Annotated in this window: 47 protein-coding genes and 1 rRNA gene (1 of these 48 running past the window's edge); 31 read left to right on the top strand and 17 right to left on the bottom strand. The window is 44.6% G+C overall.

Annotated features, from left to right (window positions below; translation table 11 throughout):
- Nucleotides 1–410 carry the 5' end (the start) of a 3-deoxy-D-manno-octulosonic acid transferase gene (locus FEM55_RS07645; protein ID WP_138280753.1) on the bottom strand. 847 nt of this gene lie to the left of the window's left edge, so only the first 410 of its 1257 coding nucleotides appear in the window; its start codon is at nt 408–410; its stop codon lies beyond the left edge, outside the window.
- Nucleotides 411–627: 217 nt separating this feature from the next.
- Between FEM55_RS07645 and FEM55_RS07640 the strand changes: the two genes are divergently transcribed.
- From FEM55_RS07640 to FEM55_RS07625, 4 genes are all read left to right on the top strand, one after another.
- Complete coding sequence (locus FEM55_RS07640; RefSeq protein WP_138280752.1) at nt 628–1395, top strand: hypothetical protein; 768 nt, start codon at nt 628–630, stop codon at nt 1393–1395.
- A 58-nt stretch (nt 1396–1453) separates the two neighbouring features.
- Complete coding sequence (gene lipA, locus FEM55_RS07635) at nt 1454–2332, top strand: lipoyl synthase (protein ID WP_138280751.1); 879 nt, start codon at nt 1454–1456, stop codon at nt 2330–2332.
- 222 nt (nt 2333–2554) lie between these two features.
- Nucleotides 2555–3835, top strand: coding sequence for a methionine adenosyltransferase (metK, locus tag FEM55_RS07630; protein ID WP_138280750.1), 1281 nt, complete (start codon nt 2555–2557; stop codon nt 3833–3835).
- A 198-nt stretch (nt 3836–4033) separates the two neighbouring features.
- Nucleotides 4034–5122 carry a fatty acid desaturase family protein gene (locus FEM55_RS07625; protein WP_138280749.1) on the top strand — a complete coding sequence of 363 codons (1089 nt, stop codon included), beginning with the start codon at nt 4034–4036 and terminating at the stop codon, nt 5120–5122.
- Here the strand turns inward: FEM55_RS07625 and FEM55_RS07620 are convergent.
- Both FEM55_RS07620 and FEM55_RS07615 read right to left on the bottom strand, forming a co-directional pair.
- Nucleotides 5119–8226: an efflux RND transporter permease subunit gene (locus tag FEM55_RS07620; protein ID WP_138280748.1), complete on the bottom strand. Its 3108-nt coding sequence runs from the start codon at nt 8224–8226 to the stop codon at nt 5119–5121. The two genes, FEM55_RS07625 and FEM55_RS07620, sit on opposite strands and share 4 nt — an antisense overlap.
- A gap of 54 nt (nt 8227–8280) precedes the next feature.
- Nucleotides 8281–9354 carry an efflux RND transporter periplasmic adaptor subunit gene (locus FEM55_RS07615; RefSeq protein WP_138280747.1) on the bottom strand — a complete coding sequence of 358 codons (1074 nt, stop codon included), beginning with the start codon at nt 9352–9354 and terminating at the stop codon, nt 8281–8283.
- A 332-nt stretch (nt 9355–9686) separates the two neighbouring features.
- Here FEM55_RS07615 and FEM55_RS07610 point away from each other — a divergent pair, with 332 nt between their 5' ends.
- The gene (locus tag FEM55_RS07610) at nt 9687–10718 is read left to right on the top strand and encodes an RNA ligase family protein (RefSeq protein WP_138280746.1); all 1032 of its coding nucleotides are present in this window, start codon (nt 9687–9689) and stop codon (nt 10716–10718) included.
- Nucleotides 10719–10742: 24 nt separating this feature from the next.
- On the opposite strand, the gene FEM55_RS07605 is transcribed toward FEM55_RS07610, so the two are convergent.
- The 3 genes from FEM55_RS07605 to FEM55_RS07595 are packed head-to-tail and all read right to left on the bottom strand — an operon-like array spanning nt 10743 to nt 17032.
- The gene (locus tag FEM55_RS07605; RefSeq protein WP_138280745.1) at nt 10743–11972 is read right to left on the bottom strand and encodes a DegT/DnrJ/EryC1/StrS family aminotransferase; all 1230 of its coding nucleotides are present in this window, start codon (nt 11970–11972) and stop codon (nt 10743–10745) included.
- A gap of 15 nt (nt 11973–11987) precedes the next feature.
- Nucleotides 11988–13664 carry a SusD/RagB family nutrient-binding outer membrane lipoprotein gene (locus FEM55_RS07600; RefSeq protein WP_229209143.1) on the bottom strand — a complete coding sequence of 559 codons (1677 nt, stop codon included), beginning with the start codon at nt 13662–13664 and terminating at the stop codon, nt 11988–11990.
- On the bottom strand, nt 13664–17032 hold the full coding sequence (locus FEM55_RS07595; RefSeq protein WP_138280744.1) for a SusC/RagA family TonB-linked outer membrane protein: 3369 nt from the start codon (nt 17030–17032) through the stop codon (nt 13664–13666). Before FEM55_RS07595 ends, FEM55_RS07600 begins: the two co-directional genes overlap by 1 nt.
- 371 nt (nt 17033–17403) lie before the next feature.
- Between FEM55_RS07595 and FEM55_RS07590 the strand changes: the two genes are divergently transcribed.
- The 4 genes from FEM55_RS07590 to FEM55_RS07575 all read left to right on the top strand — a co-directional run bounded on the left by FEM55_RS07590 (nt 17404) and on the right by FEM55_RS07575 (nt 21171).
- Complete coding sequence (locus tag FEM55_RS07590) at nt 17404–18828, top strand: BamA/TamA family outer membrane protein (RefSeq protein WP_138280743.1); 1425 nt, start codon at nt 17404–17406, stop codon at nt 18826–18828.
- A 94-nt stretch (nt 18829–18922) separates the two neighbouring features.
- The gene (locus FEM55_RS07585) at nt 18923–19537 is read left to right on the top strand and encodes a hypothetical protein (protein WP_229209142.1); all 615 of its coding nucleotides are present in this window, start codon (nt 18923–18925) and stop codon (nt 19535–19537) included.
- A 5-nt stretch (nt 19538–19542) separates the two neighbouring features.
- Nucleotides 19543–20250 carry a peptidylprolyl isomerase gene (locus FEM55_RS07580; RefSeq protein WP_138280742.1) on the top strand — a complete coding sequence of 236 codons (708 nt, stop codon included), beginning with the start codon at nt 19543–19545 and terminating at the stop codon, nt 20248–20250.
- A gap of 12 nt (nt 20251–20262) precedes the next feature.
- Nucleotides 20263–21171 carry an SDR family oxidoreductase gene (locus FEM55_RS07575; protein ID WP_138280741.1) on the top strand — a complete coding sequence of 303 codons (909 nt, stop codon included), beginning with the start codon at nt 20263–20265 and terminating at the stop codon, nt 21169–21171.
- A gap of 11 nt (nt 21172–21182) precedes the next feature.
- Here the strand turns inward: FEM55_RS07575 and glgP are convergent, their stop codons facing one another.
- The 4 genes from glgP to FEM55_RS07555 all read right to left on the bottom strand — a co-directional run bounded on the left by glgP (nt 21183) and on the right by FEM55_RS07555 (nt 25469).
- Complete coding sequence (glgP, locus tag FEM55_RS07570) at nt 21183–22829, bottom strand: alpha-glucan family phosphorylase (RefSeq protein ID WP_138280740.1); 1647 nt, start codon at nt 22827–22829, stop codon at nt 21183–21185.
- A gap of 197 nt (nt 22830–23026) precedes the next feature.
- A complete protein-coding gene (locus FEM55_RS07565) occupies nt 23027–23923 on the bottom strand; it encodes a hypothetical protein (protein WP_138280739.1) in 897 nt (298 codons plus the stop codon).
- A gap of 88 nt (nt 23924–24011) precedes the next feature.
- Entirely contained in the window at nt 24012–24578 is a 567-nt protein-coding gene (locus FEM55_RS07560) for a hypothetical protein (protein WP_138280738.1), read from the bottom strand.
- Between the two features lie 126 nt (nt 24579–24704).
- Nucleotides 24705–25469, bottom strand: coding sequence for a 3-keto-disaccharide hydrolase (locus FEM55_RS07555; protein ID WP_138280737.1), 765 nt, complete (start codon nt 25467–25469; stop codon nt 24705–24707).
- A 225-nt stretch (nt 25470–25694) separates the two neighbouring features.
- Between FEM55_RS07555 and FEM55_RS07550 the strand changes: the two genes are divergently transcribed.
- The 3 genes from FEM55_RS07550 (at nt 25695) to FEM55_RS07540 (ending at nt 32208) form a co-directional block, all read left to right on the top strand.
- Entirely contained in the window at nt 25695–27500 is a 1806-nt protein-coding gene (locus FEM55_RS07550) for a 3-keto-alpha-glucoside-1,2-lyase-like domain-containing protein (protein ID WP_138281628.1), read from the top strand.
- 28 nt (nt 27501–27528) lie between these two features.
- The gene (locus tag FEM55_RS07545; protein ID WP_138280736.1) at nt 27529–29472 is read left to right on the top strand and encodes a c-type cytochrome; all 1944 of its coding nucleotides are present in this window, start codon (nt 27529–27531) and stop codon (nt 29470–29472) included.
- A gap of 237 nt (nt 29473–29709) precedes the next feature.
- Complete coding sequence (locus FEM55_RS07540) at nt 29710–32208, top strand: hybrid sensor histidine kinase/response regulator (protein WP_229209141.1); 2499 nt, start codon at nt 29710–29712, stop codon at nt 32206–32208.
- On the opposite strand, the gene FEM55_RS07535 is transcribed toward FEM55_RS07540, so the two are convergent.
- Entirely contained in the window at nt 32196–33563 is a 1368-nt protein-coding gene (locus FEM55_RS07535) for a sigma-54-dependent transcriptional regulator (protein WP_138280734.1), read from the bottom strand. The two genes, FEM55_RS07540 and FEM55_RS07535, sit on opposite strands and share 13 nt — an antisense overlap.
- A gap of 642 nt (nt 33564–34205) precedes the next feature.
- Here FEM55_RS07535 and FEM55_RS07530 point away from each other — a divergent pair.
- From FEM55_RS07530 to cysM, 13 genes are all read left to right on the top strand, one after another.
- Nucleotides 34206–34934 (top strand): ferritin-like domain-containing protein, encoded by a 729-nt coding sequence (locus FEM55_RS07530; protein WP_138280733.1) that lies wholly within the window; start codon nt 34206–34208, stop codon nt 34932–34934.
- Nucleotides 34935–34962: 28 nt separating this feature from the next.
- Nucleotides 34963–35754 carry a ferritin-like domain-containing protein gene (locus FEM55_RS07525; protein WP_138280732.1) on the top strand — a complete coding sequence of 264 codons (792 nt, stop codon included), beginning with the start codon at nt 34963–34965 and terminating at the stop codon, nt 35752–35754.
- A 213-nt stretch (nt 35755–35967) separates the two neighbouring features.
- Nucleotides 35968–37200 (top strand): sulfite oxidase, encoded by a 1233-nt coding sequence (locus tag FEM55_RS07520; RefSeq protein ID WP_138280731.1) that lies wholly within the window; start codon nt 35968–35970, stop codon nt 37198–37200.
- Nucleotides 37201–37239: 39 nt separating this feature from the next.
- Entirely contained in the window at nt 37240–37644 is a 405-nt protein-coding gene (locus FEM55_RS07515) for a hypothetical protein (RefSeq protein ID WP_138280730.1), read from the top strand.
- A 67-nt stretch (nt 37645–37711) separates the two neighbouring features.
- Complete coding sequence (locus FEM55_RS07510; protein ID WP_138281627.1) at nt 37712–38263, top strand: thermonuclease family protein; 552 nt, start codon at nt 37712–37714, stop codon at nt 38261–38263.
- Between the two features lie 13 nt (nt 38264–38276).
- Complete coding sequence (locus tag FEM55_RS07505) at nt 38277–38873, top strand: hypothetical protein (RefSeq protein WP_138280729.1); 597 nt, start codon at nt 38277–38279, stop codon at nt 38871–38873.
- A gap of 105 nt (nt 38874–38978) precedes the next feature.
- Complete coding sequence (locus tag FEM55_RS07500) at nt 38979–40121, top strand: hypothetical protein (protein WP_138280728.1); 1143 nt, start codon at nt 38979–38981, stop codon at nt 40119–40121.
- A 56-nt stretch (nt 40122–40177) separates the two neighbouring features.
- A complete protein-coding gene (locus FEM55_RS07495; protein ID WP_138280727.1) occupies nt 40178–41569 on the top strand; it encodes a hypothetical protein in 1392 nt (463 codons plus the stop codon).
- A gap of 33 nt (nt 41570–41602) precedes the next feature.
- Nucleotides 41603–42112 carry a GNAT family N-acetyltransferase gene (locus FEM55_RS07490; protein WP_138280726.1) on the top strand — a complete coding sequence of 170 codons (510 nt, stop codon included), beginning with the start codon at nt 41603–41605 and terminating at the stop codon, nt 42110–42112.
- A gap of 137 nt (nt 42113–42249) precedes the next feature.
- Entirely contained in the window at nt 42250–43968 is a 1719-nt protein-coding gene (locus FEM55_RS07485) for an AMP-binding protein (RefSeq protein ID WP_171036504.1), read from the top strand.
- Nucleotides 43969–44036: 68 nt separating this feature from the next.
- Nucleotides 44037–44768 (top strand): alpha/beta fold hydrolase, encoded by a 732-nt coding sequence (locus tag FEM55_RS07480; protein ID WP_229209140.1) that lies wholly within the window; start codon nt 44037–44039, stop codon nt 44766–44768.
- Between the two features lie 84 nt (nt 44769–44852).
- On the top strand, nt 44853–46061 hold the full coding sequence (locus FEM55_RS07475; RefSeq protein ID WP_138280723.1) for an alpha/beta hydrolase family protein: 1209 nt from the start codon (nt 44853–44855) through the stop codon (nt 46059–46061).
- Nucleotides 46062–46202: 141 nt separating this feature from the next.
- Complete coding sequence (gene cysM, locus FEM55_RS07470) at nt 46203–47075, top strand: cysteine synthase CysM (RefSeq protein ID WP_138280722.1); 873 nt, start codon at nt 46203–46205, stop codon at nt 47073–47075.
- A 62-nt stretch (nt 47076–47137) separates the two neighbouring features.
- On the opposite strand, the gene FEM55_RS07465 is transcribed toward cysM, so the two are convergent.
- On the bottom strand, nt 47138–47557 hold the full coding sequence (locus tag FEM55_RS07465; protein ID WP_138280721.1) for a cytochrome B: 420 nt from the start codon (nt 47555–47557) through the stop codon (nt 47138–47140).
- Between the two features lie 71 nt (nt 47558–47628).
- Between FEM55_RS07465 and FEM55_RS07460 the strand changes: the two genes are divergently transcribed.
- From FEM55_RS07460 to FEM55_RS07450, 3 genes are all read left to right on the top strand, one after another.
- Nucleotides 47629–47931 carry a DUF4286 family protein gene (locus FEM55_RS07460; protein WP_138280720.1) on the top strand — a complete coding sequence of 101 codons (303 nt, stop codon included), beginning with the start codon at nt 47629–47631 and terminating at the stop codon, nt 47929–47931.
- Between the two features lie 227 nt (nt 47932–48158).
- On the top strand, nt 48159–48533 hold the full coding sequence (hpf, locus tag FEM55_RS07455; RefSeq protein WP_138280719.1) for a ribosome hibernation-promoting factor, HPF/YfiA family: 375 nt from the start codon (nt 48159–48161) through the stop codon (nt 48531–48533).
- Between the two features lie 133 nt (nt 48534–48666).
- On the top strand, nt 48667–49080 hold the full coding sequence (locus FEM55_RS07450; protein ID WP_138280718.1) for a MaoC family dehydratase: 414 nt from the start codon (nt 48667–48669) through the stop codon (nt 49078–49080).
- A gap of 57 nt (nt 49081–49137) precedes the next feature.
- Here FEM55_RS07450 and FEM55_RS07445 read toward each other — a convergent pair whose 3' ends face one another.
- The gene (locus FEM55_RS07445) at nt 49138–49320 is read right to left on the bottom strand and encodes a BF3379 family histone-like protein (RefSeq protein ID WP_138280717.1); all 183 of its coding nucleotides are present in this window, start codon (nt 49318–49320) and stop codon (nt 49138–49140) included.
- Nucleotides 49321–49575: 255 nt separating this feature from the next.
- Complete coding sequence (locus FEM55_RS07440) at nt 49576–50847, bottom strand: aminotransferase class I/II-fold pyridoxal phosphate-dependent enzyme (RefSeq protein ID WP_138280716.1); 1272 nt, start codon at nt 50845–50847, stop codon at nt 49576–49578.
- Between the two features lie 185 nt (nt 50848–51032).
- On the opposite strand from FEM55_RS07440, the gene FEM55_RS07435 reads away from it, so the two are divergent.
- From FEM55_RS07435 to FEM55_RS07425, 3 genes are all read left to right on the top strand, one after another.
- Nucleotides 51033–52544: an acetyl-CoA carboxylase biotin carboxylase subunit gene (locus FEM55_RS07435; RefSeq protein WP_138280715.1), complete on the top strand. Its 1512-nt coding sequence runs from the start codon at nt 51033–51035 to the stop codon at nt 52542–52544.
- Between the two features lie 200 nt (nt 52545–52744).
- On the top strand, nt 52745–53794 hold the full coding sequence (gene queA, locus FEM55_RS07430; protein ID WP_138280714.1) for a tRNA preQ1(34) S-adenosylmethionine ribosyltransferase-isomerase QueA: 1050 nt from the start codon (nt 52745–52747) through the stop codon (nt 53792–53794).
- Between the two features lie 90 nt (nt 53795–53884).
- Nucleotides 53885–54553 (top strand): 2-C-methyl-D-erythritol 4-phosphate cytidylyltransferase, encoded by a 669-nt coding sequence (locus FEM55_RS07425; protein WP_138280713.1) that lies wholly within the window; start codon nt 53885–53887, stop codon nt 54551–54553.
- 130 nt (nt 54554–54683) lie between these two features.
- On the opposite strand, the gene FEM55_RS07420 is transcribed toward FEM55_RS07425, so the two are convergent.
- The 3 genes from FEM55_RS07420 to rrf form a co-directional block, all read right to left on the bottom strand.
- Nucleotides 54684–55994: an alpha/beta hydrolase family protein gene (locus FEM55_RS07420; RefSeq protein ID WP_171036503.1), complete on the bottom strand. Its 1311-nt coding sequence runs from the start codon at nt 55992–55994 to the stop codon at nt 54684–54686.
- A gap of 12 nt (nt 55995–56006) precedes the next feature.
- Nucleotides 56007–57149, bottom strand: coding sequence for an acyltransferase family protein (locus FEM55_RS07415; RefSeq protein WP_138280712.1), 1143 nt, complete (start codon nt 57147–57149; stop codon nt 56007–56009).
- Between the two features lie 440 nt (nt 57150–57589).
- A 5S ribosomal RNA gene (gene rrf / locus FEM55_RS25470) occupies nt 57590–57671 on the bottom strand; the annotation flags it as partial.

The raw sequence follows: 57671 nt of genomic DNA, 5'->3' as shown, positions 1-57671 counted from the left end.
CAGAATTCGTACTTGATAAAAAAGACAATCTGTGGTTTTACAACATGGACGAACCTGCGGGCATTAGACAAAGTATCAATCGGAAGATAGCAGATATAATCTGCCCCGGCGTAATTTTTTCGGATTTCGTAGCCCGAAGGAGAAAAAAACGTCAGCAGTATAAAATGGTCCGGGTAATTGCTTCTGAAGGACTCCATTACGGGCCTTCCCTGCTCGAATTCACCAAGCGAGGCGGCATGAAACCAGGCAACGGGCCGGCCATTTACGCGCTGCTGAAATGATTTTTCCAGTTCATCCAACAGACCTTTCCGACCGGCAACACCCCGTTTTGCCTTGTCGTTGAACAAGGCGGCAACCTTCATGATAATGGCAAAGAGACCGATTGTAAACTGGTATAAAAATGGAAGCAAAATATTCTGATTAACAGGAGTTTATACAAACTAATCAATATCAAAAACCATTTGAAGCTGGATTTTTGGAGGGCTTTTTTATTTCTTTCTTTTGTTAAAGAACATAAATGTACAAAAAACCGTTAAAGTACTGTAAACATACAGTGGGCTTAGCTATTTATTTTGTACATTCACTGTTCATACAACACATACAAAGCAACCAAGAATTTCTGATAATATGATGCGTGTAAAATTTCTACTTTCAACACTTATTCTGTTTACGTTATCGACAGATATATATGCCCAGCGCCGGGCAAAGGCCGAAGACAATGAAGAGAGCTATAAATCCTTTACATCCGCAGGTGTTACGACCAACACCAATTCCGGCATACTTGGCGGAGTTGTTTTCCGGCAGTCATCAGCGCTTTCTTCCAAGTTGTTCGGCAAAAACCAGTACCGCTATCTTGCGGTGGAACTTGTAAATGTAAAGCACCCGAAAGAGCTTGCACAACAGGATTTTACAACCGGCGCCCGGCTTGTAATCGGAAAAAGAAATTACCTTTTTGCGCTCAGACCGGAATATGGAAGGGAACTTACGCTTTTCAACAGACATGAGGATGAAGGGATTTCCATCAGTGCGATTTTGGCAGCCGGACCTACACTTGGCCTTGAAAAACCTTATATGATTCAGTATCAGTCTGCTGACGGTATTGTTACGGAACCTTTCGATCCGCAAAAACACATGACAAGTACTTCCACTACGGGTATTGTTGGTGCCGGAAGCTTTTTTCAGGGCTTCGGTCAGACCAAAATTGTTCCCGGCGTGCATGTAAAAACGGCCATGAGCTTTGAACTGAGCGCTTTCCGGGATAATGTTACCGGTGTGGAAATCGGTTTCATCGCGGAAGCTTTTTCAAGAAAAGTTAATATCATGGCTTTTGCCGAAAACAGAAGCTTTTATACATCCGGATATTTAACTTTGTATTTCGGAAGTAAAAAACGATAATATAATTTCCAATTGACGAACGGCACAATCTGCGCGGTTTATCATATTTTACACAGTTATGATTGAATTACCGGTAATTCCCTCGGAAAGAAAAAAAAGACCCGATTGGCTGAGAGTTAAACTTCCTGCCGGACCTGAGTTCCGCAAAGTCAGACAACTGGTTGATAATTACAAGTTGCATACCATTTGTGAAAGCGGAAGCTGCCCGAACATGGGCGAGTGCTGGGGAGCCGGAACAGCGACTTTTATGATCCTGGGAAATGTATGTACGAGAAGCTGCAGCTTTTGTGCAGTGGCAACAGGCCGCCCCAATGAATATGACGCAGACGAACCCCGCCGTGTAGCCGAAGCGATCAAGCTGATGCAGGTCAAACATGCCGTACTTACTTCGGTAAACCGGGATGAACTCAAAGACAGAGGCGCTGAAATCTGGTATCAGACTGTAAGACTGGTCAAAGAAAACACACCGGAAACCACGATTGAAACCCTGATACCGGATGTGAAAAACAACTGGGATGCACTGGTCCGCATGATTGAAGCCGGGCAGGAAGTTGTGTCTCACAACATGGAAACGGTTGAACGTTTATACCGTGCGGTACGTCCGCAGGCCAAATACGCCAGAAGCCTTGAACAGATAAAAAGAACCAAGGAATTCGGCAAACGTACAAAATCGGGTATTATGCTCGGACTTGGCGAAACGCGTGATGAGGTTTACAAAGCCATGGACGACCTTGCTGCCAACGGACTTGATATTCTTACTCTGGGGCAGTATCTGCAACCTACGAAAATGCACCATGAAGTAATTGAATGGGTTACTCCTGAAATGTTTGAAGATTACAAAGAAGAAGGTCTGAAAAGAGGTCTCAAATATGTTGAATCCGGACCGCTTGTCCGTTCAAGTTATCATGCAGAACGCCATGTAAATGTGCCGATCTGAGCAAAAGAATTTATATGCTAAAATAGAAAACCTTGCTTAAAGCTGTTAAGCAGGGTTTTTTATTTTGTCAGAACTTATTTCTTGAATATCTCCGTTGTACTCGACGTGGTTTTTCCAGCCTTTTTATTTGGTTAATGACTCAAAAAAATTCAATTTTGTTTTTTAATCCATGCACTAACAGCATAGTTCCATTCGGAATGAACAATTAACATTTTCAACTTTATGCCATATTTATTCACCTCGGAGTCCGTGTCTGAAGGACATCCCGACAAGGTAGCCGATCAAATATCAGATGCTTTAATCGACAATTTCTTAGCCTGGGATACCAACAGCAAAGTAGCCTGCGAAACCTTGGTAACCACGGGACAAGTTGTTCTGGCTGGCGAAGTTAAGACCAACACTTATCTGGATGTTCAGAAAATAACGCGTGAAGTAATCAGGAAAATCGGTTACACGAAGAGCGAATACATGTTCGAAGCCAATTCCTGCGGTATTTTATCAGCCATTCATGATCAGAGCGCGGATATAAACCAGGGAGTGGATAGAGCAGTGGCTTCCGAAAGCTTTGAAGAAAAAGCAAATGCACAGGGAGCTGGCGACCAGGGAATGATGTTTGGCTATGCTACCCGCGAAACTGACAATTACATGCCGCTTGCGCTGGACCTTGCACACAAGATTCTTCAGGAAATGTCGTTCATCCGGAATAACGAGTCGTTTTTGATTCCTTACCTGCGTCCGGATGCAAAGTCACAGGTTACAATTGAGTACAGCGACGAAAACGTTCCTTTGCGCATTGATACGATTGTGGTTTCCACGCAGCATGACGATTTTGATTCAGAAGAAACCATGCTGGCGAAAATCAAGGAAGATGTAATCAATATTGTGATTCCGCGCGTAAAAGCAAAGCTTAAACCTGAATTGCAGCATCTGTTTACTGACGATATTACTTTTCATATCAACCCGACGGGCAAGTTCGTAATCGGCGGGCCGCACGGAGATACGGGACTTACAGGCCGCAAGATTATTGTGGACACTTATGGTGGCAAAGGCGCTCATGGCGGCGGCGCTTTCTCGGGCAAAGATCCTTCCAAAGTGGACCGCTCGGCAGCATATGCCACGCGCCACATTGCCAAAAATATGGTGGCTTCCGGCCTTTGTGAAGAAGTGCTTGTACAGGTTTCATACGCGATTGGTGTAGCCGAGCCTTGCGGACTGTATGTGAATACGTACGGAACATCCAAAGTTGCTGATCACGATGGTGAAATTGCCGCCAAAATCAGCGAAATTTTTGACCTTCGCCCTTATGCTATCGAACAGCGCCTGAAACTGCGCAATCCGATTTACTCGGAAACGGCTGCATACGGACATATGGGCAGAAAAAACGAAATTGTGAAAAAATCATTTAAAGGTGCAAACGGAGAAGAAAAAGAAGTTGAGGTAGAATTATTTACCTGGGAAAAGCTTGACTTCGTGGATGCCATCAAGGAAAAGTTTGCAATATAAATGATCCAGATTATGTAAAAGTCAAAGGCCGGCAAATTGCCGGCCTTTGACTTTTACATACTAAAACCGCTCTTCCGCTCAACAAAAAGCTCTTTTTAATGAATATTCAAATACATTCCTTCCATTCTCTAATAATCACTTCGTATTCCCGTTGCTGAAGTACGCATGTATACACACTTATATCACTAAACTCCTTTTATGAAATATCAAAAAATCAAGTTTGTCAATGTGGAAAAAAGCACTTTTTTTCCAACGCTCAGACAACGTGTAGACCAGTATTTTGCTTCCAATGAACTTTGCAAATCGGGAGGAAGAAAGATTTTGTACAAGGCTTTTTTCATGCTCGGCCTTTATCTCATTCCTTATCTGCTGATCCTTTCAGGTTATTTTTCCGGTTTGGGCATGATTGTACTGGCTATTGTAATGGGCTTTGGAGTTGCCGGCGTTGGCATGTCGGTGATGCATGATGCCATTCACGGGTCGCTGGCAACTTCCAATATACTCAATCGTTTTTTCGGAGCATCCATTTATCTGCTTGGCGGCAATGCCTACAACTGGGAAGTGCAACACAACCGGCTGCATCATACGTATACCAACATTCATGAAGTGGATGAAGACATAACGGGCAAATTTCTGCTAAGACTTTCTTTTCAGGAAAAGCAAAAGTACATTCACCGCTTTCAGCATATTTATGCATTCTTTCTGTATAGTCTCATGACCATTTCCTTTTTATGGAAAGATTTCAAGGAAATTTCTTTTTTCAATAAAATGTCGGCCTCAGGAATGACCAAACCGTTTCCACGAAAAGAACTGGTCAAACTGATTTTTTCAAAGCTGGCTTATGTTGCTTTTATCTGCGTCATTCCGCTTTGTTTTACAACACTGACTTTCGGAGAATGGCTGGCAGGTTTTTTCATCATGCACTGCACTGCAGGAATGATCCTGAGCACTGTTTTTCAGATGGCGCACGTTGTGGAAGGCGTCAATCAGCCTGCTCCCGACCATAGCGGAAGCATCGAGAATGCATGGGCTGTTCATCAGTTGCAGACTACATCCAATTTCGCCGGAAAAAACCGGATTTTGTCCTGGTATATCGGAGGGCTTGATTATCAGATCGAACACCATTTGTTTCCGTCCATTTCGCACATTCATTATCATGCCCTGTCACCGATCGTCAGGCAAACGGCGATTGAATTCGGACTGGATTACAATGCAAAGCGTAATTTCACCAATGCACTCGGTTCGCATGTAAGAATGCTGAAAAGCATGGGCAAAAAGCATGTTTAAGCGGGGTCCATAAGTTCGCTTTCATTGGCAATTTGTTCGATCATTTTCATCTTTTCAAAATCTTTCGGTCTTGAAAAGAAAGTATAAATAGCAGGAATAACGTAAAGCGTAAGTACCAATGAAAACAGCAGCCCGCCCATAATCACGATTCCCATTGACATGCGGCTCCTGCCGGCAGAACCAAGCGCCATGGCAATCGGCAGAGCGCCGAGAATGGTTGCCAGACTGGTCATCAGAATGGGCCTGAAACGCAACGTTGCCGCTTCGAGTACAGCCTGATGTTTATCCAATCCTTTTTCACGAAGCTGATTGGCAAACTCGACGATCAGGATTCCGTTTTTAGTAACTAGCCCGATCAGCATGATCATTCCGATCTGACTGAAAATATTCAGTGTCTGATCAAAAAACCAAAGTGAAAAAACAGCGCCGCCAATTGCCAGCGGAACGGTGAACATAATGATAAAAGGGTCTACAAAACTTTCGAATTGTGCCGCCAGAATGAAGTAAATCAGCACGAGCGCTAAAAAGAACGAAAACATGGTGTTGGAAGAACTTTCGGCATAATCCCTTGAAGATCCGCTTAATGACGTTTGTATGGCTTCATCTTTCAGCTTATCACGGATGCGGTCCATGGCTGCAATGCCGTCACCGATTGTTTTTCCCGGCGCAAGCGCTGCCTGCACCGTTGCACTCATGTAACGGTTGTAATGAAAAAGCTGCGGCGGACTGCTTTCTTCTTCTGCACGGACAATATTATCCAGCTGTACAAGACTTCCCGATCCGGTTTTTACAAACATGCTTTTCAGATCCAGCGGCTCATCCCGGTTTACACGGTCGTATTGCCCGATCACTTGGTATTGTCTTCCGTTCATGGTAAAATACCCGAACCGCTGGCCTGCAAACGCAAACTGCATCGTCTGGGCAACATCCTGAACCGAAACGCCGAGCGACTTGGCTTTTTCACGGTCAATAACGATCTGCAGTTCCGGCTTGCTGAATTTCAGGTTCACATCTGTAATTGCAAAAGTAGGATCGTTGGACGCTTCTTCCATGAATTTCGGCAGGTACTCGCGCAATCTTTCAAAATCGGGAGCCTGAATGACGTACTGGATCGGCAATCCGCCTCTGGAATCTACCGAAATGGTTTGCTGCTGAACAACAAAGGATTTTGCATCTGGCATCTGTTTCAGTTTCTGGTTAATGTAATCGGCAATTTCCTGCTGCGATTCTTTCCTCAGCTTTTTATCAACAAGTGCAATCCGGCCACTTCCGGTATTGGCAGCACCCAGTCCTGAATTTCCGGGCGAAGTAATCAGCATCAGACCTTTTTTACCCGGCATGGAATCCATCAGCATCTGGCTAACATTTTGCACATAACGGTCTGTAAATTCAAAAGAAGAACCTTCCGGTGCCGTCATGTTGATGCGGAACCAGTTCCGGTCGTCCAGCGGTGCAAGTTCAGACTGCAGGTCTTTTCCAAAAAACCAGATCATGCCCAGTGTCAACGCAACCAACGGAATAGCAACCCAGCGCATTTTCAGGAATTGAGCCAGTGCATTGCCGTAATTGTCAGTAATGCGTTCAAAGAAAGGTTCCGTTTTCTCGTAAAACCAACTTTTTTTATGTGTCTTTCTGACCAGATAAGCATTCAGCATGGGCGTCAGTGTCAGCGAGACAAAGGCAGAGATCAGAACCGCAGCTGAAATGACAATACCAAATTCTCGGAAAAGCTTCCCGACAAAGCCTTCCATAAAAATTACAGGAAGAAAAACCGAAGCCAGAGTAATGGATGTGGACAATACAGCAAAAATGATTTCGTTCGCACCTTTAATAGCCGCCTCAATCGGCCCCATCCCCTGCTCTATTTTCTTGAAAATATTTTCGGTAACTACGATTCCATCATCTACAACCAATCCCGTCGCCAGCACAATGGCCAGAAGCGTCAATACATTCACCGAAAAACCCATGATGTACATCACGAAAAAAGTACCGATCAGCGACACGGGAATGTCGATCAGCGGACGGAAGGCAATCAGCCAGTCACGGAAAAAGAGGTAAATGATAATGACAACCAGAATAATGGCAATCAGCAGCGTTTCACCCACTTCTTCAATGGATATTTCTACAAAAATGGTATTGTCGATCAACGTATCCAGCTGATAATCTTTCGGCAGTTCCTTTTTGATATCGGCCATGCGCTTGTTCACTTCTTCGGCAATGTTCAGGTAATTGGCACCCGGCATCGGTGAAATGGCGAGTCCGATCATAGGTACATTATCGAGCCGCAGAATGGTTTCTTCGTTTTCCGGCCCGAGCTGTGCATTGCCAATATCTTTTAAATGGACAGTCTGCGTGGCCGAACTTTTAATGATCATTTCATTGAAATCCGCTTCAGTACGAAACCTTCCGATGGTTTTTACGGTCAGTTCAGTATTGTCTCCGGCCAGCTTTCCGCTCGGCAGTTCCACATTTTCCTTATCCAGCGCCAGTTTGACATCTTGCGTTGTAATCCCCAGCGAAGCCATTTTCACAGGGTCCATCCAGATGCGCATCGCATATTTTTTCTGACCGAAAATCCTTATTTCACTTACGCCTTCTATCGTCTGAAGACGCTGCGCAATCACATTTTCTGCATAATCACTTACTTCCAGATGCGACCTTGTGTCACTTTTAAAAGTAAGAACAATGATCGGTTCCGAGTTGGCATCGGCTTTGCTGACAACTGGCGGGCCGTCTATGTCCAGCGGCAATGTTCTGGAAGCGGAACCCACTTTATCACGTACATCATTGGCAGCGCGTTCCATATCCACGCCGATATCGAATTCAACGGTAATCTGGCTTGTACCCTGGCTGCTCGTCGAATTGATGGATTTGATTCCTTCAATGCTGTTCAACTGCTTTTCGAGCGGTTCTGTTATCTGCGATTCGATAATGTCCGCATTGGCACCGGTATAACTTGTCCGGATGGAAACCACCGGCGGATCAATGGAAGGAAATTCCCTCATACCAAGAAACTTATACCCCAAAAACCCAAAAAGGATAATCAGCAGGTTCATGACAATGGCAAGAACCGGGCGTTTGATGGAAAGTGTTGAAATACTCATAGTAAAGAGTTAGAACCTGCGTACATGTCTTTGCAGGCAAATATGCTTTCGATATTAATTTACCTTGACTGCGGTATTCGGCTTGATGGCAATGATGCCCGAAGTAATCAGGGAATCGCCCGGATTTAGCCCTTCGATTACCTGAATCCTTTTATCCGTACGTAAGCCCGTCGTCACCAGCGCTTCCTGTGCCTTTCCATTCTTGACAACAAATACTTTTTTTCCTTTCAAAACCGGAACAATGGCTTCGGTCGGAATCATCATGGCCGACCGGTTGGCTTCCAGGTCCGCCAGTACTTTCACAAACATGCCGGGCACAAACCTTCCGCCCGGATTTTTGGCTACGGCCCTTACTCTCAGCGTGCGCATGTTTTCGTCTACTTTCGGGTCAATGGCAATGATGCTTGCGTTATAGGTTGCCGGATCGCCGTCCAGACTGAATTTTACAACATTTCCAACCTTTATATTAGGCGTATATTTTTCAGGAACGGTAAAATCTATTTTCACCGGATTACTCTGAACGATAGTCACAATGGAAGTTCCCGGCGCGAGATACGCGCCTTCGCTGATGTATTTAAGCCCGATCCTTCCGCTGAAAGGCGCACGGATTTCAGTCTTTTCCAGCTGTGCCTCAATTACTTCCTGTTCAGCTTTCAGTAAACGGATGTTATTGGAAGTAACATCGTATTCTTCCAGATTTATCGCTTCTACGTTCAAAAGCTTTTTCTGACGTTCCTCTATTTTCTTGCTGAGTTCCTGATTGTAAGCGACTTTCTGCAATTGCGCTTGAAGCTCCCGGTCATTGATCTTGGCAATAAGCTGTCCTTTACTGACCAGAGATCCTTCCTGAATGTCCAGTTTTACGAGCCTGCCGGAAATTTCAGACATCAGATTTACTTCTTCATTCGGAAGCACTGTCCCGGAAGCAAATATCTGGTTTTCAATAGATTCCCGACCTACAACAAACACATTCACAGGAACGCCACTGCCTGTACCGGAGTTGAGGCTTTTGCCATTTGCACCCTTTTTATCATCGGAGATTTTATTCTTTTCGGGTTTGGAAAAAACAAAAAGCTTTCCCAAAACGAGCACAATAATGATCCCTGCCACCAGTATTATTGTACGCATAAATTAACTAAAATAGATTTCGTTCAACTGATTGTCAAGTAAGTACATTTCTGTAAAACTACTTTTTAAAGATACTTCATATTGCATAAAGTGCCAACGGGTTACTTTTATACTTTCATTTGTCGTATTATCTTCCTTTTGCAGCAGTTTCTTTTTCCCTTCTGATAAAGCACCTCTTCCGGTTATTCATTGATCACAACTCTTCAAGGAAGTAAAATATAACTTTGTACAAACAGGAAAATGTCAACCCATAACAACAACTGACAATTAATGACAATCCGTAACTTCATTTTTCCAAAGCTATTTACCGCAAACAAGTTTAACTTTTCAGGATGGGAAATTTTTCGGAGTATGAAAAAATACTTGTAAACTTTAAAAACCTGCTGCAAAGCACGGATACATTCAGCTATTTGAACAAGCTGGAGTGGGTTGTTACAGAAAAAGTACATGGCGCCAATTTCAGCTTTATATATAGTGACCGGAAACTTCAGTTTGCCAAAAGAAAAGAAATGCTTGGCTGGAAGGATGACTTTTTTGGTTTTCAGCTGGTCGCAGGCAAAATTGAAAATCAAATAACCGATTTGTTTGAAGAATTAAGCGAAGCGTTTCCGGCTGAAAAGTACGTGGTTTACGGAGAATTGTTCGGAGGCATTTACCCGCATCCCGACGTTCCCGCCCGTGTAAATGTGCATGCAATCCAAACCGGCATTTACTATTCTCCGGATATTGATTTCTATGCATTCGACATTGCACTGGAACCGGGAAATAAACAGAGGAAATATTATCTGGATTATAAAACAGCAGAAGCCTACTTCAGAAAGTATAATCTCGTACACGCAAAGAGCTTACTGACCGGAAAGCTGGATGATGCATTAAATTTCAACAAACAGATTAACTCCACTGTACCTGCTCAGTTAAAACTGCCGGCCATTGATAATAACCTGATTGAAGGGATTGTCATAAAGCCGTTGGGTTTCACACCAAAATCTGAACTGGATTTCAGACCAATGTTAAAATTAAAAAATCCGGAATTTGAAGAAAACAAGAAATTTCATCAGGCAAAAAAATGGTTTTTTGTTCCTGACGTACTTTTGAAATCGGAAGAACTCGGCTTTCTGCTGGATGGCATAAAGAACTATATTACCGAAAACAGACTGAGCAGTGTTATATCTAAAATTGGCTCTCTTGCTTTTCACAATCCAGTGCGTCTCAATTCCATTAAAGAGGAATTCCTGAAAGATGTCATTACGGATTTCAACAATGACAATAATAATATTTTAAACGAATTAAATGCTCAGCAAAGCGAATGGCTGCAAGGCAGGATTTTAAAGGAGATAGAGAGATTGATTGGAAATCATAAATAATCCTTTTTGAAATAAAACTTCGCCTCAACAAACCAATCTTTGTATCTTCAGAATAGCCTGCGCAAATGCCTCCATATCCTGCTTGTCGCCTAACATGGCGTGCTGTAAAATCCAGACGGCATCCGTAGTACAGGCTTGCTCAGCAGCGGGGCAGTAAACCTGACTGTAATCTGCAGTCTCCGGAATGGCGTAGCACATGAAGTTTTTGTTCCGGAAAAGCGGCTGTTTGTACAAAGGATGCGGATATCCTTTAAAACACGGAACGCCTTCCGCAGCCAGCATTTCGGCAAACTGATCTTTCGGAAGATTCCCGAACCGGGAAGCATCGTATTTGAAGATGTAAATATGATAACTATGCAATGTAATTTCAGCACCTCTTTTTAAAGGCGAAATGCCATCCACTTCATCAAGCAGAGTAGTCAGATAAAGTCCGTTTTCATTTCTTTTACGCGTTTGTTCATCCAGCCGTTTCAGCTGCTGTGAAAGCAAAACGGCCTGCATTTGCGTAATCCGGTAATTGCAGCCCGGATTGTAATGATCATACCATTGCCCGCCTGCCATGCGCCCGACATTTCGCAGCGAATGCATCATGGCAAATAATTCATCATTATCTGTAATGACCATCCCGCCTTCTCCGGACGTAAGATTTTTGGAAGACTGAAAACTGAAACTGCCTGCATCGCCGATTGTTCCCAGTTTTTTACCTTTGTACTCGGCTCCGTGTGCATGCGCGGCATCTTCGATTACTTTCAAGTTGTGACGGTGCGCAATATTCATAATTGCATCCATATCGCAGGCCAAACCTCCGAAATGCACAGCAATAATTGCCTTGGTACGCGGTGTAATGGCTGCTTCAATCGCAGCCGGGCTTATGTTGTATGTCTCAGGATCAATATCTGCGAATACGGGCACACAGTTGCATTCGATTACGGACGTAGCCGTTGTAATAAAAGTATAAGGCGGAACAATGACTTCATCGCCCGCCTTTACACCACACGCCATCAGTGCAAGTCGTAGTGAAACGGAGCCATTTACGCAGGTTACTGCATAGTTACTCCCGCAAAATGCAGCAAATTCATTTTCAAATTTCAGTACTTCATCGCCGCAGTCCGGATTTCCCCATTTTCCGCTTTCGACAACAGCAGCTACGGCATTTACTTCCGCATTGCTGAAAACCGGCCATTGAAAATGCTTGTTCACCGTTTTCGGACCGCCGTTTATCGCCAGTTCCTTACTCGAATATGCTGACTGCACGTTGTTGAAACCTTTTTATTTTAGTAACCACATCTTGGAAAACTGATCATCCACAGCAGGCGTAAGCGATGAAACGCCTACGTCGTAAGCCGATTTGTTCTGACCCAGTTCATTGCCCGGATAGCGGTACCGTTCCGGAAAAGGAAAACCGCTCAGCCGTCCGTTACTGAAAATGTTCGGAAGACGGGTTCTGCGCAGATCAAGGTATGCTTCGGCGGAAACCATGAAAAGACCAATCCATTTCTGATCCGCAATTTTCGCAAGCTGTCCGGCTTTATCTGCAGGAAGTGCAATGGACGGCTGTGCAAGATATTTGGCCACGGCATCTGCGCTTACACCCCAGCGAAGCAGGGAATTGGTGATTCCTTTCCGGTAATAAGCATCTGCACCTCCTGAAACAAGGCCTTTTGCGGCAGCCTCGGCCAGTATAAACTGCACTTCATCACTGTTCATGACCATGGCTTTTAACAACGGATGTTTATCTTCCCGGAACAGTTTAGAGAATTTGGAAACCTTGAAATTACCTACAGTTCCGCCGGCAGCTATATCGTAATGACCATTTCCGTTTTTCCAGTCGCTGAGCATTCCGGCTATAAAACCGACATAAACCTTGTTGGAATCGATCAGAATGTCTTTTGTGGCATAGGCTGCAATGTCCTTGTTTTTACGATTGATGTATTCCCACGTTGAGGTATAAGTATAACCGTTGGGATCTGTTGTTGTAAAACTTACGCCATTTTTTGCAGGATCGCTTGTCCAGGGTTTTTCGACCGGTGCAAACCAGATCTGCATGCGCGGATCATTCAGCTCCGTCAGCTTGTCGATCAACGTTTTGGTTGGTCTTCTGGTGTCAAAATTATCGATCGTTCCCCAGTTTAAAGGACCGCCTGTCCACGAATTGCCATTTTCCCCGCCGACTGTCCCGATATACGATATGGACGCATTTTCCGCAGCTTCGGAAAGTACGGGTGTGCTGGCAGTTGCCGCGATCATGGCAGCAGCATCCGGCAACTTGGCCGAGGCACGCATCAGCAGTCTTAATTTTAATGAGTTCGAGAATTTCTGCCATTTTGTTTTATCCCCGGCAAACATCAGATCATAACTGTCGGATATGGTTTCGGTTCCTGCCGCCATTAATGCATTTGCTTCATCCAGTTCTTTCAGCAATCCGGTATAAATGTCCGTTTGTCTGTCATATTTCGGATAAAGAATGCCTTCGCGTGCTTTAAGCGCCTCGGAGTAATATACGTCTCCGTAAAAGTCCGTCATATAGGAAAAAAGCAGCACGCGGAAAATCTTGAAAATGCCCTGATGCGTTTTGGAATCCCTTGTTTCAGCCAGCCCGATGCCGCCATCGATGAGTTTGAGAATATCCATGGCCGTGTACATATCGTTCACGGGCGATTTGAAACCCGAATAAAAGTTGTCGCCGCTCTGGTAATTGCTTTCCATATGCTGCACCGCGCCGGGAAGCATCCGGCTGTCAAAACCCATTTTCTGATAAAAAAGCGCTGTTTTCTTGATTATGGAAGCCAGCAGATACGGATCGTTTACGGATTCTACGGCATCCTTTTGTTGTAAAGAATCGTAGGTCCTCAGTTCATCGTCACTGCACGAAACAAGTCCGGCAATGGCCATTATGGAAAATATCTTAATGATCGGTTTCATATTTTTCAGAAGGAAAGTGGTCATCAAAAATCAAGAGAAAGTTTAAAGCCATACGAACGGATGCTTGGCAAAGTAGCTCTCAGTACGCCCTGATTGGCACCAACGCCGGTGAATGCAGATTCCGGATCTTCATGACGGCCGGATTTGTTCCACTGGAAAAGGTTTCTGCCGACGAGTGCAAGCGTTACGTTATTCAGCTTGTACGTTCTTGCAAGGCCTGCCGGAAGCGTGTATGCAAGGGAAATTTCCCGCATTTTGAAATTGGTAGCGTCGTAAGTTCTTGTAGAGGTAAAGTTCCAGATAATGTCGCCGTAACCGTTATAAGGGAAATCGTAAAAGGTATTGTTCGGATCGGCGCCGTTTACAATGTAATCCGAATCCTGCGCATCTTCCGGATTGCCTTCATAAGCCGGGTTCAGGAACACGCCTTTGACATAACTTGCATCCTGAAAATCAGAACGTTTTCCGTCATTGTTGCTGTTGATCGCTTCATACTGGCTTGCTCCTACTGCCGGCCAGATCATTCCGCCGTGTTCCGCATCGCGGCCGCCCCGCCAGAGCGGATTGTTGTCGCCCGAGCCCAATGTCGTCACAGCCCTTCCGTTGGATTCCAGATATTGCTGGTTAACAGAAACGTACTTCCCGCCCTTCCGCAAGCTTCCGACCATATTCAATGTAAACTGTCTGTAACGCAATGTTGTATTCAGTCCCAGGATAAAATCCGGATTGAAGTTCCCAAGCTGGCCGCGGTCTCTTTCATCGGCAGATTTCTGGATTTTGCCTTCTTCACCGTCCAGCAGCGGCATCCCTGCATATTTTCCTTTCTTCACCCTCAAAATAGGATTTTCTTCATAAATATTCCCGATGGTTTCGCCTTCTGCAATTTTCACTTTTGTTTTTCCGTCATAACTGGCAAATACATAGCCGTTCGGCGCAAAGCTGTCTGATAAACGGGTGATTGTTGCCTTGTAATGTGTAAAGCTTCCGGAAACGTCCCACGAAAAATCTCTTGTCTTGACCGGTGAAAAAGCAAGTCCCCATTCGTAGCCTTTGCTTTGCACATCGCCGATGTTGGTAAGCAATCCCGAATAGCCTGTTCCCTGCACAAGCGGAATGTTGTCGATCTGATTTTTCTGTTCTTTTATAAAATAGGTAAAATCAAATTTGATACGGTTTTGCAGCAACCAAAGGTCAATTCCGGCTTCCTGTGTAATGGAATGCTGCGCTTTCAGGTTCGGGTCCACAATGGTGGCATTCAGGCTTACGGTATTGATCGGGCCCCACGGATTGGCGTCATAGCTGTATGTGTCAATGGATCTTCTTCTTGTCAGGCCGTTTCCTACGTCGGCAAGCCCCAGCCGGAATTTGACCAGATTAAATGTTTCCGGAAACTTGAACGTTTCGGACGCCAGCCAGCTCAGCGATGCCGAAGGATAAAAATAATGGATCTTCTCTTCATCCAGAATACCCTTCCAGTCGTTACGCCCCGTTACATCCAGAAAAAGTTTTTCGTCCCAGCCAACAGTAGCCGTTCCGTATGCACTTATTGATTTTGTCGTACGAAATGGTGTTCCGCCAACGGTCATGGTTCCCGACCTGATGTTTGCAAGGGTAAAAAGTGCAGGCGAATTCAGGTCATTTCCATTGATTTCCATATCATTATTATTGGTATAACGGTAATTTCCACCGCCGGCAACAGTCAGCGACATTCTTCCGAAGTTTCTGCTGTATGTAAGGATCGCATCCGAGTTGGCTTCTATGCTGCTGTTGTTTCCGGAAACATACTGGCCGTAAGGATCGCCCTTTTCACCCCACGATTTTCTCAGTTCGTAGTTTTCCTTTACATTTTCCATTCCGGTCCGGAGCAGCAGGGAAAGATGATCGCTGAACTGCCAGTTCAGCTGTATTTTCCCGAAATAATTGTCGCGGCTGAAACGGTGTATTTTCTCGTACGTTGTCCACCAAGGATTGTTTTCAGAAACATCCACACCGTTATCTTTCATGATCGCTCCGTTTTGCCGGGAACCTTCAAATCCGTCGAGCCAGTAACTTTTCATATCGTCCAGCGGCTGCAGATTGCTCGGCATGTTGAACAGCAGGCTGTTCAGTACGCTGTTGGAACCGGTTGTATTGGCTTTATTCGGGTTATAAGTATTGATATAACTTGCATTCACCGACACGGTAATCCGGTTTGTAATGTTATACTGCGAATTGAAATTGACTGATTTCTGCTGTGTTTTGGTATTCGGCATCACACCTTTGTTGGTCATGTTGGACAGCGACAACCGGAAAGATCCTTTGTCGTAGTTGCCCGTCACGCCGATATTATTGGTAATGGTGCTCCCGGTCTGAAGATAGGCTTTCACACGGTTTTCATTGGAAGAAAGCATCGGTCCGTTTTTCCAGCTTTTGGATTTGATGTCCCAGTAATCCGACACAAATTTCCCGTCCAGTTTCGGGCCCCACGTATCGGTATTGTCGTACTGCCATTCATATGCTCTTTCGCCCTGCCCGAATTCCATCTGGCTTTCTATAAACTGATACGGCTTTTCCACGGTTGCCATTGTTGAAAAGGAAACGCCCAATCCTTTTTTGGCTCCTTTGCCCGATTTTGTCGTGATCATCACAACGCCGTTGCCGCCTTCGGCTCCGTACAAAGCGCCGGCACTGCCGCCTTTCAGGATCGTGATGGAAGCAATGTCATTCGGGTTCAGCTGCGAAAGGATGTTTCCGAAATCAACGCCGTCTTTTTGTGTGAATGACTGTGTCCCCACAGGAATTCCGTCGATGACATACAGCGGCTGTCCTTTTACGGCCACGTTCGCGCCGCCGTCGCCGGTTGTAGGAATAGCCGTCGTCCCGCGGATATTTACAAGAACGGATGAAGTCGGATCACTGCTCAGACTGGTCAGATTGACACCGCTTACTTTTCCATCCAGTGATTTCATCAGATTTGGATTTCCGGCCCGTACAAGTTCTTCGCCTTTTACCGCCCCGACGGAATAAGCGAGTGACCTTGTTTCCCTGTTTATGCCCAATGCCGTTACCACCACTTCTTTCAGGTTTTCGGCACTGGGTGCAATGGAAACATCAATGATACTTTTGCCGCCCACCGGTACTTCTTCCTGCACATAGCCCACAAATGAAAATACCAGCACCGCATCGGAGCCGTTTACTTCGAGCGCATAATCGCCCGAGGCACTGGAAGTTGTTCCTGTCTGTGTACCTTTTACGAGCACATTGACGCCCGGCATTGCTGAACCGTCTTCTTTCGATGTCACTTTCCCTTTGACAAGGACTTGCGCCCAGGCAAATGAATTCAGCGCGGCGGCAACCAGCACAGCCGCCAGCGTTCGCACCGCAAAAAGTTTTAATGTAGAGTTGAAATTCATATTACAACTGGGTAACGGTTTTGAAACATATATTTACAAGTCAATTTTCGGAGGTAATTACCGTATGGTTTATTTCCTTTTACTTAACGGTTCAGAAGTTACATGACAGCGCATCAAAAACTTTCACTCAGCTTCGGTCCGGCATTCTGCCTTTTTGCACGCTGGATATTTCTTTTAAAACAACGGCGTTTCATAAGTACATCATTTATTGAAGGATACTGATCCGTCAGTGTAAAAGACTATTGCCGGAAGCTGATTTTCGAAAGTTAACATAAGGATAATATTCCGACATTTCGACCTATAAACGTACTTTTGAAAATATTTTCCTTTATACTTGAAATTACATTCCACACTGAATTCGGCCATGAAGCATGAGGTTTGCCCAGCATTATAAATCAATAGCGCTTCTGCTGCTCTTTGCATACTTTCCGGATTTCATTTACGCGCAACTTGTTACGCCTGACAGCAGCGGGATTGTCGTGATCGGCGATATCCGGATCGAAGGAAATGCAAGAACGCGTGCCGGCATTATCCTCAGGGAAATGGCCGTAAAAAGCGGAGATACGCTGCAATCCGCACTGCTTAGGGAAAGCCTGGAAATTGACCGCCGTAAAATCATCAATACCAATTTGTTTGTGACCGTGGAAATGCTTTCAGCCCGTAACGCGGATTCTATCCGGACCGATGTACGTGTGGTCGTAAAAGAACGCTGGTATTTCATTGTACTCCCTGTTTTCCAGCTTGCTGACCGCAATTTCAACGAATGGTGGTATGACCGAAAACGGGATTTGTCCCGGACGATTTACGGTGTTTACCTGAGTTACGGAAATGTCTCCGGGCGTGCGGACAAACTTCGTTTTATTGCCGAATTCGGGTTTATTCCAAAATTTGAAGTGGCGTATACGCTTCCGTATCTTGACAAAGCGCAGAAAACCGGGATTACGGTCGGGACTTCCTATTCGGTAAACAAAACGACGGCTTTCAGAACATGGCGCGACAAACTGGATTACCTGAGCAGCGAAGACATTAACCGCAGGCGGTTTTATATGTATGTAAGCCTCACGCGCCGGAACAAATATTACACTTTTCATTCTGTTGATCTGCGTTACAGTCACAGCCGGATTTCGGATACAATTGCCGTTCTCAACCCCAATTATCTGCTGAATGGCCGCAGAAACCAGCGCTATTTTCAGCTAACCTATACATTCAGTTATGACCGGCGCGATAATGTGCAGTATGCCTTATCCGGGCAAACGCTTGGCCTGCAGGTTTCCAAAACAGGACTCCTTAAGTCAGACGATGTAAACATGCTTTATTTATACGGATCTTACCGGAAGTACGTTCCGCTGGGCAAAAACTGGTATTTTAACTCGGGCGTCCGGGCTCGAGTTTCTTTTCCTGAACGGCAGCCTTACCTGCAGACCATCGGGCTGGGTTACAGAAATGATCTGGTCCGCGGTTATGAACTGTATGTTGTGGACGGGCAAAATTACGCCTTGTTAAAGAACGAATTGAAATACAGGCTTTTTTCGGTCCAGAAACATTTTCCTTTTATCCCTGTAAAGCAGTTTAATACGATTCCGCTTGCGGCTTATATCAATACGTTTGCGGATGCCGGTTATGTAAAAAATTTCTATCCGGAACTGAGCAATACGAAACTGGGCAACTCCATGCTTTATGGCGCGGGAGCCGGTCTGGACGTGGTTACATTTTACAATATTCTGGCCCGATTCAATCTGACATACAATGCAAAAGGCGAACGCCGCTTCTTTTTCAACTTTTCGCGCGAGTTCTGATTTTTTTACCGGCCATGGAATTATAGCTAAATTGCGCTGTAAATGTTAAGTTCGCATCCAAAGGCACAACTATTTTATTGTAATCCATAACTGAATGAAAATAATTTTTACACGCATGAAATATTCCGGAAATTACTTTGCTGTTCTTCTGACGGCAATTGTTTTAAATGGCTGTGATACGAAAACCAACCAAAAAACAGAAGCTGCTTCAGACTCGGTTGTGGTGACACAACCGCCTGCAGACGCAGAGCTGAACAGCGACCAATTCACTTTGCTGGAAGCAATCCTGGGCTCTTCCGATGAAGAAGCAGGAACGGTAAGAGGCATTGCGTTCGGCGATCCGGTCAGCAAAGTCAAATCAGAAGAAAAATTCGAACTGTTTGAAGAAACGGCGGATCACCTTGGCTACACTTCCGAAACAGCCAAGCTGGAAACCATTGATGTACAATACTTTTTTTCATCAGACAAGAAAATAAACAGAATCACAATAGACGTTTACCTCAACAGTCCGGCGGCTACAAAAGAGCTTTGGAATGCCGGTAAAAGTCATTTCAATGAAGTTTACGGAGCCCCGAAGGAAGAGGCGAAAAAAATAACATGGAATAAGAATTCAGTGAGAACAAATATGGAAGACGTGTCCGAAGGAAAAGATTACGGACTGAAATTCCAGTTTGTTCCGACAAACAAAAATGTGCTTGCAGTAAAATAACGTTTATGAAAATCAGAAAATCAATTCTTTTGGCATTTGTATGCCTTTATTCACTGAGTGTTTCGGCTCAGAAAAAATCAAAAAAAGACGAAGTCGTAACCATTGAAACGGATCTGGGCAGTATGAAACTCATCCTTTTTGATGAAACGCCGAAACATAAAGCCAACTTTTTGAAGCTCAGCAATGAAAAATTTTATGACGGCCTGCTTTTTCACCGCGTGATCGATGCGTTCATGATTCAGGGCGGCGACCCGGATTCAAGAAATGCAAAGCCGGATGAAATGCTTGGAAAAGGCGATAACGGCTATAAAATCCCTGCGGAATTCAGCCCGAAACTGTTTCACCAGAAAGGCGCGCTTGCCGCAGCGCGGGACAATAATCCGGCAAAAGAATCGAGCGGATGCCAGTTTTACATTGTACAGGGCCGGAAATGGAGCAAAAACGATCTGGACAAACAGGCCGCCCGCGCAGCCCGCAAACTGACCGACGAGCAAAGAAAAGTTTATGAAACAATTGGCGGCACTCCGCATCTGGACGGAGCATATACGGTGTTCGGACAAGTTATTGACGGCATGGAAGTCGTGGATAAGATTGGTGCGGTCTCCAAAGACGAAAGAGACCGTCCTGAGAAGAACATTGCCATGAAAGTTTCGGTCAAGAAAATGAAGAAAAAGAAAATCACGCGCAAGTACGGCTGGAATTACGAAGCTTAATACCATTCAGGATTGGAAAAGAAACGCATTCTTGTAACCGGCTCAAACGGTCTTCTGGGTCAGAAGCTGATTGAATTGCTGGTTTCTGAAAATACCTGTGAAACCATCGCTACTGCGAAAGGCGGAAACCGGCTGAATTTCAGCAAAGGCTACGAATTCCTTGAAATGGATGTTACGGATCCCGTTCAGGTTGATCAGGTTATGGGTGCTGCAAGGCCGGATGTCGTTATTCATACGGCTGCCATGACCAACGTAGATCAATGCGAGTCGGAAAAAGATGCATGCTGGAAACTGAACGTCACGGCTGTCGAAATCGTGGTCGCAGCATGCAGGAAATACGATGTATTTCTGGAACATGTTTCTACGGATTTTATTTTTGACGGAACTGCCGGACCTTACAAAGAAGAAGATTTGCCGAATCCGGTCAGTTTTTACGGATGGAGCAAATATGCAGCGGAAAAAGTGGTTATTCATTCCGGAATAAACTGGGCCATTGCCAGAACGGTGCTTGTATACGGCATTGCGCATGATATGAGCCGGAGCAATATCATTCTCTGGGTAAAAAAATCGCTGGAAGAAGGAAAAGCCATAAAAGTCGTAACGGATCAGTTCCGAACTCCGACGCTGGCAGAAGATCTTGCAAAAGGCTGCTTTCTGATTGCAGGCCGGAAAGAACAAGGCATTTTCAATATTTCAGGAAGTGATTTCATGACGCCGTATGAAATGGCCATGATGACAGCCGATTATTTTTCACTTGACAAATCGCTGATTTCCCCGACCGACGCTTCCACTTTTACGCAGCCGGCCAGACGGCCGCCGCGCACCGGTTTTGACCTGACAAAATCCCGGAACGTACTGGGTTATGAACCGCATACATTCCGGGAAGGCATCGCATTGCTTGCAAAACAGATCGGCCTTTAAATTCAGCAAGCTTAATAAAGCTTTTCGTAATATTCCCGCGCCATACGGTCCGAATTGAAATCCGCATTGACGTCATTCATACTGTTCAGAACCATTTGCCGCCATTTCTGCTGATCGGCGTAATAAGTCGGGATGACGGTTGTTTCCAGTTTATCCAGCAGATTGTCGCAATCCTGCTTGTTGATATCGTCGCCTTTTGCAACCGGGAGAATAAAAGCGTTTTCCCCGTCTTTGGCAAATTCACAGATCCAGCCGTCATAAGTAGACAAATTCAGCGAGGCGTTCATAGCCGCAGTCATTCCGCTTGTTCCGGAAGCTTCCCTTGTCACTACCGGCGTGTTGAGCCAAATATCCGATCCGTCTTTCAGCAACTTGGAAAGTGCCAGTTCATAGCCCGTCAGTACGGCCATATTCGGGAACAAATGACTGAGGTAAAACAGATGATTGAATGTATCCACAGCGCCCTGATCTTTGGGATAAGGCTTTCCCGCCCAGATTACTTGAACCGGCTGCTCTTTGTCCGCCATCATTTTTTCAAACCTGTTGCCGTCCCAAACGAACATATCCGGTCTTTTATAAGCTGCAAACCGGCGTGCCCAAACGATTGTAAGCACATTCGGGTCAAAAATCTTTCCGCACTGATCGGCAACCGTTTTGAACAAAAGCTTTTTCAGTTCTTTTTTCCGGGCTGCAATTTTATCCGTATCGCCGATGATTCTTGCCTGCTCAAAATCTTTGTCAATCCAATACGTATTGTTTTGTGCGTTGGTAATATGATCGATTTCAGCTATTCCGGGATAAACTTTCCACATATTTCTGGAAACTTCTCCATGCAGTTTTGAAACGCCGTTGGCTTTTCGGCTCAGGCTGAGTGCAGCAAGCGAATGATTGAAGATGTTGTCCTTTGTACCGCTGATTTTCCGTACCGTTTCCAGATCCAGACCTGAAAAGAATCCGAGGTTGTTCAGGAAATCAATATCATGCTTTTCATTACCGGCTTCTTCCGGCGTATGCGTTGTGAATACGATCCGTTTTTTAAGCTCGTCAACACTTTTGTATTTATTATATAAATGAAAGATGGCGGAAACGGCGTGCGCTTCATTAAAATGATAAACCTGCGGTTCATACTGCAGTTCTTCCAGCAGCCTTGCGCCGCCGATGCCGAGCACCATGCATTGCGCTACTTTATACGTAACGTCAGCGTCATACAAGGAGTAACTGATGGCGCGCGTGGTTTCATCGTTCCCGTCGGTATCCGTTGTTAGCAGGAAAACCGGTGCCGACTGAAATACGTCGGGCGGAAGGTAATAAGCCGCAACCCAAACCTCTTTTCCAAGAATCGGAATCTGGAAACGGATTTTGGTATCTACCAGATAGGCATACATTTTTTCACGAAATGCAGGCTGCATGCTTCCATCCTGCTTTCTGTCCTGATCGTAATAGCCGTGTTTCCACAGCATGCCGACGCCGACCAGGTTTTGTTTGAGCGCGTAAACGCTTCGCATGTGCGAACCGGCCAGAAAACCCAGTCCGCCGGAGTAAATCTTCAAGGCCTGATCAATGGCAAATTCCATTGAAAAATAAACAACTGATTTTTTGTATTGCTCATCCGGATCAAATGGATGCTGGTATGGAAGAGAAAAAGTTTGCTGTGACATTAAACAGGGAATTTTGAAAATAAAACAAGTTCGTTAAAGCGAAAGACCAATGTGATTTGTTAGCTGTATTCAATTGACTTTTAGAACAGTTATAAAACCATGCCATTGACGTATATATAAACGTTCTGTACATAAATACATCAAAAACGCCTGCCCGACTTGCGTCCGACAGGCGTCATCAATCCATGGCATAATCCTTATTTCCCGAACAGCCTTGACCAGAAACCTTTGGCTTTCACTTTTGTTTCCTCGTATTTTTCAGAAGCGGTTTCTTTTAGTTCAGCGATCTCTTCGGTTGCTTTCACTTTCAGTTCGGCGGCTTTTATCTGCGCTTCGGCCATTTTCTGTGAAGCAATGATTTTGGCATCTTCAAATGCCTCTGCGGCGTCTTCTTTGATATCTTCAAACTTTTCAGCAGCCGCTTCTTTCAGGTCTTCCGCTTTTTCAGTAAGGTCCGAAACAATTTCCTGTGCTTTTACCCTGCCGGCAGCAATGTTCAGTTCCACTTCATTCTGAAGCTGTTCCGTCTTTACAGAAAATCCGGATTTCACTTCCTGCGCCGTTTCAGCAGCCTCTTCTTTGGCAGTTTCTGCCTTTGCAGCAGCTTCTTCTTTGATATTGGCAACGATTTCCTTTGCTTCTTCGGCTTTGTCTTCAGCAGCTATTTTCAGGTTTTCTGCTTTTTCTTCTGCGGCCGTACCAATTTCTGCAACCGTCTCTTTTGCATCTTCAGCTTTAATTTCTGCCGTGGCTTTCAGGTCTTCCAATTTATCAGCAGCCTTTTCTTCTGCTTCCAGCGCTGCATCTTTGGCCTCGTTCCACTTTGTATCTGTCGCTGCTTTCAGATCATCCGCCGTTTCATAAACTTCGGATTTGATTTCGTCCGCGCCTGTTTTCACATCTTCTGCTTTTTCTTCTGCATTCACTTCCAGTGCCTGCAGTTCTGCAGTCGCATTGTCTTTGGCTTCTTCATTAAGTTCTTTTACCTCTTCCTCTACGCCGTTTGTGGCATCCGCTGCTGTGCCGTTTAAATCTTCTGCTTTCTTATCCAGTTCTTCAGAATATTCCGGGGTTAATTTCACATGGTCTGCCATAAGTTTCAAGGTTTGGTTGGATTAATATACGTCAAAACCAAATCTACAAAGGAGTTATCAACGTTGCAACAATTGTATACGCTTTTCTCTACTCTAACCTTCTTATCATCAATTTTTTAACTAATTCATAGAACGGTTCCGGCTGCAAAGTACGCCAGTTTCCGATCTGAAGTGTGCCTCCGAAATTGATGTAGTAATCCAGCCTGAAACGCTTCCATTGTTCCTCCACATGTTCCCTGAAATTGACCGCCGCAATCCAGCCGTCTTCTATATCATCAAACCATTCTGCATAGTAATCGTCGTCGCCGCCGTGAAAGTCCAGCACATTTTCTCCGAGCAGGATAAACTGGTTGATTCCTTCATTGATCAGCATGTCCGCAACCTGGCGCTTGAAAAACATGATATCGTTATGCAGCGCGTCATTCCATTCCCCAAACATTTCGATAATGGCAAAATGCTTGTTGTAATCGGCATAAATGATTTTTACATAAAGCGTTTCCGATCCGATTTCATCCCATAAAGGATGTATGTAATAACCATATATTGCATTTTCGTAATAATCGAGGTTGTAAGTTCTTCCGTAAAAAGGCGAACGTTCGTCGTGACTGGCAACGTAATGTTTTTCCCAGTTGTAATAGGGTTCTATTTCCTGCATGACAACAATTCCTTTCGAGCGAGTAAATAAATAATTTCTAAAGTATTGAAAAAAGAAAAGGCTTAAACCGCTTTTTCAAACCGTTTAAGCCTCTAAAATATTGTACCCGTACCGAAATACGCTGTCTTACAATTCTCTGATCCAGATATTTCTGAAACTCGTTGTATTGTTGTGATCCTGCAGTTTGATCGGGCCTCGGCCGTGCGGCTCAATCGTAGGCTGTCCTACATAAGGCGTTGTTCCCTGGATCATCGTATGGTTCTGAACCAGTACGCCGTTATGGATTACCGTAATATAAGGCGGGATCGTCATTTGTCCGTCTTTGTTAAAATGCGGCGCAGTATAAACCACATCGTAAGTCTGCCATTCGCCCGGGCCTACGGATGCATTTACGAGCGGCATGGTCTGTTTGTAAATAGAACCGGCCTGTCCGTTGGAGTAAGTCGGGTTATTGTAGCTGTCCAGCACCTGAAGTTCGTAAACACCCTGCATGAAAATGCCGCTGTTTCCTCTTCCCTGGCTGCTTCCTTCTACTTTTGCCGGCGTACGCCATTCGATATGCAGCTGATAATCGCCGAAAGTCTGCTTGGTCTGAATGTCGCCGGATTTTGGCGCAACGGTTATGATTCCGTCGGCAACTGTCCAGGGCGCAGCCGCTTTTCCGTCTTTTCCGGAAACCCACGCATCCAGATTTTTACCGTCAAACAACACGATTGCATCGGAAGGAGCAGTAAATCCGGAAACTGTCGTAGAATTTTTCCCTGGCGTTACAACACGTGGAACCGGGCTCCACAATTCACTGGATTCCGGCGTTTGCTTGGCAGGTTGCAATTGCGCATGTGCAGCAAATGCCGTTGCAAGGCTGAACGCGGTAAGAATTAATTTTTTCATTTTAACAAAAAACTGTTTAGTCTAATAACTCATTGAAATAACAAAAAATACAACATTAAGCAAAAAGCATTAACAATTGCGATTCTCATCTAATTAAATGCAATTTTCCTATTTCTTCACGTTATTTGCACCGCCCGCCGAATCGGTGCTTAATTCCAAACCAATAAGTTTATTTCCTGTATGTTTAAACACAATACTTTTTTATGGCGACTGCTTGCCTGTTGCATGGCAGTGCTTGTTACACAATCCGTTCATGCTCAGCAAACTGTTCCTCTCAACGACCTCAGTGCATTCACTACAAAATCGGACAACTGGAAAATTGTAGGCAATGCAACGGCCGACATTTTCAAGGAAAACGCAATGACAACAACGCCCGGCAAAGGCGTTCTTGCATGTACGCATGAAAAGGGCAAGTATGGCAATCAATATGAGCTGATCTCCAATTTCAAGCACGGCGATCTGGACATTGAACTGGATTTCATGCTTGCCAAAGGATCAAATTCCGGCATTTACCTGCAGGGAAATTACGAAGTCCAGCTTTTTGACAGCTGGGGCAAAAAAACGGCCAAGTACAACGATTGCGGCGGTATTTACGAACGCTGGAACGATACCAAGCCGGAAGGTGAAAAAGGATATGAAGGCTATGCGCCGCGTTTCAATGTGGCAAAAGCGCCCGGCCTGTGGCAAAATATCAAAATATCGTATCAAGCGCCCCGCTTTGATGCAAACGGCAAGAAAATCTCCAATGCCGTATTCCTTTCCGTTGTGCTGAACGGCGTGACTATTCATGAGAATGTGGAAGTAAGCGGTCCTACCCGCGGTTCGCTTACGGCTGAAGACGTTGCCATGGGTCCGCTCCGCTTTCAGGGCGATCACGGTTCGCTGGCAATCAAAAACATTGTAATCAATAATTTTGATAAAAAGCCCGGAACATTATCCGACCTGAGCTATAAAACGTATTACGGAAATATCCTGGAAACAGACGACCTTGGCAAACTGACTCCTGCCGAAACAGGCAAAACAGAAGCGCTGACGTGGGAAATCCTGAAAGAGAACAATAATTATTCTTACGTGTACACGGGCACATACAGCGCACCGACAGCCGGAGAGTACAATTTCAGGTTACAGGCGCCGGGCAATTCCTATTTAAGAGTTGATGGCAAATACGTAATTGATGCGCAGTGGAAATCGGATAGTGAATTTCGGGAAGCAAAAACAAACCTTACGGCCGGCGATCACAAAATCGAGATATTCAATAACAAAAGAGACGGATGGCTGCGTCCTGCCCTGGGTCTGTGGATCAGCGGCCCGGGTTTCAGGGAAGTGGCGCATCATGCAAAAAGCTCCGCCATGTCCGGAAGAACCAATGATCCGATCCTGATCTCAGCCGGAACCAATACGATTACGCGCAGTTTCATGGATTTCAAAAAGGATGAAAAAGCTAAAAAGCAACGTGTAGTGCATGCAGTTTCGGTGGGAAGCCCGGCAAACCTGCATTATACCTACGATATGGACAAAGGGAACGTATTGCAGGTTTGGCGCGGCGAGTTTCTGGATGCAACGCCGATGTGGCACGATCGCGGCGACGGTTCTTCCCGCCCGCGCGGAAGCGTTACGCTTCTGAACGACGATATGCTGCTTGGCAAAACCAAAGGAAATTCAAAATGGCAGTCCGACACCACCGGAAGCCGCTACCGCCCGAAAGGCTATGTACTGGATGAAACGGACGTTCCGACGTTCCAGTATCAGGCATTCGGCTCCACGGTAACGGATTATATTTCGGTTGTGAATAACCAGTACCTTGAACGCATTGTAAAAGTAAATAACCCTGTAACGGACCTGGTTGCAAGACTGGCCGACGGATCGGTTATTGAAAAAGTAGCGGACGGACTTTATGCCGTGGACAACAAATCCTACTACATTCAGCTGGCTGACAAAACGGCAAAACCTGAAATAAGAGGCGCAAACGGTCAGCAGGAACTGCTTGTTCCGGTACGCAACGGCGAAGTGAAGTATTCGATCCTATTCTGATTTTAATCTTTTTGATATCCTATTGATAATGAAAAAAATTGCTCACATAGCCTTTGCGCTGCTGGCAAGTCTTACAATGCTTAAAGCGCAGGAGTCCCCTAAAGAAGAAGACTTCTATAAAATTTTAACACCGCCGATTCCGGAAGGAATTATCCTTGAAGTCGGCGGACTAACCACCATGCCGAACGGTTCACTGGCGATTTCTACCAGAAGAGGTGAGGTCTGGATTGTGGACAACCCGACAAGCCGCACGCCTTATTTTCGAAAATTCGCGACCGGATTGCATGAAATTCTGGGTCTTGCCTATAAAGAAGGTGCCTTGTACTGTGCGCAGCGCGGCGAACTGACCAAACTGGTAGACAAAAACGGAGATGGCAAAGCGGATGTTTACGAAACGGTATATGCATGGCCGCTGTCAGGACATTATCATGAATATTCATTTGGGCCGAAACTGGCTCCGGACGGAAGTTTCTTCGTAAGCGGAAACGTCGCTTTCGGCGATGAGGAATGGTGGAGAGGCGAAAGCCGTGTGCCGGGTCGCGGATGGATTTTCCATATTACCAACGAAGGAAAATACGAGCCGTATGCAACGGGCGTTCGTTCCCCTGCGGGTATCAGCATGCTGAACGGCGAACTGTTTTATACAGACAACCAGGGCGACTGGATGGGAACAGGCGCTATTTTCCAGGTTAAAAAAGGTGGCTTTATGGGCCATCCTGCGGGATTGAGATGGGCCGGAACGCCGGATTCACCGGTTAAGCTCACCGAAAAGCAGTTCTTTGCAGAACGCGACAACCGCCAGAACAAAGACGATCAGGGACGCGCCATCAAGCCTGAAAATACAGGAAATGAAGCGCCGCAGTTTCTATATCAGCTGAAAGAAAAATACAATATGGTTCAGTTGCCGGCTGTGTGGCTTCCTTATGGCGTACATGGCGTGTCTACTTCGGAGCTTATTCTGGATGATACAAAAGGCGGTTTCGGACCATTTACAGGACAGGTTTTCGTTGGCGATCAGGGACAAAGCAATATCATGCGTATTGTTCTGGAAAAAGTAAAAGGTGAATACCAGGGTGCAAGCATCGGTTTCCGCAGCGGATTTCAGTCGGGCGTGCTGCGTATGGCTTTTGATAAGGACGGTTCCATGTTCGTGGGAGAAACCAATCGCGGCTGGGGTTCTGCGGGCGATGCCAATCAGGGTTTGCAGCGTCTGATCTGGAACGGGAAAATGCCGTTTGAAATGTACACGGTAAAAGCAATGCCGGACGGTTTTGAAGTGGAATTCACGATGCCTGTTGACCGCAAGTCAGCCGAAGATCTGGACTCATATAAAGTGAGCAGCTACTTGTACAAGCATTACCCGGTGTACGGAAGCCCGCAGATCAATCTGGAAGATGTAAAAGTCAAAGGCGTAAAAGTATCCGACGATAATAAAAGAGTACGGATTGTTCTGGACGGGATGCGCCAGTATTATGTTCACAAAATTCAGCTGGACGGCATACGTGCTGCTACAAACAGCTGGTCGCTTGTGCATCCGGAAGCTTATTATACGCTGAACAACATTCCAGACGGCGAAAAACTGAAAGTTTCGGAACTGAAAACAACAAGATCCGGCAATGCAGCGGCAGCAGCGGCACCAGCTTCTGCAAAAGAGCATGTTTCACCGGACGGAAAAGGTAAAACGACTGCAGCAACCGCATCGGCTTCAAAAACGCCGACGTGGGATGAAGTAAAGCCATTGCTTCAGAAGAATACGTGCCTTGCATGTCATGCTACAGATAAAAAAGTAGTTGGACCGTCGTATACGGACGTTGCAAAACGCAAGTACAGCAATGAAAAAATCATGGATCTGATTTATAACCCAAAACCGGAAAACTGGCCTGATTTTGCAACGCCAATGCCTCCGATGCCTCAGGTTCCCAAAGAGGAAGCTGCAAAAATCGCATCATGGATTAACTCGCTTGGCAAGTAAAACCGGCATTTCAACCGGACAGAAAGGTAAAAAATAACAGAAAAAGGAGATGTCCGGAAAGGGAGCATCTCCTTTTTCTGTTTTGTGAGAGAGTTGGAAAAGTATCTGCCAAATGCATTATATTCACCCTGCAAATGCATGGCAATGAATGGATTTACAACTTTCGCTGCTCGAAATGCGTTTATTGATACTGTATAATTCCGGAACGTTATGTCAGCTTTACGCAAAATACATTTTTTGAAATCAGTAACAGGAAAAGTATTGCTGGGCTTTTTCCTGACTTCACTGGCACTTGGCTTATCCTGGTTTATCAGTAAAAGGACATTTGAGGACATGCTGAACAAGGTTGAGGCTTTATCCACACCAAATGACCGGCTGAGGCTGGTTAACCAGATTTTTAAAAACATTCTTCAGCTTGATCATTTACAGAATGCACGTACGCTCAAAAATGAAGACAGAGACAAACAGGTTCTCGCACAATCCAAGGAATTGCTGCTTTTGCTGGATACCCTGAAAGGCCTGAGTCTTGACAATTCTGCTCAGATCGTCCGCATTGATTCGATGAAATCCATACTGGAACAGCGTGAGAAGATTTATAGCAAGTATATCAAAGTACGGTCCAAACTGGTCAGCAACAAGGCGCTTTCAGACGAAGTAAAATCCATTTCCGGACTGATTACCACGCAGCTGAAACCTGAAAGCACCGTTGTGAAAACGGAGAAAAAAACGACGACAACTACCGTTTATACCGAACTGCCGGATACTACTCCGCATAAAGAAGAGAAAAAAGGATTTCTGAACCGTGTTTTCAGCGGGAAAAAGAACAAGAAAAATCAGGTGGCGGAAGCGCCCAAAACGTATCAGAAGCAGGAAATCAATGTGGAGGTCGACACCCTGAAAGTTGTGCAGGAAGACAGCACGATTGAAAAAGTGGGCGAAGCAGTGCATGCGATCGAAAAATCTCAGAAGATCAGGACTACCCATTTTGTAGACCGTGAACAGGAACTGGCCATTGCCGGCAATACGCTTGTAAGGCAGCTTCTGAAAGTAATGCAGGGTGTGGAAAGTGAAGTGCTTAAAGATTCAAATATACAAACCCGGATTTCCAAGAATCTTGTCGCCAAAAGCATCGACGGACTGGAATGGGTGATGCTCGGGTTTTTTCTTCTTACGGCTTTGCTTGCCTATTTGATTTTTACAGACATAGCCAGAAGCAACGAGTACAGGAGCCAGCTGGAAGAAGCCAAAGAAGAAGCAGAATATCACAGCCTTGCCAAACAGCGTTTTCTGTCGAACATGAGCCATGAAATACGGACGCCGCTGCAATCCATTATCGGCTACACGGAAGCGCTTAAAAACAGTAAAAAGCCTCAACGGCAGGATCTGGAAATATTGCATTCGGCATCGGAACATTTGCTTTACCTCGTCAATGAAGTGCTGGATTACAGCCGTATTATTTCAGACCGGTTTACTTTTGAAGAACGGACTTTTGCCATCACGCCGTTCCTGAACGAAGTAATCCAGATGCTGCGCCCGACGGCGGCTTCCAAAGGTCTTGCATTGAAGCTGGAAAACAATCTGCCGTCTCAGTTGTACCTTAACGGTGATCCATTCCGGCTCAGACAGGTTCTTTACAATCTGCTTAATAATGCCATTAAATTCACAAACAGCGGCGATGTAACTTTAAGAGTAAACGGCTTTGAATCGGAGAAGGAATACAGCATTGAATATCAGATTTCAGATACCGGAATCGGATTGTCGGAGGAGCAGCTGCAACGTGTTTTCAACCAGTTTGAACAAGCTGATCCTTCCATTTCACGCAAATACGGCGGAACCGGACTTGGACTGAGCATTGTAAAAGCGCTTGTTGAAGGAATGAACGGCAGCATCAAAGTAAAAAGCACGCCCAATAAAGGCACTACGTTCTTTGTAACCACCCTTATTAAAAAAGCGGAAACAACGGAAATCGCACCCGACGAATCGGACCAAAAAGAGTATCAGGTATCCGGAAAAGTCTGGCTTGTGGATGACGATGCTTTTATTCTGAAATGGTGCTCATCCGTTCTGGAAATGAACGGCATTCCGCATACTTCGTTTTCCTCTGCCGAAGAAGTCCTGAGCAGACCGTGGGATAATCAGGTAAAGTTTGTGCTGACGGACATGCGGATGTCGGGCATGAACGGCGCAGAACTGTGTAAGCGTCTGCGCAGGAATGCCGCAGCAGACGTGAAGTTCTTTGTACTGACTGCGCAGGCGATGCCGGAAGAAAGACAGGATCTTCTGAACATGGGATTTGACGGGTTCCTGATGAAGCCTTTCCATTCCAACGAACTGCTGGAACTGCTGGAATCATTTTCAGTAACACCGCAAAAGCAGGAAAATAGTCATGTGCATGATTTTGATCTCAGCGCATTGAACGAAATGACTTTTGGCGATGAAGCCCTGCTGCGAGAAATCCTGCATCAGTTTGTTACCGACTGCCGGAAAGATATTGATTCCCTTTTTCTGCTGATTGATGACAACAACTTTGAAAAAGTGCCCGAACTCATCCACAGAATGGCAGGAAGAACAGGCCAGATCGGTGCAAAAGACCTTTCTGCACAATTCAGAAATCTGGAAGTTGCATTGCGGGCAGATGCCGCACAGATTTCTGCAGAGGAAATCACGCAGGTACTGGAATATGCCGAATCAATTATCGAGCAAGTGGAGGAAATAGCGCCGGCTCACTCAATATGATATTTTTCAATTTTGTAGTAAAGCGTTTTTCTGTCGATATTGAGCAGTTTGGCGGCTTTGCTTTTGTTATAGCGCACTTCCTGTAGTACTTTCTCGATCATTTCCTTTTCATGTGATTCCTGAATAGCTTTTAGGTCGGAGCCGGCCGGCTTTTGCGGATCTTCCATGGCCGTGATCATTTCTGCCGGCAAGGCGCTCAATGTGGCAACTTCTTCTTTTGACAGCAGTACAAGCCGCTTGATTACATTGTTCAGTTCGCGCAGGTTTCCCGGCCAGTCGTACTTGCGGAAAACATCCATGACTTCTCTGGAAAGTTCCCGGACATTTCTTTCCAGCTCCTGATTGGCTTTGTCTACAAAATACTGGATAAAAATTTCAAGGTCTTCGCCCCGCTTGCGGAGCGGCGGCACTTCAATCTTGAATTCATTCAGGCGGTGATAAAGATCTTCTCTGAAATCGCCTTTTGCGGCGCTGGTCATCAGATCTTCATTGGTGGCTGCGATCAGGCGTACATCTACCCTGACAGGCTGCGTACTGCCGATCGGCACAATAATCCTTTCCTGTAATGCCCTGAGCAGCTTGATCTGGACATCGTAACCAAGATTCCCGATTTCGTCCAGGAACAGAGTTCCGCCGTCCGCTGCTTCAAACTGACCGATTTTGTCCTGCAAAGCACCGGTAAAAGCACCTTTTTTATGTCCGAAAAGTTCACTTGCTGCGAGTTCTTTGGATAAAGAGCCGCAGTCAATAGCGACAAACGGTCCGCTGCTGCGCTTGCTGAGCCGGTGAATGGATTTGGCGACATGTTCTTTTCCGGTTCCGCTTTCACCTTGTATGATGACGGACATATCCGTTGGCGATACCAGCCGGACGTATTCATATAATTGCTTGGAAATCTTGCTCCTTCCTTCAATAAAGTCCAGTGTTGGCTTCTCGGATTTTACATTTGCCCTGGACCTTGGCATGGCCGTTACCGTGACATCGCCTTTGTTGAGCGCTTCACGTAAAACCATCAGCAGCTCTTCCGGATTTACAGGCTTTGTAATGTAATCAAACGCGCCGATCTGCATGGCGGTTACTGCAGTGCGGACATCATGAAAACTGGTCATAATGAATGCAGCCGTACGGTTGCCCTCGCTTCTCAGCGATTTAAGAAAATCAATGGAGTTTCCGTCCGGCAGACGATAATCCAGCATCAGCACATCGTACGACACCTGTTTTTCACCGCTGCCCAGCGCTTCTCTGGCCTCTCTGATACTTGAACAAACCTGAACCTGATGACCGTGCTTGCCAAGAAAATTGCTGAGCAGTTTTGAGAATGTGGTGTCGTCTTCTACAAGGAGCAGGTTAGCCATGGGGTTATTCAATTATCAAAAATAAATACTAGTTAACGAGAAGGCAAAGTGTAAAATTATAAAAACAAATATCAAAATGCCGGACAAATATGCTGCTTTTCGTGATAAACCGGATAAAATGCGTCTATATGAAGGATAATCAACTTTCTGATCCGGGGTATTAACATTTATTACAAAAAGTTACGCATGATTATTCCTGCTGCCGATTACGATCACCATCAAATGTGCACAGGTAAAGCAGATGCCGGCAAGATATTTCTGAAACAGAAAGATCTGATTGACAGAGATGTATTTTACACCTAAAAATTATTTTAATATTTTTTTTGTATTGCAAGTTATTCCCATATATTTGCCTTAGAAGTTATTTGAAAATAACAGTAGTAATAAAACTACGCTTCACGAGATCATAACGCTATACATACATATATAGTAAGTACCTGCGCCACTATTTGCTCAACGTTATCATCCATTAGTCTGAAAGCATCAGGAGTCTAGCAATAGGCTCTTTTTGTTTTTAAAGTCTCTGCTTGTAAATCCATTTCCATTTTTATAAAAAAACATTTGATCTAAAGCAGTTTTTGCAGCGTAAGTATTTCAAAAGTCTTTCGACGGACGAAAGGAATCTAACAACCTTTAATTGCTATGAACAAAATCATTAAAACTAAAAGCAACTCCGAAAATAAGGAAGAAGAAATTACGTCAGTAGTAAACAGACGGTTATTTCTGCGCTCCGCCGGACTGGCAACTTCGCTGGGTACGATCGTAATCAGTGCATGTACTACAGATGATCATGATCCGAATCCGCAGATTCCGGGAACAGGAGATACGGTTGAACTGGGTTCGGGAGATGTAGGCGTACTGAATTATGCATACGCACTGGAACAACTGGAAGCGGCATTCTACACACAGGTAATTGCTACACCTTATGCCGGTATGACGGATGCAGAAAGAACAATCCTTACGGACATCCGCGATCACGAAATCATTCACCGCGATTTCTTTAAAGCTGCATTGGGCAACGGAGCCATCAAAGGGCTGACGCCGAATTTCTCAGCCATTGATTTCAACAGCAGAACGGCTGTTCTGGGCGCTGCCAAACTGTTTGAAGATACAGGCGTTGCAGCTTACAACGGAGCCGGAAAACTGATCAAGAACGGTGACTATTTACTGCTTGCTGGAAAAATTGTTTCTGTAGAAGCACGTCATGCATCCGTTATCCGCGATTTGCTGAACCCGAAATCTGCTGATTTTGCTGGCGACGACATTGTAGACGCGAACGGATTTGACAAGGCGGTAGCACCTGCTGACATCCTTACTGCTGTAAAAGGCTATGTAAAAGATACTATTTCAGGAGCCAACGTAGGTAAATAATTCTAAACTTTAATCTGAACAAGAACTAATGGATATTTTCAAAATTATAGATGATTTTCAAAAAATTGACGGAGACGCAGCTGGCCGTCTGGAGTATGCTACCCGCCGTCATTTTATGAACAGGATCAGCAGCAAAATTGCTGCGGTGGCAGTACCTACTGTATTTGCTTCTATTGTAAACAAAGCTTACGCCCAATCTGCCGCAGCAGTTGACGTGCTGAACTATGCACTTACACTCGAATACCTGGAAGATGAATTTTACAAAGCAGGAAATGCAGCCGCAAACCTGATCCCCGCATCCGACAAAGCCATATTTACCCAAATCGGCAAACATGAAACGCAGCACGTGGCATTTCTTGTAAAAGCCCTTGGAACCAAAGCCATTGCAAAACCTACATTTGATTTCCAGTACGGCGGCGCATTTGCAGATATTTTCACGAATTACAAAACTTTTGTGACCGTTTCCAGCGCACTGGAAGATACCGGCGTACGTGCATACAAAGGACAAGCCGGCGCATTGCTTGCCGATCCGCAAATTCTGGAATATGCACTGCAAGTGCATTCCGTAGAAGCAAGACATGCAGCCGTTGTGCGCAGACTGGGAGCAACCGTACTTGCAAACCCTGCCATGAAAGGCTGGATTACAGGAAATATGGGTGCAGTTCCGGCAATCTATGCAGGCGAAGACAACATGACGCAAGGCGGTGTAAACCTGAAAGGACTTGCTTCCAAATCGGATGCAGCAGTAACGGAAGCATTTGACGAGCCATTGACAAAAGAAGCGGTTCTTGCCATTGCCGGGCCGTTCATCAAAAAATAACGAATCGTAAATTCTCTCTGTCAGAAACGTTGAATCTGTAAAAAAGTACAGTTAAATACTAAATTGAGAGCACACTATGTGTAGGAAAAAGGGCTGCCCAAAGGCAGCCTCTTTTTTTATAAATACAGGCCGAAGTAAGATTGTTCAATGGATAACTAATATGGTTTATGTAAATTTGACCGTTATAGTTTTACAAATTTCCCGGACCCGTTCATGAATTCTGCATTTAACAGAAGAGGCTTTCTCAAAAAAAGCAGCCTTGCTGCACTCACCGCCGCGCTGGGCAGCAACATTGTATTTGCCGGCAAAATGCCCAAAGGCTACATTCCGCTGCTGCTTGATGAAAAGGATGCATTAAAAGGCAAAAGTCCTGAAATGATCGTACAAGGCGATAAACCCTGGAATGTGGAAACGCCTGTTCATTTGCTCGATGACCGCATTACGCCGGTAGAAAAAATGTTCATCCGCAACAACGGGCTCATACCTGAAAAAATAGATGTAAGCAACTGGACTTTGACCATCGACGGCGAATCCATAAAAACGAAGAAAACCTATACGCTTGAAGAGTTGAAAAAGCGCTTCAAACATTATACTTACCAGCTTGTGCTGGAATGCGGCGGCAATGGCCGTTCCGGTTTTCAGCCGCAGACTTCCGGGAACCAATGGGGCCAGGGCGCCGTACATTGCGCAGAATGGACGGGCGTGCGCCTGAAAGATGTTCTCGCGGATGCGGGTATAAAAGACGATGCCGTTTACATCGGCTATCATGGAAAAGATATTCACCTGAGCCGCGATCCGAAAAAAGAGTCGATTTCCAGAGGTGTTCCGATGGCCAAAGCACTGGAAAATGAAACGCTGCTTGCCTTTCAGCTGAACGGAAAAGACATTCCCGAATTTCACGGTTATCCGTTGCGGCTTGTGATCGGCGGCTGGCCGGCTTCGGTTTCAGGCAAATGGATCAGCGGCATTTCGGTCAGGAATAAAGTACACGACGGTGCCAAAATGGATGGCCACAGTTACAAAACGCCGAAAAGTCCGATTGCTCCGGGCGAGGACGTTCCGCAAACAGATGAATATTTCCGGATCATTGAATCCATGCCTGTAAAATCCCTGATTACCTATCCGAAATCGGGTGCCATGATTGCTTCGGATATAGAACTTGCATTGCGCGGACATGCATGGGCCGGCGATCATGCGGTCAAAAAAGTAGAAGTTTCCATTGATTTCGGTACAACGTGGAAAGACTGCAAGCTGGAAGCGCCGGCAAACAGACTGGCCTGGCAGCACTGGAATACCAAACTCCGGTTTCCGGTAAAAGGCTATTACGAAGTATGGGTGAGGGCTACGGACGATAAAGGAAATGCGCAGCCCATGGTTATTCCTGCCTGGAACCCGGGCGGATACCTCAACAATGCATGCGAAAGAATTGCTGTAAAAGTGAGTTAATGAGTTTAAAACTTCCGCATTGCCTGAAGAATAAATAAAATGGTAAAAATAGTAGTGATGCTGTTTGCAGGATTAAGTCTTGCAGCGCAAATTTTTAAAGAAAGCGACAGACTACCGAAACCCGAATCTGCTGCCATTATGACGATGGATACGGTTAAGAAGGATTCGGAAACGGGATTGATAACGGACCAGAATCTGTATATGGTCAAGGCGCAGTGTACAAGCTGCCATTCTTCCAAACTTATTCTGCAGAACCGGTTTACACGGGATGGCTGGAAGCAAAAAATACGCTGGATGCAGGCCAATCATAATTTGTGGGACCTTGGAGAAACCGAAAAGGAGGTTCTGGATTACCTTGAAAAACATTATGCGCCGGAAGTAACTGCGGCCCGGCGCGAACCGCTGAAAAACATCAAATGGTATAAATTGGAAGAAAAGCGTTGAAAACAATGCTTATATTTATCGCCTCAACAATCCTGAAAAAGTTCGCGTGCACAATTTAAAATTCCCGATGTTACGGCAAATTGCCGTTTGTCTGCTTGTCCTGGTTTTTACTTTCGGACTAACCTCCTTTAAAAACAGCGCATTAGCTCAAAGCAGTAAAAAGCCCATTGAAAAAAGCAGTGATTTGCCCAATCCGCTCAGAGCCGAAGTAATCGGTATTCAGGATGGCGATACCATTGAACTGAAATATGTATACAACGGGAAAAAAGCCGGTTTCCGGATGGGAAAAGCCGTACGAATCCGTTTTACGCACATTAATTCACCGGAACGCGGCAGGCCGTATTACAAAGTCGCCAAACAATTTACAAGCGACAAATGCTTTCATAAAGTAGTCAGTATCAAACACAATGGAGAATTTGACCGCTATGGCCGTTTGCTGGGCGAAGTAGTGCTCCCGGACGGCAAGATACTGAACAAGGAACTGGTCAAAAACGGGCTTGCAGTGCATTTCAAGAAATATTCGGACAGCCAGGAATACTCAGAACTTGAAATAAAGGCGAAAAAACAAAAGATCGGGATATGGAGCCCGCAAGGACAGGTTTCTGCGGCAGTAAAATAATTCAGTAAAACCCATGAGTCTGTCAGCTGCATTTTATCAGGTTTTCTATCAGAACGAGCAATTGTTTCAGGTTGAAGAAGCGTTTGAAATAAAAGAGAAAACCGGAACAATTGTTCAAAACCTGCCACAGCCGGAACCGCAGCCGGAACAAAGACCGGAAGTATTGCCGCCGGTAACGCAGGCACCTGCAGCTGCATTGCCGGCAACTCCGGCAATTCCTGTAAAACCAGCTGAAAATTTCCCTGCATTAAAGCATAAAATCCTGATCCTGATCGACGAGCCGAAACGGAAAGAAATGATTGCTTCAGAAGCGATTTTTCTGGACAATATTCTCAAAGCGGTCGGCAATTCTGTTGAAAATTCCGACGTTCTCAATTTCAGCTTTCTTCCCAGTCCGGATGCAGGCAAAGTGCTTACGGAAAAACGCACCAATTACTTTCTGACTTTCGGGGTTCCGCTTATCAAACTGAACCTTGATCTGCTGCTTGTACCTTATACGCCCAAAAACGTGGACGGCATCTGGTTTCTCCTTACCGACCCGCTGGCTGTGATTGAAGCAGACCGCAATCTCAAGAAAAAACTGTGGCAGGCATTGCAGCAAATGTTTTGAACGAGCCACCAAAAGCACCTTAACTTTATTAACTGCCGATTGTCACAATAATGTTGTGAATTTCTCTGTTTTCATGGATAATCGCAGGCTAATCCCTGAAAATATATGGCCAAATGGACTGAATATATTGCTAATTGGTTCCGCCCGAGCGAATCGGACGAAAATGAATATTACGATGACGAACCGGAAGCGGCACAAACGTCTTCTCCTGCGAATGAAACCATTTCACAGAACAATTATTCTGAAAAAACGGCCAAACCGCAAGCCGGCATTTCGGCCGGTACCGAAAAGCGGTATGATTCGGGCACTTCGGATAACAGCAATGCAGAAGTTGCCATTCCTTACTGGATTGAGGACGAAGATGCGCTGCGCGATGAAGGCGTATTGTTCGGGCTTTCGGAATCGGACCCGGAGGAAAAAACGGATATTATCCACAGGTATTTTTCCAATCTGACAGCCGGGTGCATTGCTGAAATTGAGCAGCATAACGAACAGATTCAGGAATTGAACCTTTTTATCGGGCAAAAAAACAACCGGATTGAAGAACTGAACGACAAACTGAAAAATCCCCCGGTTCAGTTTGAGCGCGAGCATCAGCTTCCGAGAACTTTAATCGGTATTTCGCTGTGTGTAGCCATGTGCATCGGCAATTTTTTCCTGATCAGGGAATCACTGAAACCGGCATTCGCGGATAATTCGTGGATTGCACTCGGCGTATTTCTGGCGGGAATGTTCAGTTTGTTCGGCCGGATTTCATTGTTCCATGATGCGGAATCGCGTATAAGCTGGAAATCACTGCTGGAAGAAACCGGTTTGCCTTTTGCCGCCGCATTGTTCGTGTTCGCCAATGTGGTTTCCTATCAGAGCTGGTGGCAGGCATTTGCGCTTTTTGTGTTTGTTTTCTTTCTTTTCCTGTTTGCTGGAAAACTGCTTCTCAGCAACATAACCGTTTTACGAAATGATCTGCAGGCGTGGCTGAGAGTTCAGCAAGAGCGTAAAGATGCTATTGACAACAGCGAGAACTGGGAATCCGAATGCCAGACTTTACAACAGGAGATTGATGAATTAAGGGTAAAAAAATGGCAGGTTCTGAGGGAACAAAGTGCTGCTGAAACAGAGCGCGACCGCCTGTATGCCAAAAGAGACATGCTGATCAAACTTTTTGAAAGTGAATTTTTCCTTGCAAGACGCATGAAAAATGAACTGACCGGAAAGCAGCTGAACATGATCCGGAAAGGCGGCAGTTAGCTTCTTTCAGTACTTCCAAACTCTGATTAATCCTACATCATTTTAAAAACAAGGCCATGAACGAGCAGAATCCAAACCAGAACGGTGATTATCAGCACGGTTATTCCAGCGGTATTGAAGGCATTGACCGGCAGGTTTATGAAGCTTATTTATCCAGCAATGTCAATCATGACTGGGTTATGGAAAGGCTTGAAGCAAAAAAAGAAGACTTGGATACGGTCCGGAGTAAATACCAGTCTACGGTTCAGCAGCACAAAACTGCTTACGACAAGCTGCAGAATGAGACCATGAGTCTGGACAATGTTTCCAGGCAGGTAAAATACATTCAGAATACGGTTGCCGAAATTGATTTCTTTTCTGAAAAATTACGGGAAAAACGTGCAGACAATGCGCCAACTTATTCGCTCATTGCTGGACTGATATTTCTGGCTGCGGGAATTTCCTTTATTGCCGGCGACCTGATCATCTCGCATGAAATCGTAGCTTATGCGCTCAATATCCGAAATTCCAATGAAGCGTGGGCCTTTGCCATCGGGCTTGCCATGCTTTCCATTCTGCTGAAACCCGCTTACGACAGGCTTGTAGAAGAACCTTATCATCAGGACGAATCGCCGAAAGCCAAAACGCGGTATGCACGTTTCAAGCTGATTTTGTCTGTATTTGCGATTGTCACGCTCGTAGTGCTGGGCTGGTTCCGGTATGAAGCGTACAGAACGGACAAGTTGAAGGAAGCAATCAATAAATCGGTCAAGAATCTTCAGCTGAACGCCGTTGACCCAATGACGGGCGCTCCCATAAGCAGCCCTGAACTGACCAATAAAATTGAAGCAGCACTGCGCAATTCCGATCAGCTGAACCTCGATCTTGTCAACAGTCCGTGGGCACTGCTTTCCTTTGTACTGAGTGGCGTGCTGTTCGCCATTGCAGGCGCCGTTTCGCTCGGCATGGCACTTCCTATTCTGCAGGGATTCTGGTTCCGCTGGCTTCAGGCCGACCCAAAACTTTGGAGTATGAAACGCAGAAAAAACAAACTCATAAAGCAACTGGAACCTTTGCAGAAAACACAGGCGCAGCATCTTATTCAGAAGAACATTCTTGAAAATGAAATTGCCGGCATGCCTGTTCTGCAGGAACTGAAACAGGAAGAAACCAGAATCCGGACAGAAATCGACAATCTGGAAGAAGAACGCAAACTTGCGCTGACAGACAGCCGCATCCAATCCTTTGGCGACGGCTATGCGCATGGACAGATCAGCCGGGATGTCATGAGTGAAGAAGAATACGATTCCTGGCGCAACAGCCATTTAACCGTTCTGAACCTTGCACTTCGTGCGCGTTCCAATGCCAGCGCAGACCGGGCTGTTCCGCGTACGCGCAGTACAGGAATGCGGCCGCATCAGGCCATCCGCAAAGCAATAACCGATCGTTTTGACGAAAACAACTCCTAATAGCTTCTTGAATTGGAGGCTGAAATTAACATTATGATTGAAACCCCTCATTTAAGAATCATTCCCTGCGACGACACATTGTACGATGCAATCCGCATGGGCAACAACATCCTTGCGCGCGTGATGGGCGTGAATGTACCGAGGAAATGGACCGAGTTCCGCGATACGTTTACACCGTCGTACGAACGCTGGAAAGCGCATCCGCCGTTAAGGGAATGGTGGGTATATTTGATCGTGCACAAGCCTGACAACCAGCTTATCGGATCGTGCGGCTATAAAGGCGAGCCGGATTCCAGCGGTATGGTTGAAATAGGTTACGAAATCACGCCTTCGCACCGGTTAAGAGGCCTCGGCACCGAAATCGCACAGGGACTTGTTGATCACGCATTTAGGCAAAACGGTGTGCACAAGATCATCGCGCATACACTGGCAGAAGAAAATGCCTCTGCTCACATCCTCGAAAAAATCGGTTTTTTACAGACCGAAGACGTTAACGATCCGGAAGACGGGTTTTTATGGCGCTGGGAACTGGCACGTAAATAACACCCGGGTTTTACACTTGCCGGCTTTTTAGCAGATTGACTAAGGGTTAAATATATTGCACTCAATTAATAATATTTTGTGTTAATTGATAACTTTAATTCCTGAATGCATTTCCAAATTTCCTTTCGTTTTGAATTATGGTTGAGATCTCAAAAGATACGTATCCCTGGCTTAAAAATTATCCCGAAGGAATTCCTTATGAAATCAATCCGGACGCCTATTCCTCTTTGCTGGAAATGATGGAAATCAGCTTTAAGGACAATGCAGAAAAGCCGGCGTACACCAATATGGGCAAATCGCTCCGTTTTCGTGAACTGGACAAGTTATCGGAACATTTTGCGGCCTATCTTCAAAGCATTGGTTTACGGCATGGAGACAGGATTGCCATTCAGATGCCCAATCTGCTGCAATACCCGGTTGCCATGATGGGTGCACTCCGCGCCGGACTGACCATTGTAAATACAAACCCGCTTTATACGCCCAGGGAAATGCAGCATCAGTTCAGGGATTCGGGAGCCAAAGCGATTGTAATACTTGCCAATTTCGCATCGAATCTGGAAAGGATTGTGGTCAACACCGGTATTCAGCATATCATCATTACCGAGATCGGCGACATGCTTGGCTTCCCTAAAAAGCTGATTGTCAACGCAGCGGTAAAATATGTAAAAAAGATGGTTCCCAAATACAATCTTAAAGGAGCCGTCACTTTTACGAATGCACTTGCAACCGGTTCGGGCATGACGTACAAGCGCCCGCATGTTTCAGGGCTTGACGTTGCATTTATCCAGTATACCGGAGGCACAACCGGAATTTCAAAAGGTGCCATGCTGACACACCGGAACCTGATCGCCAATGTTGAAGGCATTAACGAATGGCTGATGTCCAAAATGAGAAAGTCGGAGCCTTCCGGCCAGCTTACCATGGTTGGTGCATTGCCTTTGTACCATGTATTTGCACTGACAATTAACAGTCTTTGCGGAATCAAATGGGGTGCACTGAATGTACTGATTACAAATCCAAAGGACATACCCGCATTTATCAAAGAGCTTAAAAAATTCAGATTTCACATTTTTCCGGGGCTGAACACGCTTTTCAACGGACTGATGAATCATCCCGATTTTGCAACGGTTGATTTCAGTGACCTTAAAATAACGATTGCCGGCGGAATGGCTTTGCAGAAAGTTGTGGCCGAAAGATGGGAAAAAATCACGGGCTGCGTGCTTGTGGAAGGCTACGGACTTTCTGAAACTTCACCCGTGTTGTCTGTCAATCCGCTGGACGGCCATCACAAGAACGGAACCATCGGCCTGCCGTTCCCGAGTACCGAACTGCGCATACTTCGTGAAGATGAAACCTGGGCAAGCCCGGGCGAACGAGGCGAAATATGTGCCAGAGGCCCGCAGATTATGCTTGGTTATTATAACCGTCCGGACGAAACGGTAAAAGTGATTTTTGAAGACAGAAACGGCAGATGGTTTAAAACAGGCGATATCGGGATTGAGGATACAGACGGATTTTTCAAGATCGTGGACCGGAAAAAGGATATGATCCTTGTTTCCGGTTTCAATGTTTATCCCAATGAAATCGAAGATGTAGTCGCGCAATGTCCGGGCGTGCTGGAAGTGGCGTGCGTAGGCATACCGGATGAAAAGTCGGGTGAAATGGTGAAAATATACGTTGTCAAAAAAGATGCTGAATTGACCGAAGACAAGGTAAAGGCATTCTGCCGGGAAAACCTGACGGGTTACAAATGTCCCAGGAAAATAGAATTCAGGAATGAACTCCCCAAAACCAACGTAGGAAAAATTCTCAGAAGGGCTCTGCGTGAGGAAGAAATGGCCAAAGTCGGCAAATAATGCCGTTCTGGAACAAGGTTTGTATATATTAGCCAAAAAAGTTCTCAATACTGAAAATCATATGCATTATGAATTTACACCGGAAAACTTTGGTCCTTTTGCACGGACATGGCATAGACGATTCTATCTGGGATAAACTTGACGCCGAAGTCAACGATACTTATACGGTTGTAAGGCCCAACATTTCACTGTTTACTTCGTGCCAGTCTGTAGAGGAATATGCCGATGAACTATATCGTTTTCTCACCAGTGCAACTATTCAGAAATGCTGTCTGATCGGGCATTCCATGGGCGGCTATATTGCGCTGGCTTTTGCCGAAAAATATCCGGAAATGCTGATCGGACTCGGATTGTTCCATTCCACTGCCTTGGCAGACGATGAAGCCAAGAAACATCAGCGCAACCAGACCATAGAACTGCTTAAAAATCACGGGACGGAAGCATTTATTAAAAATGCCGCTCCGAATATGTTTGGAGAAAAATACAAGGAACAGTATCCGGAAAGAATCAAAAGCCATATCGAATACTTCAACAAGCTTCCGGCAGAAGCGCTGATTGCCGGACTGGTTGCCATGCGAAAACGCCCGGACAGAACAGCCGTACTGGCTTCGGTTCCTTTTCCGGTTCTGTTCATTATCGGCGTTCAGGACAAACTGATCCCGTTTGAGAGCGCGCTGAACTTAACGGAATACCCGGAAAAAAGTTATCCATTCGTCCTCGGCGAAGCCGCTCACATGGGTATGGTTGAGTCGCCGGATGCAACAGCCCGGATTATAAACTGGTACATGGACAAAATTTGAGCTGTAATTTAAATAGTAATAAATGATCAAAAATGGTTCAGCGTTCGTTATACTTTCAAAACGCTGAACTATTTCATTAACCTTATGCGAAGATATACATCCATACTTCATCTCAACAAATTTACCGTGCTCCTGCTGTGGAGCCTTCTGCTTCTTAATTCCTGTAAAAATGATGACAATACACCTGCTACGCCGGAAGAACCAAACAGCGTACTGGTGGAAAGCAGAGTCGTTACGGAACTTTCCAGAACGCAGATCATACAAAAAGCCAATATGCTGAGTCCACTGCTTGCTGCCTATGTCAAAAACGGAATAAAAGTTTACAAGATAACTTACAAGACAAAAAATACGGACGGTGCTGAAATCACTGCTTCCGGCGCACTGGTTTTTCCGGATACTGACCAGCCGGCTTCACTGGTCAGCATTCAGCACGGAACGATCCGCGATGATGCTTCTGCACCTTCCAACTTCAATGACGGAGCGGAGGCTGCTTCTTTCGGTTCCTTGTTCGGGTCGATGGGCTATATTATTGCTTACCCGGATTATATCGGTTACGGTGCTTCCAAGGATTATCCGCACCCGTATGAACACCGGGAAAGCCTGGCTTCGGCTTCACTGGACATGCTTCGGGCTTCCAAAGAATTTCTGAAAAAGCAGAATGAAGTAAAATGGGACGAGAAATTGTATCTGGCAGGATATTCGGAAGGTGGCTACGCAACAATGGCATTGCAAAAGAAAATAGAAGAAGAAGTCCCTACGGAATTTAATCTGATCGCATCAAGCTGCGGAGCCGGCGCATATGACAAGACTGCTTTTATGAAACATGTTATCAATACGGCCACGCAGGGAAATGCTTCGTACAACTCGCTTTATCTATGGGTTATGCTGACCTACGACCGTATTTACAAGCTTAATCGGCCAACTACTTATTATTTCAAGGAACCATTTGCAACCCAGATTGCCAGTTCGGGAATCAATACTTCTATCAATCAGAGTTTCAGTACCATTCTTACGGATTCGTTCAAAAAAAACCTGAACGATGGATCGGATGTCGGTTTTATCAATGCGGTCAGCGATAATGATGTTTATAACTGGAAACCGAAAACACCGACGCGGCTGTATCATGGAAATGCGGACAAGCTGGTATTTTACTTTAATTCGGAAAAAGCTTACAACACTATGAAGGCTTTGGGCGCTAATGTGGAACTGATAACGATTCCAAACGGAGATCATGCTTCTTCCATCACCAGTTATCTTGCCGGAACGCTGGCGTTTTTTACGGCTACGAAATAAAAGTATGCAGATAAGTTTCAAACGGCTCAACTTTTGAGATCAGCAAAGTATCATTCCGGTTTTCTGATTCCGGAATTATTGTGATTCTGTGCGGGTTTAAGAATTACCTTTGTTTGAATATATCACGAATTTACTAATTCAATGTCCTCACTTCTTGAACTTGTAGGCAACACTCCGCTTGTAGAACTCAACCGAATCAACCCAAACCCGGATGTAAAGATTTATGGAAAACTGGAAGGGAACAATCCGGGCGGCAGCGTAAAAGACCGTGCGGCTTTCAGTATGATAAAGGGTGCGCTGGATCGTGGTGAAATCAGGCCGGGAATGAAGCTTATTGAGGCAACCAGCGGGAACACAGGCATTGCGCTGGCCATGATCGCACGTTTGTTTGATCTGGAAATCGAACTGATCCTGCCGCAGAATTCCACCAAAGAGCGCGTGCTGACGATGGAAGCATACGGCGCAAAGGTTGTTCTTACCGAAACCATGGAAAGTGCACGTGACTATGCCGAAGAGAAAGCAGCAGGCAAGGAATATTTTCTGCTGAACCAGTTTGCCAACCAGGACAACTGGAAAGCGCACTACAACACGACCGGACCGGAAATTTACAAAGATACAAACGGGAAAGTAACTCATTTTGTATCGTCAATGGGGACAACCGGCACCATTATGGGCGTATCGCGCTATATGAAAGAAAAAAATCAGAATATTCAGATCGTCGGCTGCCAGCCAACGGATGGTTCCAGCATTCCGGGCATACGCAAATGGCCGGAGGCATATCTGCCGAAGATATTTGAAAAAGAGCGTGTTGACCGGGTAATGGAAGTAACGCAGGAAAATGCGGTTCAGATGACGCGGAAGCTGGCCAGAGAAGAAGCGGTTTTTGCCGGAATGAGCAGCGGAGGAGCAGCCTGGGCGGCCGTAGAGCTTGCCAGAGAACTGAAAGAAGGAATTATAGTCTGCATTATATGTGACCGCGGAGACCGTTACCTTTCCAGCGATTTGTTTGGTTAAGCGGATCCGGAAAAAATTCCGGCACGTAACAGTAAAATGCCTGTGCCGGAATTCAAAAAATTTTAGAACCAGCCTGCACCCAGATTCCTGAACGGCCATGGAATAGCTACAATAATAATGATCAGCGCCATTGCATAAAAGTACAGAATTGTGCGGTGCTTGTCGCTGCCGATGGCTTTTCTTGAACGTACTCTTCCATAAGTAATCAGCACAATGGCAATCAGCATCATGAAAATGTGTTCGATGGAATAAAAACGAAACAGCTTCTCTCCGATCTGATCAAAATTGACCTTTGGACTTATAAAATAAAGCGCCAGCCCGATCAGAAGCTGAATGTGCGTGGCGATCAGAGCGAATGAATAGATTTTACTGTCGCCTTCTTTCGATTTCTGCCAGTTGGAATAGGCAGCGAAAACAGCTGCAATCAAAAGTGCCAGTACCACATAGCGAAGGCCGGAATGGGCACGTATAAGAATATTCATGATAAAAACCTGGTTTTGGTTAAGTAAGTATAAGTTTGCAAATGTAACGACGAGTATCAAATTATTATACAATGATCCTATATAACATCACAGTCAACATCAGTTATCAGGCGGAAAAAGATTGGCTTCATTATATGAAAACAATTCACATACCCGAAATCATTGCAACGGGCATTCCGCTTGAATGCAAGTTGCTCAGACTGCTCACAGAGATAGAAAATGAAGGCTCCACCTATACTTCACAGCTTTTATTCCGGACAATGGAGGACTTTCTGGCGTATCAGACACATCATCAAGCGGATTTGCAAGAAAGGCACCATGCGCTTTTTAACGGACAGTACGTCTCATTCAGAACCCTTCTTGAGGAAGCTTAAAAGCGCATTTTGTCCGTTTCGCAGCAAAAGTAAATATAATTAAACGCACTGTTTACTTGACATTAAGTGATTATTTAGCTTATTTAATATATCGTTAGTTCCGGTTTTTGCACGGAAGTAAATGACTTGTAATTATTTTTTATGATAATTAAAGTCTGATTTATCTTCCGGGCATAGTATTATTATTAACGGTTATAAAATATGTTTTACCTTAAAATAAAGTGCTTATGAGACTGCAGATGCAAGCCATTCATTTTGACGCCGATCCCAAACTGTTGAACTTCATTCAACAAAAACTCGATAAACTTGATACCTTTTATGATCGTATCACCAGCGGAGAGGTATTCCTTAAGCTCAAAAAAGGCGATAATGCCAAAACGCAAACCAAACTGCTGGAAGTTAAATTATATGTTCCGGGCGGTACCATGTTTGTCAGAGAAGAGGGAACGACATTTGAAGAAGCGACTGATTTGGCAATAGACACTTTAAAGATGCAAGTGAAAAAATTCAAGGATAAACGCACAAATGCAAGAGCGCCCAAAGTTGCTGATGAATTGGCAGCAGAAACATTGACAGTCATAACCGAAGAAACGGAGGATTAAAAATCCATATAAGTGAACAAACAAAAGAAGTCGTCCTTAATCGGGGCGACTTCTTTTGTTTAAGCTGCATTCAAAAATATTTTGCAGTGCGCTTGTAAATTAATTTCTTTGAAAAAAATGTAACTCCAGTAACATGAATATTGAATCCGTTGTCGATGCTCAGTTTGAGTACTTATTTAAATTTACCCAGGAAGAAGTTGAACGGTTTGCCGAGCTGACAGGAGATAACAATCCGATCCATCTTGATGCGGAATATGCGGCAACGACCAGTTTTAAACGACCTATCATACACGGTATGCTGGGCGCTACTGTTTTTACCAAGGTTCTGGGAACGCAATATCCCGGATTCGGCTCCATTTACCTCAAACAGACACTTGAATTTCTGCGGCCTATGTACGTGGAAACGGATTACAGAGCTGTTTTTACGATCAAATCCATTGACAAGGCCAAACACATTGCGGAGATCGGTGCTGAAATTTTTGACGCCCACACCAAAAAGGTAGTGACCAGAGGCATGGCAACCATGATCAATGAGGAGAAATTCTAAAAACAAGCCCGGACCATCAAAATGATCCGGGCTGGAAATCTATTGTGTGCTGTTAAACTATTCTTCAGTCGTATTCTTTTTATTCTGAACTTCCGAACGAATATCCTGAGCCAATGTCTTTAGGTCCTGCATGCCTTTGCGAACACGCGTTCCAGCTGCCTGGTTACCTTTGTTATAGAACTTATCGAAATCGCCCTCAAGCGAAAGGATCAGATCTTTTACTTCATCAAACCTTGCCATGTGTTTCTTTGTTTTTTAGTTTAAAAATGCCTCAAACACGCTAAAAACGCATGTTTAGACCGAAATTTAATAATTAAATGTATTTTCACAATCCAAAAAACAAAAAAAAACACTTCTAAAATACAATTAATTACTTGCAAATACATAAAAATCTGATATTCAATTGATTACCTTATAAACAAATTGATTTTACAGAAAATAAAAAAAGGGCTTTTTTTGAAAAAAGCCCTTTGAAAGCGAAAAACGCACTTTTTATTATTCTACAACTTCCTGAACGTCTTCAATTTGATATACCCGGTTTTTCAATTTGTCAGCCAATGTGGTAAAGGCATTGAGGGTATATTCAACGTCTTCCAGCGTATGCGCAGCCGTTGGAATAATACGCAGCATGATTTGTCCTTTCGGAACTACCGGATATACAACGATAGAGCAGAACACACCCATATTTTCACGCAGGTCGCGAACCATTCTTGTAACTTCCGGAACACCGCCTTCGCTGTGCAGAAACACGGGCGTAACCGGCGATTCTGTTTCACCGATATTGAATCCTCGTCCTCGCAAACCATCCTGCATTGCTTTTACATTTTCCCAGAGTTTCGCACGCAGTTCCGGCATGGCCTTCACCATTTGCAAACGCTTTCGGCATCCTTCCACGTACGGCATCGGAAGTGCTTTCGCGTAAGTCTGAGAACGCATGTTGTATTTCAGGAACATAATGATTTCAGGATCATCGGAAGCAATGAAAGCACCGATTGCGGCCATGGATTTGGCAAAGGTGGAAAAATACAGATCCACTTCTTTCTGAACGCCCAGCAGCTCTCCTACTCCGGCGCCGGTTTCGCCCATGGTACCAAATCCGTGTGCATCATCAACAAGCAGCCTGAAGTCGTATTTTTTCTTTAACTCAACAATGGCCTTAAGATCACCGACTTTTCCTGACATTCCGAAAACACCTTCGGTAATTACCAGAACGCCTCCACCTTTTTCATTGGCCAGTTTGGTCGCACGGATCAGGTTTTTCTCAAGACTGACCATATCGTTATGGTTGAACTTGTAATACTCGCCCAGCTTGGCTTTATGCAGACGAATTCCGTCGATCAGACAGGCATGTGATTCGGCATCGTAAACAATTACATCCCGGTGGTCGCAAAGGCATTCGATGGCAGACATGACGCCCTGATACCCGTAATTAAGAAGAAATGCATCTTTTTTGCCTACAAACTCAGCCAGTTCTTTTTCAAACGTCTCATGCAGGGTAGAATTTCCGGACATCATACGAGCGCCCATCGGATAGGCAAGTCCCCATTTTGCAGCAGCATCGGCGTCTGCTTTTCTTATTTCCGGATGATTGGCCAGACCCAGGTAATTGTTAAGACTCCAGTTAAGTACCTCACGTCCCATAAATTTCATGCGCGGTCCCAATTCTCCTTCCAGCATCGGAAAAGAAAAATAATGATGGCTATTCAGCATTTTTGCCGGATTTCCGATCGGACCTGAATTGTTGCGCAATTTCTCGAAAATATCCACTCGCTTTTATTTTATGTGGGTAATCAGTTACCGTAATGTTAGATAAATGCAAAATTAAAAAAAATACGCTTACTTTAATGCAAAGCTAACATTCCCATCGCGTGTAAGTTAGTAAAATAATAGAATACACTACATTTACTTCAGGGCTTCTTTTTGATACTTTACCACAAATTCAGAACGTTCCGATGCGTCAGATAAAGAAAATATTGGTTGCTAATCGTGGAGAAATTGCTTTAAGAATCATGCGGACTGCGCGGGAAATGAATATTTCCACGGTCGCCATATTCAGTGAAGCCGACAGGAAATCGCCGCACGTACGCTTTGCAGACGAAGCCGTTTGCATCGGGCCTGCGCCTTCTTCCGAGTCTTACCTGAACGCTGAAAAGATTATTAACGTCTGCAAAGCACTGCATGTGGACGCCATTCATCCGGGATACGGTTTTTTGTCCGAAAATGCGGAATTTGCAAGTCTTGTGAAAAAGGAAGGAATGATCTTCATTGGCCCTTCGCCGGAATCCATTGAAATCATGGGAAACAAGCTTGCTGCTAAGCAGGCCGCCGCACGTTATAACATCCCGATGGTTCCCGGCACGGATACAGCCATCGGCGACCGCCAAGCTGCGAAGCAGAAAGCATTGGAAATCGGCTATCCGATCCTTATCAAGGCAAGCGCAGGCGGAGGCGGAAAAGGCATGCGGATTGTTGAGAATGAATCCGGTTTTGACGAACAAATGGACCGTGCAGCAAGCGAAGCACTGGCATCTTTCGGCGACAGTTCTGTTTTTATTGAAAAATACATTACTTCTCCAAAACACGTTGAAATACAGATTCTAGGCGATCAGTACGGCAATATTGTTCATTTGTTTGAGCGCGAATGTTCCGTGCAGCGGCGTCATCAGAAAGTCATAGAAGAAGCGCCTTCCGTTTCGATTACGCCTGAAACAAGAGCAGAAATGGGCATCTGCGCCATCAATGTGGCAAAATCCTGCGGTTATTACGGTGCAGGAACAGTCGAGTTTATTGTGGATGAGCAATCCCGTTTTTACTTTCTGGAAATGAACACGCGCTTACAGGTTGAGCATCCGGTTACCGAGCTGATTACCGGCATTGATCTTGTAAAGCAGATGATTCTGATTGCCGAAGGAAAACAACTGACGTTCACGCAAGATCATATTACTTTGAAAGGCCACGCCATTGAAGCAAGAGTATATGCAGAAGACGTCTTCAATAATTTTCTTCCGGATGTAGGAACGCTTCATACTTACGTAAAACCGGACGGAAACGGAATCCGGGTCGACGATGGCTTTGAGCAGGAAATGGAAATCCCGATTTATTACGATCCGATGATTGCCAAACTGATCGCATATGGAGAAAACCGGGAAGAAGCGATCCGGAAAATGACGCGTGCGATTGATGAGTACCAGATCTCGGGCGTTCAGACGACTCTTCCTTTCTGCCGGTTTGTAATGACGCATCCGGCTTTTGTGAATGGCAGTTACGATACCAATTTTGTTTCTGCGTTTTTCAAACCGGAAATGCTGAAAACTGCGCTGAATACTGAAACTTCCGAGCTGGCTGCACTTCTTTCTGCGGTTATTTTGACCGGTTCCGAATCAAAAAAAGAGCCTGTGGAAACAATCCATTCCGATTCCGGTTCAAGGTGGAAATCACGGCTGTATCCGAGGAGCTTGAAATGAAAATTTCTGTTGTGTTTCAAAGGAAAATTGCCTACTTTTGCGGTCTTAATTTTTTGTAAAGTTGTTTACACAGAATTTACGCAATTGAAAATACCTGTGCAAGTAACCTGACTGAAAAAGTTTTTTCATAAAGGAATACTTAGCCTGTTTTGACTGCCACATTGTCATACGACTAAAAGAAATTCACAGATTATCCAGCTATGAAGCTATCCGAATTTAAATTTGATCTTCCTCAGAGTTTAATTGCACTTCATCCTTCCGACCGCGGCGAATCCCGACTGATGGTTGTACATCGTAAAACAGGAGAAATAGAACATAAAACATTTGCCGACCTTATCAATTACTTTGATGACGGCGATGTCATGGCAATTAATGATACCAAGGTTTTCCCGGCTCGTCTTTTTGGCCAGAAAGAAAAAACAGGAGCAAAAATCGAGGTTTTCCTTTTGCGGGAACTGAACCGTGAAATGCGTTTATGGGATGTTCTGGTTGATCCTGCGCGGAAAATCCGGGTTGGAAACAAGTTATATTTCGGAGACAGTGATCTTGTGGCGGAGGTAATTGACAACACAACTTCCCGCGGACGTACAATCCGTTTTCTTTATGACGGCGATAACGATGCTTTCATGAAGCTTGTGGATGAACTGGGAGAAACGCCGCTTCCTCCCGAAATCATTTCTCGTCGCAAGGTTGAATCCGCAGACCGGGATCGCTTTCAAACTATTTTTGCTGAACACATCGGGGCAGTTGCTGCGCCGACGGCCGGAATGCACTTTACAAAAGCCATTATGAAAAGGCTGGAAATCAAAGGTGTGAACTTTGCTCCGGTAACACTTCATGTTGGACTTGGAACTTTTCGTACCGTAGACGTGGAAGATCTGACAAAGCATAAAACGGACTCCGAAAATTACAGGATTACGCAAGGCAGCGCGGATATAGTAAATACGGCCATTGACGCTAAGAAACGCATTTGTGCCGTCGGAACTACTTCCTTGAAAGCCATTGAATCCTCGGTTTCCGCCAGCGGGCACCTTAAAGCAGTGGAAGGCTGGACGGACAAGTTTGTTTTTCCTCCGTACGATTTTAAAATTGCAACGGCACTGCTTTCCAATTTTCAGCTTCCGGAATCTATTTTGCTGATGTCTGCCTGTGCATTCGGAGGCTTTGATCTGGTTATGAAAGCTTATGAAATCGCCATTAAAGAAAAATACAAGTTCTTTACTTACGGCGATGCAATGCTGATTATATAGTCTTAAATAATTATGAAATAATGGTCATTTAGGATCAGGCAATTGTAAAATCCTGATTCGTAAATGACCTTTTTTTATTGTCTTTGATCTATGGAGGAGTTTGTAATCATTGTTGCCGGCGGTAAAGGAACCCGCATGAAAAGTGAAGTTCCCAAGCAGTTTTTTTTGATAAATGGAATGCCGGTATTAATGCATACGATTCAGGCATTTCGTAAATATTCGGCTAAAATAAGTATCATTCTCGTTCTACCTGAAGATCAGTTTGATTTTTGGAACAATTTATGCCAGGAACATTCATTTGACATCGAATACGCACTTGTTAAAGGCGGAGAAACACGCTTTCATTCCGTTAAAAATGGTCTTGCTTCTATTTCCGTTACAGACGGATTTGTTGCAGTTCACGATGGTGTCAGGCCTGTAATCAATAAAGAAATTATCGAAAGCAGTTTTTTGGCAGCACAAGAATTCGGGACCGCTGTTACTTGTGTGAATTTAAAAGATTCTATACGTTTCGCTGACCAGAATGGCAGTAACAAGGCAATGGAACGTACCGACTTCAGATTGATACAAACTCCTCAGACGTTCAGACTGGAATGGATGCGTAAAGCTTTTTCGGTAGATTACAATGCTGGTTTTACCGATTGTGCAAGCGTACTGGAAGCATCGGGTTATTCCATTCATCTGATTGAAGGCGCCTATGAAAATATAAAGATTACAACGCCGGAAGATCTGGTTTGGGCAGAAATATTTTTAAAATAAAATTTGAAAGTAATTGTTGGAAATCAGTTTAGGTTATTAGTTTTTGCAATTTGCTTTGTACGCAATATATATCTGTCTAAAAGCAGTAAGTTAATTTTTAAAATAAATTTAAATACGAAATACTAAGGTTTTATAACCATTTATCAAACCAATCAAATGCATCCTTTTGCATTTCCAGATCAAATTTATGCGGCCCATCGTAATATCCGGCTTTATACTTATTAGAAGCTTTGGCTTTCGCATACACGTCTTTTAAAATCTGATCTGCTTTCTTCATCTCCGGCAAAGTATAAAGTTCATCCTGATTGTTATTCTGGACCATTACTGGAAGCGGAACTCTTAACCCTAAAATCTCGGGAAAATCAAGGAACTTCGGCAATAAAGGTGTGTAAGTCATCCATGTATGTGTAAAGGATTTGTTTAAAATGAGATCGTTCCAGGTTGTCATAAATCCAACACAGACAGCACATTTGATCCGGTGATCAAGACCTGCGAGATAAACCGTACGCAAACCACCGCCGGATAAACCGCCGCATCCCATCCGATTCGGATCAACCTCCTTTCTTTTGCTCAGAATATCCAGTGCAATCTGATCTTCAGACAGGAAAACGCCGGGCCAGGTTGTTCCTGCACAAAACAAGGACTTGGACATAACATGCTCATGTTCAGAAGCCCACTTGTTATATGTTGCTATATTCTCAGGCTTTTCCGGATCATTGTCGCTCTTTTTGGAAACATCCAGTTCACCCCAGTTCAATCCGTTTACATCCTCATAAAAAACCCTACGGCTACCAAAAGTAAAAGTATCATGAACAAGCACAACATACCCGCGCTTCGCTATTTCATTCGCCCAAGCTTTGCCGCCATAATCTGACTTTTGATGTTCTGTTAATACCGGATGCTGGTCATCAGCCGTTTTAACAATTTTCCGGTATCCGAAATATTTCATTCCTGCATGATCATGCAATGCCAAAATAGCCGGAAGCGGTTTCGTAATGCCTTTTGGCTTCAAAAGAACGGCTTTTGTAGATCTTCCGTACGGCAATTGCCATGAAAGCTCTTCTATTTCAAGACCGTCATAAACGTATTTTTTCTCTACAACAACCTTTGGTTCTTCCTTTGAAGGGCTGGATAACAATTCCTGTGTTTTGGCGATTGCCCTTTCTCGCCATGCATTCAGATCCGTTATTTGTGGATTACGAAAAGACAATGAAGGTACACCGCCAATCAACGATGATGCCCAGCCTCCGTATCCACCTATTATACTTTTATCTGTTGCCATGGGTATATTCTGATCAGCTTGATTATTGGAATTGCTCCTACTAAAATCCATTAAAGAGAATGTAAAAGGCATGGCCGCAATGGAAATGGAAGTTTTAAGAAATTCCCTACGGACATTACTTTGCTTTTCATTATTCCTTTCATCATGCTTGAATTTCATTTTTAAAAAGGCTTAAACTTTTATAAAAATTTTATTTCGGTACAAAAAATATAAAAACAGCCAGACAAGAACGAACCCGCCAAGTGCATTATATACTTCATGCCATGATTCCGGCGCATATTTGTAAATGCCGCTGAACAGAAGTTCTGATGAATAATTAAAATTGATAAATCGTACAGCCAAATAAATAACAAGTGAATTCACTCCAATAACACGGAAGAAAAATGACCACTTTTTGTAACCCTTTATATCAATAATCCAGTAAAAAACAGCCAGGAAAGTAAAAGCCATTCCACTGGTTAGCATAATAAAAGAGCTAGACCATAAATGCTTGTTAATTGGAAATATCAAGTTCCATACAAGGCCGGCAATTACCCCTGTAATTCCAAATAAGAAAAGGTATTTAAGCTTTTGTAAAGAAGCGTAATTGCGCAAAAGAATATCTCCGGCAATGGTACCGAATATAGTGAGACATATAGCCGGAAATTGGGTTAATAACGCAAGTTCATCATATGTCCCTTGCTTTAATTTGCCAGGCATGAAGTTGCGGTCGAACCAGCCAACCAGATTTCCTTCAAAGGTCAAATTACCGGCTCCATATTCCGGAACAGGAATGAAAATAAGACATAAGTAATAAGTAATCAGCGTAATGAGACTAATATAAATTCTTTGAGTAAATGAAAAATTCAGGTATAAGATTGCTCCGATAAAAGTAGCCAGCCCGATACGTCCCAATACACTTCCGTAACGAATATGAGCCGGATCAAAAATGTCAATTGGTGCATTTTTATCCAAAATTCCCAAGGTAATCAGAATTAACATTCTCTTGAAAATTTTACTGATCAGTTCTGAATCTTTAAGACCTTTTGAAAGTCCGCCTTTAATACTGAATGCCAAGGAAGTTCCTGCCAGAAATAAGAACAGCGGAAAAATGAAGTCAAAGAAAGTAAAGCCATGCCATTCAGGGTGTTCAAACTGAGCTGAAACAGAATCAATAAACGGTAAGCCTGTTTTACCTCCAAGCAAATAAATAAATGCACCACCGCCCGAAATCATCAGCATATCAAATCCTCGCAATGCATCAATGGAGGCCAGCCTTATGGATGAAGGAGTTTTATCAGTTTGTAAGTGGCTTATAATGAAAGGTGCCTCCATATATATATGTATTTATATGTTTGCACTATAAGGAACCTATCTGATATTTTTTACTTAACTAAATTGAATAAGTTGAAGATAGGCCAGTCATGTTGTGGGTAGGTTGTTACTATTTGTATAATAGGAATTAACCTATGCTATATAAATCAAATTTGTAAAAATCTTGCATTCTGGTTTTACAAGATTCCTACTTTATTTATAAATAGACAACAAAGACGCTCATCCGAAAGATAGGCTTCTTTGTATGGGTGTTAGTTAGAATGTGAATGTGGCGTTTACCTGTGTTACCAGGTTTGCTTCTAAGCTTGTTCAGCGCAGTATAACCGCGGGGATGGAAGGCTTAACTTCTGTGCCGGAAATGATAAAGAGGTGAATGCCAGGGCGGGATGGTGTAAAAAGAAAAAGACCATCTTTTTGGGGATGGTCTTTTTACGATGGTATTGTGGCGGCTACCTACTTTACCGGGTTTGATCCAAGTATCATCGGCGGTTCCGGGCTTAACTTCTCTGTTCGGAATGGGAA

This window comes from Dyadobacter sediminis, assembly GCF_005860765.1.
Taxonomy (GTDB): domain Bacteria; phylum Bacteroidota; class Bacteroidia; order Cytophagales; family Spirosomataceae; genus Dyadobacter; species Dyadobacter sediminis.
Note: the sequence above shows the minus strand (reverse complement) of the source record. Positions and strands in the feature narration are given on the sequence as shown.

Excerpts from the sequence above, each read along its gene's own strand:
- FEM55_RS07595 (WP_138280744.1), bottom strand. The coding sequence starts at position 17,032 with ATGAATTTCAACTCTACATTAAAACTTTTTGCGGTGCGAACGCTGGCG.
- hpf (WP_138280719.1), top strand. The coding sequence starts at position 48,159 with ATGAGACTGCAGATGCAAGCCATTCATTTTGACGCCGATCCCAAACTG.
- FEM55_RS07610 (WP_138280746.1), top strand. The coding sequence starts at position 9,687 with ATGGGAAATTTTTCGGAGTATGAAAAAATACTTGTAAACTTTAAAAAC.
- FEM55_RS07600 (WP_229209143.1), bottom strand. The coding sequence starts at position 13,664 with ATGACCACTTTCCTTCTGAAAAATATGAAACCGATCATTAAGATATTT.
- FEM55_RS07465 (WP_138280721.1), bottom strand. The coding sequence starts at position 47,557 with ATGAATATTCTTATACGTGCCCATTCCGGCCTTCGCTATGTGGTACTG.
- FEM55_RS07550 (WP_138281628.1), top strand. The coding sequence starts at position 25,695 with ATGGCAGTGCTTGTTACACAATCCGTTCATGCTCAGCAAACTGTTCCT.
- FEM55_RS07620 (WP_138280748.1), bottom strand. The coding sequence starts at position 8,226 with ATGAGTATTTCAACACTTTCCATCAAACGCCCGGTTCTTGCCATTGTC.
- metK (WP_138280750.1), top strand. The coding sequence starts at position 2,555 with ATGCCATATTTATTCACCTCGGAGTCCGTGTCTGAAGGACATCCCGAC.
- FEM55_RS07500 (WP_138280728.1), top strand. The coding sequence starts at position 38,979 with ATGGCCAAATGGACTGAATATATTGCTAATTGGTTCCGCCCGAGCGAA.
- FEM55_RS07450 (WP_138280718.1), top strand. The coding sequence starts at position 48,667 with ATGAATATTGAATCCGTTGTCGATGCTCAGTTTGAGTACTTATTTAAA.
- FEM55_RS07420 (WP_171036503.1), bottom strand. The coding sequence starts at position 55,994 with ATGAAATTCAAGCATGATGAAAGGAATAATGAAAAGCAAAGTAATGTC.
- FEM55_RS07625 (WP_138280749.1), top strand. The coding sequence starts at position 4,034 with ATGAAATATCAAAAAATCAAGTTTGTCAATGTGGAAAAAAGCACTTTT.
- FEM55_RS07585 (WP_229209142.1), top strand. The coding sequence starts at position 18,923 with ATGAAAATAATTTTTACACGCATGAAATATTCCGGAAATTACTTTGCT.
- FEM55_RS07495 (WP_138280727.1), top strand. The coding sequence starts at position 40,178 with ATGAACGAGCAGAATCCAAACCAGAACGGTGATTATCAGCACGGTTAT.
- FEM55_RS07505 (WP_138280729.1), top strand. The coding sequence starts at position 38,277 with ATGAGTCTGTCAGCTGCATTTTATCAGGTTTTCTATCAGAACGAGCAA.
- cysM (WP_138280722.1), top strand. The coding sequence starts at position 46,203 with ATGTCCTCACTTCTTGAACTTGTAGGCAACACTCCGCTTGTAGAACTC.
- lipA (WP_138280751.1), top strand. The coding sequence starts at position 1,454 with ATGATTGAATTACCGGTAATTCCCTCGGAAAGAAAAAAAAGACCCGAT.
- FEM55_RS07565 (WP_138280739.1), bottom strand. The coding sequence starts at position 23,923 with ATGGCAGACCATGTGAAATTAACCCCGGAATATTCTGAAGAACTGGAT.
- FEM55_RS07435 (WP_138280715.1), top strand. The coding sequence starts at position 51,033 with ATGCGTCAGATAAAGAAAATATTGGTTGCTAATCGTGGAGAAATTGCT.
- FEM55_RS07460 (WP_138280720.1), top strand. The coding sequence starts at position 47,629 with ATGATCCTATATAACATCACAGTCAACATCAGTTATCAGGCGGAAAAA.
- FEM55_RS07615 (WP_138280747.1), bottom strand. The coding sequence starts at position 9,354 with ATGCGTACAATAATACTGGTGGCAGGGATCATTATTGTGCTCGTTTTG.
- FEM55_RS07425 (WP_138280713.1), top strand. The coding sequence starts at position 53,885 with ATGGAGGAGTTTGTAATCATTGTTGCCGGCGGTAAAGGAACCCGCATG.
- FEM55_RS07560 (WP_138280738.1), bottom strand. The coding sequence starts at position 24,578 with ATGCAGGAAATAGAACCCTATTACAACTGGGAAAAACATTACGTTGCC.
- FEM55_RS07480 (WP_229209140.1), top strand. The coding sequence starts at position 44,037 with ATGAATTTACACCGGAAAACTTTGGTCCTTTTGCACGGACATGGCATA.
- FEM55_RS07545 (WP_138280736.1), top strand. The coding sequence starts at position 27,529 with ATGAAAAAAATTGCTCACATAGCCTTTGCGCTGCTGGCAAGTCTTACA.
- FEM55_RS07520 (WP_138280731.1), top strand. The coding sequence starts at position 35,968 with ATGAATTCTGCATTTAACAGAAGAGGCTTTCTCAAAAAAAGCAGCCTT.
- FEM55_RS07515 (WP_138280730.1), top strand. The coding sequence starts at position 37,240 with ATGGTAAAAATAGTAGTGATGCTGTTTGCAGGATTAAGTCTTGCAGCG.
- FEM55_RS07555 (WP_138280737.1), bottom strand. The coding sequence starts at position 25,469 with ATGAAAAAATTAATTCTTACCGCGTTCAGCCTTGCAACGGCATTTGCT.
- FEM55_RS07590 (WP_138280743.1), top strand. The coding sequence starts at position 17,404 with ATGAGGTTTGCCCAGCATTATAAATCAATAGCGCTTCTGCTGCTCTTT.
- glgP (WP_138280740.1), bottom strand. The coding sequence starts at position 22,829 with ATGTCACAGCAAACTTTTTCTCTTCCATACCAGCATCCATTTGATCCG.
- FEM55_RS07485 (WP_171036504.1), top strand. The coding sequence starts at position 42,250 with ATGGTTGAGATCTCAAAAGATACGTATCCCTGGCTTAAAAATTATCCC.
- FEM55_RS07580 (WP_138280742.1), top strand. The coding sequence starts at position 19,543 with ATGAAAATCAGAAAATCAATTCTTTTGGCATTTGTATGCCTTTATTCA.
- FEM55_RS07445 (WP_138280717.1), bottom strand. The coding sequence starts at position 49,320 with ATGGCAAGGTTTGATGAAGTAAAAGATCTGATCCTTTCGCTTGAGGGC.
- FEM55_RS07535 (WP_138280734.1), bottom strand. The coding sequence starts at position 33,563 with ATGGCTAACCTGCTCCTTGTAGAAGACGACACCACATTCTCAAAACTG.
- queA (WP_138280714.1), top strand. The coding sequence starts at position 52,745 with ATGAAGCTATCCGAATTTAAATTTGATCTTCCTCAGAGTTTAATTGCA.
- FEM55_RS07475 (WP_138280723.1), top strand. The coding sequence starts at position 44,853 with ATGCGAAGATATACATCCATACTTCATCTCAACAAATTTACCGTGCTC.
- FEM55_RS07530 (WP_138280733.1), top strand. The coding sequence starts at position 34,206 with ATGAACAAAATCATTAAAACTAAAAGCAACTCCGAAAATAAGGAAGAA.
- FEM55_RS07525 (WP_138280732.1), top strand. The coding sequence starts at position 34,963 with ATGGATATTTTCAAAATTATAGATGATTTTCAAAAAATTGACGGAGAC.
- FEM55_RS07510 (WP_138281627.1), top strand. The coding sequence starts at position 37,712 with ATGTTACGGCAAATTGCCGTTTGTCTGCTTGTCCTGGTTTTTACTTTC.
- FEM55_RS07640 (WP_138280752.1), top strand. The coding sequence starts at position 628 with ATGATGCGTGTAAAATTTCTACTTTCAACACTTATTCTGTTTACGTTA.
- FEM55_RS07490 (WP_138280726.1), top strand. The coding sequence starts at position 41,603 with ATGATTGAAACCCCTCATTTAAGAATCATTCCCTGCGACGACACATTG.
- FEM55_RS07415 (WP_138280712.1), bottom strand. The coding sequence starts at position 57,149 with ATGGAGGCACCTTTCATTATAAGCCACTTACAAACTGATAAAACTCCT.